Source organism: Mesorhizobium qingshengii (assembly GCF_027563465.1).
GTDB classification, from domain to species: Bacteria; Pseudomonadota; Alphaproteobacteria; order Rhizobiales; family Rhizobiaceae; genus Mesorhizobium; species Mesorhizobium qingshengii_A.
On sequence record NZ_JAPFQA010000004.1, the window covers coordinates 168,492 to 225,641 of the forward strand.

At 63.3% G+C, this 57,150-nt stretch carries 48 protein-coding genes (2 of these 48 running past the window's edge); 31 read left to right on the forward strand and 17 right to left on the reverse strand.

The window, feature by feature from the left end; genetic code table 11:
* Positions 1-278, forward strand: partial view of a bifunctional UDP-N-acetylglucosamine diphosphorylase/glucosamine-1-phosphate N-acetyltransferase GlmU gene (gene glmU, locus OOJ09_RS12055; protein WP_269905427.1) — the 3' portion only. It extends 1,096 nt beyond the left edge of the window; 278 of the gene's 1,374 nt are visible here — the last part of the coding sequence; its start codon lies off the left edge, out of view; it ends in the stop codon at positions 276-278.
* A gap of 3 nt (positions 279-281) precedes the next feature.
* Here glmU and OOJ09_RS12060 read toward each other — a convergent pair whose 3' ends face one another.
* Positions 282-650, reverse strand: coding sequence for an ADP-ribosylation/crystallin J1 (locus tag OOJ09_RS12060; RefSeq protein WP_269905428.1), 369 nt, complete (start codon positions 648-650; stop codon positions 282-284).
* A 225-nt stretch (positions 651-875) separates the two neighbouring features.
* Between OOJ09_RS12060 and glmS the strand changes: the two genes are divergently transcribed.
* Together glmS and OOJ09_RS12070 are read left to right on the forward strand one after the other, a co-directional pair.
* Complete coding sequence (glmS, locus tag OOJ09_RS12065; RefSeq protein WP_269905429.1) at positions 876-2,699, forward strand: glutamine--fructose-6-phosphate transaminase (isomerizing); 1,824 nt, start codon at positions 876-878, stop codon at positions 2,697-2,699.
* A gap of 77 nt (positions 2,700-2,776) precedes the next feature.
* Complete coding sequence (locus tag OOJ09_RS12070; RefSeq protein ID WP_269905430.1) at positions 2,777-3,535, forward strand: DUF502 domain-containing protein; 759 nt, start codon at positions 2,777-2,779, stop codon at positions 3,533-3,535.
* Here OOJ09_RS12070 and recG read toward each other — a convergent pair.
* Positions 3,487-5,595, reverse strand: a complete 2,109-nt coding sequence (gene recG / locus OOJ09_RS12075) for an ATP-dependent DNA helicase RecG (RefSeq protein WP_269905431.1) — start codon at positions 5,593-5,595, stop codon at positions 3,487-3,489. The two genes, OOJ09_RS12070 and recG, sit on opposite strands and share 49 nt — an antisense overlap.
* Positions 5,596-5,687: 92 nt before the next feature.
* Here recG and OOJ09_RS12080 point away from each other — a divergent pair, with 92 nt between their 5' ends.
* The 5 genes from OOJ09_RS12080 (at position 5,688) to OOJ09_RS12100 (ending at position 11,971) form a co-directional block, all read left to right on the forward strand.
* Positions 5,688-5,990 carry a succinate dehydrogenase assembly factor 2 gene (locus OOJ09_RS12080; protein WP_269905432.1) on the forward strand — a complete coding sequence of 101 codons (303 nt, stop codon included), beginning with the start codon at positions 5,688-5,690 and terminating at the stop codon, positions 5,988-5,990.
* 13 nt (positions 5,991-6,003) lie between these two features.
* On the forward strand, positions 6,004-9,501 hold the full coding sequence (gene mfd / locus OOJ09_RS12085) for a transcription-repair coupling factor (protein ID WP_269905433.1): 3,498 nt from the start codon (positions 6,004-6,006) through the stop codon (positions 9,499-9,501).
* A 190-nt stretch (positions 9,502-9,691) separates the two neighbouring features.
* Positions 9,692-10,030 (forward strand): DUF962 domain-containing protein, encoded by a 339-nt coding sequence (locus OOJ09_RS12090; RefSeq protein WP_269905434.1) that lies wholly within the window; start codon positions 9,692-9,694, stop codon positions 10,028-10,030.
* 2 nt (positions 10,031-10,032) lie between these two features.
* Entirely contained in the window at positions 10,033-10,461 is a 429-nt protein-coding gene (locus tag OOJ09_RS12095) for a DUF3995 domain-containing protein (protein WP_269905435.1), read from the forward strand.
* 136 nt (positions 10,462-10,597) lie between these two features.
* Positions 10,598-11,971 (forward strand): class II 3-deoxy-7-phosphoheptulonate synthase, encoded by a 1,374-nt coding sequence (locus OOJ09_RS12100; RefSeq protein WP_269905649.1) that lies wholly within the window; start codon positions 10,598-10,600, stop codon positions 11,969-11,971.
* A 129-nt stretch (positions 11,972-12,100) separates the two neighbouring features.
* Here OOJ09_RS12100 and OOJ09_RS12105 read toward each other — a convergent pair whose 3' ends face one another.
* Positions 12,101-13,171 carry a GGDEF domain-containing protein gene (locus tag OOJ09_RS12105; protein WP_269905436.1) on the reverse strand — a complete coding sequence of 357 codons (1,071 nt, stop codon included), beginning with the start codon at positions 13,169-13,171 and terminating at the stop codon, positions 12,101-12,103.
* Between the two features lie 410 nt (positions 13,172-13,581).
* Between OOJ09_RS12105 and OOJ09_RS12110 the strand changes: the two genes are divergently transcribed.
* Together OOJ09_RS12110 and OOJ09_RS12115 are read left to right on the forward strand one after the other, a co-directional pair.
* Positions 13,582-13,998, forward strand: a complete 417-nt coding sequence (locus OOJ09_RS12110; protein WP_269905437.1) for a GFA family protein — start codon at positions 13,582-13,584, stop codon at positions 13,996-13,998.
* Positions 13,999-14,079: 81 nt separating this feature from the next.
* Positions 14,080-14,439, forward strand: coding sequence for a diacylglycerol kinase (locus tag OOJ09_RS12115; RefSeq protein WP_091575119.1), 360 nt, complete (start codon positions 14,080-14,082; stop codon positions 14,437-14,439).
* Here OOJ09_RS12115 and mddA read toward each other — a convergent pair.
* On the reverse strand, positions 14,436-15,194 hold the full coding sequence (mddA, locus tag OOJ09_RS12120) for a methanethiol S-methyltransferase (protein WP_269905438.1): 759 nt from the start codon (positions 15,192-15,194) through the stop codon (positions 14,436-14,438). The genes OOJ09_RS12115 and mddA overlap by 4 nt on opposite strands.
* 141 nt (positions 15,195-15,335) lie before the next feature.
* On the opposite strand from mddA, the gene OOJ09_RS12125 reads away from it, so the two are divergent.
* A complete protein-coding gene (locus OOJ09_RS12125) occupies positions 15,336-16,904 on the forward strand; it encodes an alpha/beta hydrolase (protein WP_269905439.1) in 1,569 nt (522 codons plus the stop codon).
* A 148-nt stretch (positions 16,905-17,052) separates the two neighbouring features.
* Complete coding sequence (locus OOJ09_RS12130; protein WP_269905440.1) at positions 17,053-17,640, forward strand: hemerythrin domain-containing protein; 588 nt, start codon at positions 17,053-17,055, stop codon at positions 17,638-17,640.
* A gap of 55 nt (positions 17,641-17,695) precedes the next feature.
* Here OOJ09_RS12130 and OOJ09_RS12135 read toward each other — a convergent pair whose 3' ends face one another.
* The gene (locus OOJ09_RS12135) at positions 17,696-18,259 is read right to left on the reverse strand and encodes a DUF1003 domain-containing protein (RefSeq protein ID WP_269905441.1); all 564 of its coding nucleotides are present in this window, start codon (positions 18,257-18,259) and stop codon (positions 17,696-17,698) included.
* A gap of 94 nt (positions 18,260-18,353) precedes the next feature.
* Here OOJ09_RS12135 and OOJ09_RS12140 point away from each other — a divergent pair, with 94 nt between their 5' ends.
* From OOJ09_RS12140 to gltX, 6 genes are all read left to right on the forward strand, one after another.
* A complete protein-coding gene (locus tag OOJ09_RS12140) occupies positions 18,354-19,070 on the forward strand; it encodes a DNA-3-methyladenine glycosylase I (protein ID WP_269905442.1) in 717 nt (238 codons plus the stop codon).
* A gap of 100 nt (positions 19,071-19,170) precedes the next feature.
* Positions 19,171-20,847, forward strand: coding sequence for an NAD+ synthase (locus OOJ09_RS12145; RefSeq protein ID WP_269905443.1), 1,677 nt, complete (start codon positions 19,171-19,173; stop codon positions 20,845-20,847).
* A gap of 51 nt (positions 20,848-20,898) precedes the next feature.
* Positions 20,899-21,309 carry a GNAT family N-acetyltransferase gene (locus OOJ09_RS12150; protein ID WP_269905444.1) on the forward strand — a complete coding sequence of 137 codons (411 nt, stop codon included), beginning with the start codon at positions 20,899-20,901 and terminating at the stop codon, positions 21,307-21,309.
* A gap of 391 nt (positions 21,310-21,700) precedes the next feature.
* Entirely contained in the window at positions 21,701-23,506 is a 1,806-nt protein-coding gene (locus tag OOJ09_RS12155; protein ID WP_269905445.1) for an ABC transporter ATP-binding protein, read from the forward strand.
* A 363-nt stretch (positions 23,507-23,869) separates the two neighbouring features.
* Positions 23,870-25,048: a hypothetical protein gene (locus OOJ09_RS12160; RefSeq protein ID WP_269905446.1), complete on the forward strand. Its 1,179-nt coding sequence runs from the start codon at positions 23,870-23,872 to the stop codon at positions 25,046-25,048.
* Positions 25,049-25,333: 285 nt separating this feature from the next.
* Entirely contained in the window at positions 25,334-26,707 is a 1,374-nt protein-coding gene (gene gltX / locus OOJ09_RS12165; RefSeq protein WP_269905447.1) for a glutamate--tRNA ligase, read from the forward strand.
* Here the strand turns inward: gltX and OOJ09_RS12170 are convergent.
* From OOJ09_RS12170 to OOJ09_RS12180, 3 genes are all read right to left on the reverse strand, one after another.
* The gene (locus OOJ09_RS12170) at positions 26,625-27,839 is read right to left on the reverse strand and encodes a DUF2865 domain-containing protein (RefSeq protein WP_269905448.1); all 1,215 of its coding nucleotides are present in this window, start codon (positions 27,837-27,839) and stop codon (positions 26,625-26,627) included. The genes gltX and OOJ09_RS12170 overlap by 83 nt on opposite strands.
* Positions 27,840-27,913: 74 nt before the next feature.
* A complete protein-coding gene (locus tag OOJ09_RS12175; RefSeq protein ID WP_269905449.1) occupies positions 27,914-30,238 on the reverse strand; it encodes an NADP-dependent malic enzyme in 2,325 nt (774 codons plus the stop codon).
* 176 nt (positions 30,239-30,414) lie between these two features.
* Positions 30,415-31,194, reverse strand: a complete 780-nt coding sequence (locus OOJ09_RS12180) for an SDR family oxidoreductase (RefSeq protein ID WP_269905450.1) — start codon at positions 31,192-31,194, stop codon at positions 30,415-30,417.
* A 120-nt stretch (positions 31,195-31,314) separates the two neighbouring features.
* Between OOJ09_RS12180 and OOJ09_RS12185 the strand changes: the two genes are divergently transcribed.
* A complete protein-coding gene (locus OOJ09_RS12185; RefSeq protein ID WP_269905451.1) occupies positions 31,315-32,130 on the forward strand; it encodes a UDP-2,3-diacylglucosamine diphosphatase in 816 nt (271 codons plus the stop codon).
* Between the two features lie 125 nt (positions 32,131-32,255).
* A complete protein-coding gene (locus OOJ09_RS12190) occupies positions 32,256-33,470 on the forward strand; it encodes an MFS transporter (protein WP_269905452.1) in 1,215 nt (404 codons plus the stop codon).
* Here OOJ09_RS12190 and dgcA read toward each other — a convergent pair.
* Entirely contained in the window at positions 33,441-34,424 is a 984-nt protein-coding gene (dgcA, locus tag OOJ09_RS12195) for an N-acetyl-D-Glu racemase DgcA (protein WP_269905453.1), read from the reverse strand. The genes OOJ09_RS12190 and dgcA overlap by 30 nt on opposite strands.
* A 76-nt stretch (positions 34,425-34,500) precedes the next feature.
* Here dgcA and OOJ09_RS12200 point away from each other — a divergent pair, with 76 nt between their 5' ends.
* From OOJ09_RS12200 to OOJ09_RS12215, 4 genes are read left to right on the forward strand one after another with little or no spacing between them, the layout of a single operon-like run.
* On the forward strand, positions 34,501-35,688 hold the full coding sequence (locus OOJ09_RS12200; protein WP_269905454.1) for an ABC transporter permease: 1,188 nt from the start codon (positions 34,501-34,503) through the stop codon (positions 35,686-35,688).
* A 1-nt stretch (position 35,689) separates the two neighbouring features.
* Positions 35,690-36,505, forward strand: coding sequence for an ABC transporter ATP-binding protein (locus tag OOJ09_RS12205; RefSeq protein WP_269905455.1), 816 nt, complete (start codon positions 35,690-35,692; stop codon positions 36,503-36,505).
* Between the two features lie 14 nt (positions 36,506-36,519).
* Entirely contained in the window at positions 36,520-37,893 is a 1,374-nt protein-coding gene (locus OOJ09_RS12210) for an MCE family protein (protein WP_269905456.1), read from the forward strand.
* Positions 37,894-37,930: 37 nt separating this feature from the next.
* Positions 37,931-38,581, forward strand: coding sequence for an ABC-type transport auxiliary lipoprotein family protein (locus tag OOJ09_RS12215; RefSeq protein ID WP_269905457.1), 651 nt, complete (start codon positions 37,931-37,933; stop codon positions 38,579-38,581).
* Between the two features lie 155 nt (positions 38,582-38,736).
* On the opposite strand, the gene OOJ09_RS12220 is transcribed toward OOJ09_RS12215, so the two are convergent.
* Positions 38,737-44,904 carry a kinesin gene (locus OOJ09_RS12220; RefSeq protein WP_269905458.1) on the reverse strand — a complete coding sequence of 2,056 codons (6,168 nt, stop codon included), beginning with the start codon at positions 44,902-44,904 and terminating at the stop codon, positions 38,737-38,739.
* A 338-nt stretch (positions 44,905-45,242) separates the two neighbouring features.
* On the opposite strand from OOJ09_RS12220, the gene OOJ09_RS12225 reads away from it, so the two are divergent.
* From OOJ09_RS12225 to OOJ09_RS12235, 3 genes are all read left to right on the forward strand, one after another.
* Complete coding sequence (locus OOJ09_RS12225; protein WP_269905459.1) at positions 45,243-45,611, forward strand: Hpt domain-containing protein; 369 nt, start codon at positions 45,243-45,245, stop codon at positions 45,609-45,611.
* Positions 45,612-45,711: 100 nt separating this feature from the next.
* Positions 45,712-46,032 carry a 2Fe-2S iron-sulfur cluster-binding protein gene (locus tag OOJ09_RS12230; protein WP_091575073.1) on the forward strand — a complete coding sequence of 107 codons (321 nt, stop codon included), beginning with the start codon at positions 45,712-45,714 and terminating at the stop codon, positions 46,030-46,032.
* An 83-nt stretch (positions 46,033-46,115) separates the two neighbouring features.
* Positions 46,116-47,147 (forward strand): NAD(P)/FAD-dependent oxidoreductase, encoded by a 1,032-nt coding sequence (locus tag OOJ09_RS12235; protein WP_269905460.1) that lies wholly within the window; start codon positions 46,116-46,118, stop codon positions 47,145-47,147.
* A gap of 4 nt (positions 47,148-47,151) precedes the next feature.
* Here OOJ09_RS12235 and OOJ09_RS12240 read toward each other — a convergent pair whose 3' ends face one another.
* On the reverse strand, positions 47,152-48,627 hold the full coding sequence (locus tag OOJ09_RS12240; protein ID WP_269905461.1) for an MDR family MFS transporter: 1,476 nt from the start codon (positions 48,625-48,627) through the stop codon (positions 47,152-47,154).
* 211 nt (positions 48,628-48,838) lie between these two features.
* Positions 48,839-49,459, reverse strand: a complete 621-nt coding sequence (locus OOJ09_RS12245; protein ID WP_269905462.1) for a DUF922 domain-containing Zn-dependent protease — start codon at positions 49,457-49,459, stop codon at positions 48,839-48,841.
* A gap of 124 nt (positions 49,460-49,583) precedes the next feature.
* Here OOJ09_RS12245 and folP point away from each other — a divergent pair, with 124 nt between their 5' ends.
* Genes folP through folK form a run of 3 tightly spaced genes read left to right on the forward strand, consistent with a single transcriptional unit; the run spans position 49,584 to position 51,295 of the window.
* Positions 49,584-50,435: a dihydropteroate synthase gene (gene folP / locus OOJ09_RS12250; RefSeq protein WP_269905463.1), complete on the forward strand. Its 852-nt coding sequence runs from the start codon at positions 49,584-49,586 to the stop codon at positions 50,433-50,435.
* A 4-nt stretch (positions 50,436-50,439) separates the two neighbouring features.
* Positions 50,440-50,799: a dihydroneopterin aldolase gene (folB, locus tag OOJ09_RS12255; protein WP_091575064.1), complete on the forward strand. Its 360-nt coding sequence runs from the start codon at positions 50,440-50,442 to the stop codon at positions 50,797-50,799.
* Positions 50,783-51,295, forward strand: coding sequence for a 2-amino-4-hydroxy-6-hydroxymethyldihydropteridine diphosphokinase (folK, locus tag OOJ09_RS12260; RefSeq protein WP_269905464.1), 513 nt, complete (start codon positions 50,783-50,785; stop codon positions 51,293-51,295). The genes folB and folK overlap by 17 nt, the downstream gene beginning before the upstream one ends.
* Positions 51,296-51,324: 29 nt before the next feature.
* Here folK and OOJ09_RS12265 read toward each other — a convergent pair whose 3' ends face one another.
* Both OOJ09_RS12265 and OOJ09_RS12270 read right to left on the reverse strand, forming a co-directional pair.
* Positions 51,325-51,870, reverse strand: coding sequence for a DUF924 family protein (locus OOJ09_RS12265; RefSeq protein ID WP_269905465.1), 546 nt, complete (start codon positions 51,868-51,870; stop codon positions 51,325-51,327).
* Between the two features lie 13 nt (positions 51,871-51,883).
* On the reverse strand, positions 51,884-53,719 hold the full coding sequence (locus OOJ09_RS12270) for a monovalent cation:proton antiporter-2 (CPA2) family protein (protein ID WP_269905466.1): 1,836 nt from the start codon (positions 53,717-53,719) through the stop codon (positions 51,884-51,886).
* Between the two features lie 400 nt (positions 53,720-54,119).
* Here OOJ09_RS12270 and OOJ09_RS12275 point away from each other — a divergent pair, with 400 nt between their 5' ends.
* Positions 54,120-54,386, forward strand: a complete 267-nt coding sequence (locus tag OOJ09_RS12275; protein ID WP_172228649.1) for a hypothetical protein — start codon at positions 54,120-54,122, stop codon at positions 54,384-54,386.
* Between the two features lie 79 nt (positions 54,387-54,465).
* Here OOJ09_RS12275 and OOJ09_RS12280 read toward each other — a convergent pair whose 3' ends face one another.
* The 3 genes from OOJ09_RS12280 to OOJ09_RS12290 all read right to left on the reverse strand — a co-directional run.
* The gene (locus OOJ09_RS12280) at positions 54,466-55,020 is read right to left on the reverse strand and encodes a hypothetical protein (protein ID WP_269905467.1); all 555 of its coding nucleotides are present in this window, start codon (positions 55,018-55,020) and stop codon (positions 54,466-54,468) included.
* A gap of 123 nt (positions 55,021-55,143) precedes the next feature.
* Positions 55,144-56,235: a YcjF family protein gene (locus tag OOJ09_RS12285; RefSeq protein WP_269905468.1), complete on the reverse strand. Its 1,092-nt coding sequence runs from the start codon at positions 56,233-56,235 to the stop codon at positions 55,144-55,146.
* A protein-coding gene (locus OOJ09_RS12290; protein WP_269905469.1) for a YcjX family protein crosses the window boundary here: on the reverse strand, positions 56,232-57,150 show its 3' portion. 560 nt of this gene lie beyond the right edge of the window; only the last 919 of its 1,479 coding nucleotides appear in the window; its start codon lies beyond the right edge, outside the window; its stop codon occupies positions 56,232-56,234. The genes OOJ09_RS12285 and OOJ09_RS12290 overlap by 4 nt, the downstream gene beginning before the upstream one ends.

Below are 57,150 nucleotides of genomic sequence, written 5' to 3' on the forward strand. Positions count from 1 at the left end.
CCGGCACCATCACCTGCAACTATGATGGCTATTCGAAGTTCTTCACCGACATCGGCGAAGGGGCTTTCATAGGCTCGAATTCCGCGCTGGTGGCGCCGATAACGATCGGCAAGGGCGGCTACATCGCCTCGGGCAGCGTCATCACCGAAGACGTGCCCGATGATGCCCTGGCCTTCGGCCGCGCCCGCCAGAAGACGATCCCAGGCAAAGGCAAGGAATTGCGCGAACGGTTTGCCGCGGCGGCGGCCGCGAAGAAGAAAGCTGGCGCCGACCACTAGCGATTAGCCGGTTATGCCGTTGCCGAAAGCGGCGGTCACTTCGATCTTGCCGACGATGGCCTTGTTCAAATCATCGAGGTCTTCGGCAGGGATCCAGTATTCCAGATGCGCCTTGCTGCCGGCGTGCTCGACCCGGTAGCTGTCGAGAAAGCTCTTCAGCACGTCAAACCGCGTCACGAATCCTGCCCCGCTGGCGGGCACATTCCAGTCGCGCGCGATCTGCACGGCATAGGCTTCCGACAGGACCGGATAGAAAATCGGCTGCTCGGGCAGGCGGGGCGGAAATGCCCGCATTTCCGAAATTTCGATGAGCTTGAGCTCTTCAGGCCCTACTGGCCGCCAGAGTGTCACGACAGGTATGGCTTCGTTCATATTGTCAATCCTAGCTTTTTGCTCGCGCGTCGCAACTCTCCGCCCTAAGTGGCGGCGGCCATAAAGCGAATGATTTCAGTAACCGGATTGCAAGGGCAGTCTGTCATGATAGAGCCTGTGTGAGACGATCCCGGCTGATACGGGACGAAATGCAATGTGACTTTCGCGGCAGGCCGGCGATCCCTAAATAGCGCTGGGTTTCTGCAAGGAATCGGGGCTGTCTGCATGTGCGGTATCGTTGGAATCGTCGGCCATTCGCAGGTTGCGCCGCGCATCGTCGATGCGCTGAAGCGGCTCGAATATCGCGGCTATGACTCGGCCGGTGTCGCCACCATCGAGCATGGCCAGCTTGCCCGCCGCCGCGCCGAGGGCAAGCTGATCAATCTCGAACGCAAGTTGAAGGACGAGCCACTCAACGGCACGATCGGCATCGGCCACACGCGCTGGGCGACGCATGGCGTGCCGAACGAGACCAATGCGCATCCGCATTTTTCCGACGGCGTCGCCATCGTCCATAACGGCATCATTGAGAATTTCGCCGAGCTGCGCGACGAGCTGATCCGCGACGGCTACAGTTTTTCCTCGCAGACTGACACCGAAGTCGTCGCCCATCTGGTGGCGCGCGAACTGACCAAGGGGCTGAAGCCGGTCGAGGCCGCGCACCAGGCGCTGAAGCGGCTGCAAGGCGCCTTTGCGCTGGCCATCATGTTCAAGGGCGACGAGGATCTTATCGTCGGCGCGCGCAATGGCCCGCCACTGGCTGTCGGCCATGGCGATGGCGAGATGTTCCTGGGCTCCGACGCCATCGCGCTCGCCCCGTTCACCAATTCAATCACCTATCTGGAAGACGGCGACTGGGCGGTGGTGCGTCGCGACGGTGTCATCATTTTCGACATCGACGGCAAAAAGGTCGACCGCAAACGCCAGCAGTCGCTTTCGACCAGCTTCATGGTCGACAAGGGCAATCGCCGCCATTTCATGGAAAAGGAAATCCATGAACAGCCCGAGGTGATCTCGCACACGCTGGCGAACTATCTGGATTTCGTCGGTGGCGTCTGCAAGCCGCTTGACCTGCCGTTCGATTTTGCCAGGATCAACCGGCTGGCGATTTCGGCCTGCGGCACCGCATATCTCGCCGGCCTGATCGGCAAATACTGGTTCGAGCGCTATGCGCGGCTGCCGGTCGACATCGATGTCGCCTCGGAATTCCGCTACCGCGAGATGCCGCTGTCTGCGGACGATGCCGCCTTCTTCATCTCGCAGTCGGGTGAGACCGCCGACACACTGGCCTCGTTGCGCTATTGCCGCAAGGCGGGGATGAAGATCGGCGCGGTCGTCAACGTGCGTGAATCGACCATGGCGCGCGAATCCGACGTCGTGCTGCCGACTTTGGCCGGCCCGGAGATCGGTGTCGCTTCGACCAAGGCCTTCACCTGCCAGCTCTCGGTGCTGGCCTCGCTTGCCGTGCGTGCCGGCGTGGCGCGCGGGACGATTTCGAAGGAGCAGGAGAAAACTCTGGTGCGCGAGCTTTCGGAAGCGCCGCGCTACGCCAACCAGGTGCTCAAGCTTGAAGAGCAGATCGAACGGATCGCACGGGAATTGTCGCGCTACAGCGATGTGCTCTATCTCGGCCGCGACACCAATTTCCCGCTGGCCATGGAAGGGGCGCTGAAGCTCAAGGAAATCTCCTATATCCATGCCGAGGGCTATGCCGCGGGCGAGTTGAAGCATGGCCCGATCGCGCTGATCGACGAGAACATGCCGGTGATCGTCATCGCCCCGCATGACCGGATTTTCGAAAAGACCGTGTCGAACATGCAGGAAGTGGCGGCGCGTGGCGGCAAGATCATCCTGATCACCGACGGCAAGGGCGCGGCGCTTGCGAGCGTGAAGACGATGGAAACGATCGTGCTGCCGGACGTGCCCGAAATCATCTCGCCGATCATCTACGCGCTGCCGATCCAGATGCTCGCCTATTTCACCGCCGTATTCATGGGTACCGACGTCGACCAGCCGCGCAATCTGGCGAAATCGGTGACGGTGGAATAGGCGCCTTTAAAAACTTCGCAGTTCCAAAGCGCCTTCCGGTTCACTAATGTTGCGTTGCAACCTGCGCCCGGTGGACCATGTCCGATGCTCCGAAGACCTCCGGCATGACCCGGCTGAGGAACTATTTCCTCACAGGCTTCGTCGTCTGCGCGCCACTGGCGATCACCGCCTATATCGCCTGGTCATTCATCGGCTGGGTCGATTCCTGGGTAAAACCGTACATTCCGGCACGCTATAGCCCCGATTCCTATCTGCCGTTTCCTGTCCCGGGATTCGGACTGATCGTCGCCCTGATCCTGATCACGCTGATCGGCTTCCTGGCAGCCAACATCGTCGGCCGCGCCATCGTCAATTTTGGCGAACGCCTGCTTGGCCGCATGCCGCTGGTGCGCGGCATCTATGGTTCGCTGAAGCAGATCTTCGAGACCGTGCTGTCCAACAAGGGCGACATGTTCCGCCAGGTCGGGTTGGTCGAATATCCGCGCAAGGGCGTCTGGTCCTTGGTCTTCGTCGCCAGCGAGAAGGAAACCGAGATCAATGAGAAGCTCGATCAGGAAGGCGATCCGCTGATCGCCGTGTTCATGCCCTGCACGCCCAATCCAACGACGGGCTTTCTCATGTACGTGCCGAAGTCGGACATCGTGCTGCTCGACATGACGATCGAGGACGGCGCAAAGCTGATCGTGTCCGCCGGGCTGGTTGCGCCCGAGGTCAAGTCGAAAATGGTTGTCGTGAATGGCGAGCCGATCGAGGGCGTGCTTGCCAACCCGTCGGTTGGCGCCTTGGCTCAGCCGGCGCGCAAGAGCCGCACGGCCTCGTCGCGGCCGAACAAGTAAAGCAGCAGGCGCAGCGCAGCGCCCCGATCGGACTGCAGCTCCGGGTCGCGGGACAGGATCAGCCTCGCGTCGTCGCGGGCGGCCTCCAAAAGGTCGGCATGCGCCTCGATGCGCGCCACCTGGAAACCCGGCGTGCCGGACTGGCGGGTGCCCAGCAACTCGCCTTCGCCGCGCAGCTTCAGATCCTCCTCGGCGATCATGAAGCCATCTTCCGTCTCGCGCATCACCGACAGTCGTCGCTTGGCCGTCTCGCCAAGCGGGTCCTTGTAGAGCAGCACACAGGACGACTTGATGTCGCCGCGTCCGACGCGGCCGCGCAGCTGGTGCAGCTGGGCGAGGCCAAATCGTTCGGCATGTTCGATGACCATGACAGTGGCGTCAGGCACGTCGACACCGACCTCGATGACCGTGGTGGCGATCAGGATGCGCGTCTCGCCCTGCTTGAAGGCGCGCATCGCCTCATCCTTCTCGGCACCTTTCATGCGGCCATGAACAAGGCCGATGCGGTCGCCGAACAGCGGTTTCAGCGAAGCGAAACGGTCCTCGGCCGACATCAGCTTGATTTCTTCGGATTCCTCGACCAACGGGCAGATCCAGTAGATCTTCTGGCCACCGGCGACGGCCTCAACCATGCGGCCGAGCAGTTCGTCGAGCCGTTCGAGGGGCAGTGTGACGGTGCGGATCGGCTGGCGGCCGGTCGGCTTTTCCGTCAGCTTCGACACATCCATGTCGCCGAAGGCGGTCAGCACCAGCGTGCGCGGGATGGGTGTGGCCGTCATCACCAGCATGTCGGGCGCGTCGCCCTTGGCGGTGATGGCAAGCCGCTGATGGACGCCGAAGCGGTGTTGCTCGTCGATGACGGCGAAGACCAGGTCGTGGAAGATCACCGTCTCCTGGAACAGCGCGTGGGTGCCGACGACGATGTCGATCTCGCCGCTCGCCAGACCAGCCAGCGCGTCGGTGCGTTCGCGGCCTTTTTCACGGCCGGTCAGGATGGCGATCCGCAGCCCGGCCTTGGCGGCAAGAGGCGCGATCGTCGCCAGGTGCTGCCGCGCCAGGATTTCGGTCGGTGCCATCAGTGCTGCCTGGCCTCCGGCCTCGACGGCGCGCGCCATGGCGAGCAGCGCGACGACCGTCTTGCCGGAGCCGACATCGCCTTGCAGCAGCCGCAGCATGCGTTCGGGATCGGCGAGGTCGGCATTTATTTCGGCAAGCGCGAATTCTTGGGCAGCCGTCAACGAATAGGGCAGGGCCTTGCGCAGTCTTTCGACAATGCGGCCGTCGCCAATGAGAGGCCGCCCGGACAGGCGGCGGACTTTGGCCCGCACCAGCGCCAGCGAGACCTGGCCTGCCAGCAACTCGTCGTAGGCAAGGCGCCGCCAGGCGGCACCGTCCACGGAGACATCGATCGGGTCCGCCGGATTGTGGATGCGAGCGAGCGCATCGCCAAAGGCCGGAAAGCTCTGTCGGCGCATGAACGCGCCATCCTGCCATTCGGCCAATACAGGCAAGCGCGCGAGCGCCTGGCCGATCGCCCGGCGCAGCACCTTGCCAGAGAGCCCGGCGGTGAGCGGATAGACCGGTTCGACGAGCGGCAGGCTCTCCGCCTCGCTTGCGAGCGCGATATAGTCGGGATGGACCATGGTCGGGCGGCCGTTGAACCATTCCATGCGGCCGGAAATCACGACATGCTCACCCTCGGGCATCGCCTTTTCAAGATAAGAGGCATGAGCATGGAAGAAGGTTAGCGCGATCTCGCCAGTGTCGTCATGGGCATAAACCCGGTATGGCACCGACCTGTTGCCGCGCGGCGGCGGCTGATGACGGTCGATGCGCACGTCGAGGGTGACGATCGCGCCTTCGGCCGAACCGGCAATGCCCGGGCGGTTGCGGCGATCGATGACGGTGTGCGGCAGCACGAACAGAAGGTCGCCGGCACGCGCCGCGCGATCGCCGAGATCGACGGCGACGACCTTCTCGATCAGCGCGCCAACCTTCGGGCCCACGCCTGCAAGCGAGGTGATCGGGACGAACAAGGGGTCGAGCAGGGAAGGACGCATGATGTCAGCTTATGTCGCGACGGCCACAGCGCAAGGCTGACAGCACCTTCTATCCACGCTATATGCGCCGCAGCAAGCGAGGATGCGGCACAATGACCGGAACGACGAGATCAAGTGCCGGGTTGGCAAGCGAGGGGCTCGATGCCCGTCGCCGCAAGCTGCTGTTTCGCTCCTGGCATCGCGGCCTGCGCGAGATGGACCTGATCCTCGGCACGTTCGCCGACGCCGAAATCGGCGCCTTGACCAGCGAGGAGATCGACCAATATGAGAGGCTCCTCGACATTCCCGACACCGAATTCCTGCCCATGGTCACCGGCGAACTCCCAGTCCCGGCGGACGTTGATTGTGCCGTCCTGCAAAAGATCCTGGCTTTCCGCCACTCCATGACATTCTGAACGACGTGATTTCATGAGCCTCATCCCCACCATCGGCCTGCCGAAAGGGCGCGCCGGCCAGTTCATAGTCGACGGTGTCGCCGATGGCTATGAGGCCTTCGCGCTGGTGCAGGCAGCACTCGAGATCGCGCCCGACAAGCCGGTCCTGTTCGTGGCGCGCGACGGCCAGCGCCTGCCGGCGATCATCGAGGCGCTGTCCTTCGCGGCACCCGGACTGCCGGTGCTGGAACTGCCGGCCTGGGACTGTCTGCCCTACGACCGCGTCTCGCCTGGCTCGGACGCCGCCGCCAAGCGCCTCGATGCGCTGACCGCCATGATCGCGCTGGCGAAGAAGCCACATCGCGCCGTCATCCTCACCACCGCCAATGCGCTGCTGCAGCGCATTCCGCCGGCCGGGCTGGTCGAGGCCCAGACCTTCCATGCCAGGCAAGGCAACCAGATCGACATGAACGCACTGGTGTCGCGGCTGGAGACGTCCGGTTTCGAGCGGGTGCCGACCGTGCGGGGCATCGGTGAATTCGCGGTGCGCGGCGGCATTCTCGACCTGTTCGCGCCCGGTTGGACTGAAGCGATCAGGCTTGATTTCTTCGGCGATACGCTGGAATCGATCCGTGTCTTTGATGCCGCCACCCAGCGCACCACCGGCCAGCGCAAGTCGATGGCGCTGCAGGCGATGAGCGAAGTGGCGCTGACGCCCGAAACCATCAGCCGCTTCCGCCGCTCCTATATCGAAGCCTTTGGCGCGCCGCAGCGCGACGACGGGCTCTATGCGGCGGTCAGCGAGGGCAGGCGCTTCGCCGGCATGGAGCACTGGTTGCCGTTCTTCTACGAGCGACTGGAGACCGTGTTCGACTACCTGCCCGATACACCTGTCGTCTTCGACCATCTGGCGCATGAAGCGCTCGCCGAACGCCACACGCTGATCCTCGATCACTACGAAGCGCGCAGGAAGCAGGCCGACGGCGCGCTCAAGGATGCCGTGCCTTACAAGCCGGTGCCGCCGGACCTGCTTTATCTCTCGCCAGAAAACCTGATCGCCTCGCTTGGACCGCGCGAAGCGATCGACTTCACGCCCTTCGACGCGCCTGATGCCGGCGCGAAAAAGGTCTTTCATGCCGGCTCGCGCCACGGCCGCAGCTTCGTCGAGGAGCGCGCCGATCCGAACGTCAATGTCTTCGACGTCGTCGTCAGGCATATTGCCGACGAACGCGCGGCGCGCCGCCGGATCGTCATTGCCGGCTGGACCGAAGGCTCGCTCGACCGGCTCGGCCAGATCCTTGCCGAGCACCATCTCGGCAATCTCAAGCAAGTCGCAACGCTGGCGGAGGCGGAAAAGCTTGAGCCTGGGCAGGCGGCCCTTGCCGTGCTGCCGCTGGAATCCGGTTTCGAGACCGAAAGACTGGTCGTCGTCGCCGAACAGGACATTCTCGGCGACCGGCTGATCCGCCGCTCGAAGCGCAAGAAGCGCGCCTCGGACTTTATTGCCGAAGCCTCGGCGCTGTCGGCCGGCGACATCGTCGTCCACGCCGATCACGGCATCGGCCGTTTCATCGGCCTGCGCACCATCGAAGCTGTGGGCGCACCGCATGACTGCCTGGAAATCCACTATGCTGGCGACGACCGGCTGTTCCTGCCGGTCGAGAACATCGAGCTTCTGTCGCGTTACGGTTCGGATTCGGCCGAGGCGACGCTGGACAAGCTTGGCGGCGGCGCCTGGCAGTCGCGCAAGGCGCGGCTGAAGAAACGCCTGCTCGACATGGCCGGGCAACTGATCCGCATCGCCGCCGAACGGCAGATGCGCGCCGCACCGGCGCTGGTGCCGGCGGAGGGCCTCTATGGCGAATTCGCTGCCCGCTTCCCCTATGAGGAGACCGACGACCAGCAGACGGCGATCGACTCGGTTCGGGACGACCTTGGCGCCGGCAAGCCGATGGACCGGCTGATCTGCGGCGATGTCGGCTTTGGCAAGACCGAAGTGGCGCTGCGCGCCGCCTTCATCGCGGCGATGGAAGGGTTCCAGGTGGCGGTGGTGGTGCCGACCACGCTTTTGTCGCGCCAGCATTTCAAGACATTCTCGCAGCGCTTTTCCGGCCTGCCGATCCGCGTCGCCCAGGCCTCGCGGCTGGTCGGCGCCAAGGAACTGGCCGAAACCAAGAAGGGCATTGCCGAGGGCCAGGTCGACATCGTCATCGGCACCCACGCGTTGCTCGGTTCCGCGATCTCGTTCAAGAATCTCGGCCTGCTGATCATCGACGAGGAGCAGCACTTTGGCGTCAAGCACAAGGAACGGCTGAAGGACCTGAAAACCGATGTCCATGTGCTGACGCTGTCGGCGACGCCGATCCCGCGCACGTTGCAACTGGCGCTGACCGGCGTGCGCGAACTGTCGCTGATCGCAACGCCGCCGGTCGACCGCATGGCGGTGCGCACCTTCATCTCGCCCTTCGATCCGCTGGTGATCCGCGAGACGCTGCTTCGGGAACGCTATCGCGGCGGCCATTCCTTCTACGTTGTTCCGCGCATCAGCGATTTGGCGGAAATCCATGATTTTCTGAGGGAATCCGTACCCGAGCTGAAGGTCGCGGTGGCCCATGGGCAGATGCCGCCGGGTGAACTCGACGACATCATGAATGCCTTCTATGACGGTCAGTACGATGTGCTGCTGTCGACCACCATCGTCGAGTCCGGCCTCGACATCCCGACCGCCAACACGCTGATCATCCATCGCGCCGACATGTTCGGCCTGTCACAGCTCTATCAGCTGCGCGGCCGCGTCGGCCGCTCGAAGGTGCGCGCCTATGCGCTGTTCACGCTGCCGGCCAACCGCAAGCTGACCGACACCGCCGAGCGCCGGCTGAAGGTGCTGCAGTCGCTGGACACGCTGGGTGCCGGCTTCCAGCTGGCCAGCCACGATCTCGATATCAGAGGTGCAGGCAACCTGCTGGGTGAAGAGCAGTCCGGCCATATCAAGGAGGTCGGTTTCGAACTCTACCAGCAGATGCTTGAAGAGGCCGTCGCGGAGGTGAAGGATTCCGGCGAAGTCCAGGATGGCGGCTGGTCGCCGCAGATCGCCGTCGGCACTGCGGTGATGATCCCGGAAAGCTATGTGCCGGACCTGCAGCTCAGGCTGGCGCTCTATCGCCGTCTCGGCGATCTCGAAAACACCGAGGAAATCGATGCGTTCGGCGCCGAGCTGATCGACCGGTTCGGCCCGCTGCCGGAAGAGGTGAAGCACCTGCTCAAGATCGTCTTCATCAAGGCGCTCTGCCGCAAGGCCAATGTCGAGAAGCTCGACGCCGGGCCGAAGGGCGTCGTCATCCATTTCCGCAAGCGCGAATTCTCCAACCCGGTCGGGTTGGTCCGGTTCATCGGCGAGCAGGGGTCATTGGCCAAGATCAGGCCGGACCACAGCGTCGTGTTCGTGCGCGACTGGCCAACGGCCGAGAAGCGCCTGGCGGGTTCGGCGGTGGTGATGACGCAGTTGGCGCGGCTGGTGGAGAAGGCCGCGTAGTATCATGGCTGGCGCCTTTCGATGGAAAGGTGGCCTTCGACTGCCTGGGATTTGTTGAAAGGCAAAAGTAACTGAAGCGCAGGGATCAGGCGGTATCTGTGGGGGGCGATGTGCGACGAATGGAGCCATTGAAGTATCTTTGCTCAGGGGTTCAGATGGTCTTGCAACTCATCGCTGAAGGGGGAAATCCATGAACCCGCCAACCTTCGATGAATACTGGCTCGGCTATCTCGCTGGTCATTCGAAACCTTCGACCCGGCTTATCCACTACCTCGGCCTGTTCTTCGCGCCGATCGCCGGCGTCGCGGCGTCATTTCTTGTCGTCTGGTGGGCCTTCCTCGTCATCATTCCCATCTTCTATCTTGCTGCTCTGCTTACCCATCCTTTGCTCGAGCACAACAGCAACAAGCCTTTCGCGGATCGCCCTCTGTGGAGCGCCATCGCGCTGCTCCGTATGCTTGCACTCGACCTGACTGGAGGCCTTGGCCGCCACCTTAGGCGAGTGAACGAGGCCGCCCGACAAGCATGACAATGGCGGTCGTCGCTCTCTGCTCGGCCATTCTGCTGTTCGCAGCCGGCTTTCATCTCTATTGGGGTCTCGGCGGTCACATCGGCGTTGGCGTTTCGCTCCCGCAGCGCGAAGATGGCAGCACGGCCATGAAGGCAACGGCCTTCGGCGCCACAATTGTGGGGCTGATACTGGCGCTGGTGCTGCTGCTCATTCTTGGCCTCGTCGGCGTGATCCGTTTGCCGGTGCCGCAAGAATGGCTGAAGGCAGCCATGCTCTTTTGGGCGGTCGTCTTCAGCGCGCGAGCGCTGAGTTGGTCGAGATATGTCGGTTTGTTCAAAAAGGTCAGGACAACGCGCTTCGCCAGCTATGACACTTTGCTTTTCAGCCCTTTGTGCCTGGTTTTGGGGATAGGCTTTTTCTATCTGGGGCTGACCGACCACTTGCAATGACCTGCCGACCATCATTCGCCAGCGCTTGAATTCCGGTCTAGAATAGGAAATCGGCTTCGTGTATGGAGCCGCGATCCCCCGTATGGGGCCGGGAATGGCGGAGTATAGGCCGCTGGAAAGAGCGTTGGGTGCAGCGATGACGAAATGGTCGCCGAATTCGTGGAGAGCAAAGCCGATCAAGCAGGTTCCTGCCTATCCGGATCTTGCCGCGCTGAAGAACACGGAAGCCCAGCTGGCGACGTTTCCACCGCTGGTTTTTGCAGGTGAGGCGCGCAAGCTGAAGAAGCAGCTCGCGGCTGTCGCCGCCGGCGACGCCTTCCTTCTCCAGGGTGGCGATTGCGCCGAGAGTTTTGCAGAACACGGCGCGGACAACATCCGCGACTTCTTCCGCGTGTTCCTGCAGATGTCGGTCGTGCTGACCTTTGCCGGCGCACAGCCGGTGGTGAAGGTTGGCCGCGTTGCCGGCCAGTTCGCCAAGCCGCGCTCGTCCGACAACGAAACCAAGAGCGGTGTGACGCTGCCCAGCTATCGCGGCGACATCATCAACGGCATCGAATTCGACGCCAAGTCGCGCATTCCCGATCCTGCACGGCAGGAGATGGCCTACCGCCAGTCGGCGGCGACGCTCAACCTTTTGCGCGCCTTCGCTCAGGGTGGTTATGCCAGCCTGGAGAATGTGCATCGCTGGATGCTCGGCTTCGTGTCCGACAGTCCGCAGGGCGAGAAATACGAGTCGCTCGCCAACCGCATCACCGAGACGATGGACTTCATGACGGCCGTCGGCATCACCTCGGAAACCAATTACGCGCTGCGCGAGACCGATTTCTACACCAGCCACGAGGCGCTGCTGCTCGGCTATGAGGAGGCGCTGACCCGCGTCGATTCGACCTCCGGCGATTGGTACGCGACATCAGGCCACATGATCTGGATCGGCGACCGCACGCGCCAGCCCGACCATGCCCATGTCGAATACTGCCGCGGCATCAAGAATCCGCTTGGCCTGAAATGCGGTCCGTCGCTGACGCCGGACGGCTTGCTGGAACTGATCGACCTGCTCAATCCGGAGAACGAACCCGGTCGGCTGACGCTGATCGCGCGCTTCGGTTCCGACAAGGTCGCCGACTATCTGCCGAAGCTGGTGCGCGCGGTGAAGAAGGAAGGGCGCAGCGTTGTCTGGTCGTCGGACCCGATGCATGGCAACACCATCGAGGCCGCCGGCTACAAGACGCGGCCGTTCGACCGCATCCTGAAGGAGGTGCAGACCTTCTTCGAGGTGCATCGCGCCGAAGGCACCCATCCGGGCGGCATCCACGTCGAGATGACCGGCAAGAATGTCACCGAATGCACCGGTGGCGCGCGCGCCATCACGGCCGAGGAGCTGCAGGATCGCTACCACACGCATTGCGACCCGCGCCTCAATGCCGATCAGGCGATCGAACTGGCCTTCCTGGTTTCGGACCTGCTCAAGAAGAGCCATCCAGTCCAGCACAAGCAGGCCGTCAACGGCTGATCTTCGCCGCGATCCGAATGAACCCATGAAAGAGGCGCCCGAGAAATCCGGCGCCTTTTCTGTTTTCAGCTCAGCACCCGCGCTCCCGGCGCGCGCCGACGGGACGGGGATCGGCAAAGACCGATAATATCAGTCCTTCTTGTAGAGCAGCCAGCTCTTGCCAGCACGGCTGGCCATCGTCGAGTGCCTGGTGACGCGGTTGCGGCCGCTGACCTTGGAGCGATAAAGCGCCCGGTCGGCCTTGGTATAGAGGTCTTCGGGCCCATCGGCTTCGGATGCCATGCAGATACCCATCGAGACAGTGACGGTGCCGTAGTTCGTGCCGGTCTGGCTGCTGGTGAACGGCGTCTGTTCGATCAGCGCGCGAATGCGCTCAGCGATCTCGCAGGTGGCGTCCTCGCTGGCGCCCTCGATGATCAGCGCGAACTCCTCGCCGCCGGTGCGGGCGACGAACATGTCGCCGCGGATGCTGGTCTGGAGAATGTCGGCGATGATCTGGATGATCTTGTCGCCAACCGGGTGGCCATAGCGATCGTTGATGTCCTTGAAACGATCGATGTCGGCAAGGATCAACGCGTTGAACAGGATGCCCTTGTTGCTGTTGTAGATCCTGGTGATCTCCTTGTCGAAAGCGCGGCGATTCCAGATGTGGGTCAAGGGATCGGTATCGGCCAGCCGCTTGTATTCCTCAAGCTTCGACTTGACGCTCTCAAGCTCGGCGGTCTTGTCGCTGAGCGTCGAGGCGACCTGCCTGCCGTGGTCGATCGTCGAATTGGTGGCAATTGCCATGGCGTTGGCGATCTTGTGCAGAAGATCCTGGGAGAGAAGGCTGCGGCTGCTCAATCCGCTCGATGTTTCATCGAGAATCCTGCCATATTTCTCGATGTGGCTGCGTTCGCTTCTCAGCAGTAGCGCGACGTCCTCGAGCTCCTTGGCGATGACGTCTCGCGCATGCTCGACGATGCTGGGCCCATGGTTATGTGCAAAGAAGGTGCGCCCGATCTGGTCAAGCTCGTCCTGTGTCGGCCGGTTGCTCAGCGAAACGACGGCGAGGCTAAGCTCGCGATTGATGCCGCTCAGCGCTTCGTAGAAGATCTCATAGTTGCGCGGCAGTCCGAGGACGCCCAGCTGGCGCATCGTGGCGACAACCGTGGCTGCGATGTCGGTGCTTCGTTCGGTCTGGATTGCTGCCGGCTGCATCTTCGATTCACTCTTCCCCTCGGAGCCCACCGTGAAATTTCCGCGGGTTCCAATTGTCGCCGACCAGGGGAACGCTGCCCGACAGTCCAGAACAATTTGCGAAGAGACGCGTCCCACCCACGACCTTCACTTGCCGCGACCATAAATGCGGCAGCGCTAAAGTTTCCTTAATTCGCGGGGATTGCGCCGGTTTTTCTCTACCTGGGGCTGTAGAAGCTCTAATTTGAGCATCAACAGTCCGAGACGACGCCAGCTTGGTGGCCTTGAATTCGAAGCTGTTCCAACATTGAACCGAATTTCGGATTCGCGATACCATTGCATGTCGCATTTGCTTGCGTGTGGCGGCCGTAAAGCTGGAATCCTGGCGCCGATGCCGATGCCAGGCAGAGTTTCTTCAAGGAGGGCTCGAAGTGAGTGACAGTCACCGGGGATCGTGTCTGTGCGGAGCGGTTCGCTTCAGTACGCGCGGAGCGCTGCGCGGCGTCGTCTATTGCCATTGCTCGCAGTGCAGGAAGCAGAGCGGACACTTCTATGCCGCGACCAACGTTGCCGACGCCAACATCGTGGTCGAAGGTGCGGAGAGCATCACCTGGTACGAGGCGTCTGTCTTCGCCAGGCGCGGTTTTTGCAAGGCATGCGGATCGCTGCTGTTCTGGAAGCCGCGCGACCAGGACTACATTTCGATCATGGCTGGATCGTTCGACAGGCCGACAGACCTCCAGGGCGAATGCCATATCTTCGTCGGCGACAAGGGCGACTATTATTCGATCGATGACGGGCTGCCGCAGTTTGAAAAGTCGACGCCTGCCATACCGGTCGCCGAATGAATCTTGGACAAGTCGCCTTATTCCATTGATCTGGCCAGCCATTGCATTATCCCGTGCCGGTGATTCGGAAAGGGGTTTGGCATGCAGCGGCTGATCGACGCTTTTTTCAATTCGGTGCGGGCGTTTCGCAAGCTGGCGGTCAGCGAGAAGGCTTTTCAGCAGGAACTGATGCTGCTTGCGCTCGCCTTGCCGCTCGGCTGGTTTGTTTCGATCTCGTGGCGCGGCTATGCCCTGCTCATCGGGGCGGTGCTGCTGCTGATCATGGTCGAGGTGCTGAACACAGGCATCGAAGCGGCCTGCGACGCCTTCAGCCGCGAGTTCAATGTCGACATCCAGCTGGCCAAGGACTGCGGTTCGCTGGCGGTGCTGATTTCGGTGCTGATCGTTGCCGGCGTCTGGGGCATCGCCATCATCGAGCGGATCATGGGCCTACCGATCTAGACGTCGGCGTCCTTCGGATCGGCGAACTTGCGACCCGGGAGCGGGACAAGCATGGGAACGTGCCGGCGATAACGCAGGTAGGTCGTGCCGAACTCAGCGATCAGATCCCGTTCCTCGAATTGCAGCCCGACCAGGATGTAGGCTGTGGTCAGTATCGCGAACAGCAAATGGCCGGCGGTCATCCCGGGCGCGGCCCAGAACGCGAGCAGAAAGCCCAGCATGAGCGGATGCCGCACGATCTTGTAGAGCAGCGGCGTCTTGAACGATTGACCGGGGATCTCGGCCCCGCGCAGCGCGAAGAAAGCCTGGCGCAGGCCGGATAGATCGAAATGATCGATCATGAAGGTCGAGGCCAGCACGATCGACCAGCCGAGCCAGTAGACGCCGATCAGGAACCAGGCCGCAATTCCGTCGACCTGCCAGATCTGTATCGGGATCGGCCGCCACTGCCAGAACAGCAGCAGGAGGATCAGGCTGGAGAGCAGCACGTAGGTGCTGCGCTGGCAGGCCACCGGAAGGATCGTGGCCGACCATCGTTTGAAGGCCGGGCGCGCCATAATGCTGTGCTGAACTGCAAATAGGCCGAGCAGCAGCAGGTCGACGACGATGGCCTCGCTCACATTCGCCGGGCCGCCGACGTCGATCGATTTGGGTACGAGATAATTGCCGACGAAACCGAGCGCGTAGAGAAATGAAACAAGGAATGCGGCATAGCTCAGGATGGCGTAGAACAGGATCAGGAGGCGTGCGAACATGACTGTTTCCCTATTGTGCCTGCGGCAGCGGTGCCGCATGCAAGAGCCTGCGACAGCGAACGGGCTCGATCAGGCCTGACTGTTATCCATGGACCGTCCCCCGCGCGTCTCCTGGGGCGCCGACAGGCAACGGGAGATTTCATGACAGGGTTCTCGCTTCAGACATTCGGGTTCCCGGAGATCCACGGTGACGACCGCCCGATCAAGTTGAACCTGCGCAAGGGTCTTGCACTGCTGATCTATCTCGCGGAGGCCCGGGGCGCTGTTGCACGAGAGGTCATGGCCACGCTGCTGTGGCCCGAAAGCCCCCTCGAGACCGCCCGCGCGCGATTGCGGCGCATGCTTCATCGTATCGAGCTTGTGCTCGGCCAGCATGTTTTCGAGACCGACCGCACCAGCGTGCGGTGGTCTCCCGCGGTCGAACTGAAAGTTGACTCGCATCTGTTCGAGAGCGCCTGTGACGGAGGCGCTTTCGAGGAAGCCTGCCTGCGCTATCGGGGTGATTTCCTCGCGGGCTTCTCTCTGCACGATTGTCCCGAGTTCGACGATTGGGCGTTCTATCGCCGCGAGGCGCTCAGGGGGCGGCTGATGCATGGACTTGAACGCCTCGTGCACGACAAGAATGCCGCAGGCGAACATTTTGCCGCTGCAGCGTACGCGGGACGCCTTGTTGAGCTTGATCCGCTGAGCGAGGTGTATGGCCGGCATTTGATCCGCAGCCTGCTGCTTGCCGGCGATCGAAGTTCGGCGGAACGACACCACGCGGCACTGAGACAGCGGCTGCGTGACGAGCTTGGGATTGCGCCCGAAGCCGCAACCGAAGCGCTCCTGGAGCCCACCACGGCGCCACTGGCCCATGCTGTACCGACAACGCTTTATGTAAAGGGCGCCGGCGTACACCTGGCGTATCAGACATACGGAAGCGGCGAGCTGGATATCCTGATCATGCCCGGCTTCGTGTCGCACGTCGAACGGCTTTGGGAGCATCCCTCGTGCCGGGCATTTCTGCTTTCATTGATGACGCTTGGGCGGCTGATCTTGTTCGATCGCCGGGGGATCGGGCTGTCGGACCGGGTCGGATTGGCCCCGAGCGTCGAAGTCACGGCCGAGGATATCGGCACCGTCCTGCGGGCGGCGCGCACGCGTCGGGTCGTCCTGTTCGGGGCGTCTGAATGTGGGCCGGCATGCATCAAGTTCGCGGCCGATGAATCCCACATGGTGGCTGGCCTCATTCTGTTCGGCTCATTGGCCAAGGGCTGCTGGGCGCCGGACTTTCCGTACGCGTTGCGGGCAAGCCAATATGACGCTTGGCGCCAGCAGCTCGTCAGCGAATGGGGCGGCCCTGCCGGGATCGAAACCTTCGGGCCGAGCCTTTCCCGTGATCCCCAAGCGCGGGCCTGGTGGGCCGGGCTGTTGCGCGCGGCCTCCAGTCCCGGCGGCATTTGGGCCGTGCTCAAGGCGTTGCGCGACACCGACGTGAGACACCTCCTGCCACGGGTTTCCGTGCCCACGCTGGTGCTGCACCGGCGGGATGACCGGGCCGTGCGTATTGCGGCGGGCCGCGATATGGCAAGCCAAATCGCTGGCGCTCAATTCGTTGAACTCGACGGTAATGATCATTGGTTCTTTGCGGGCGCTCAGCAACCGGTGCTCGAGGCAATCAAGCGGTTCGTTAGCGCTCTGCCGCGCGACAGGAGGCGAACGCGGTAAGGCCGGCTCAGCGGCTCAAGCATCCATCTGGAGCACCGGCTACCGGCCGGGCGTCACGACGCGGCGTCTCAGGCGATGATGAGAATTATGTCTGCTATAGCCCTCCGGCCTTTCGATCCCTACATGGTGGTCACCAAAGGAGACCGTCATGAGCGAGGCCGCCAATTTTCTGTTGCTTGAGCGGGCGCGGCTGCCGGACGATCTGCGCTGGCTGGCCGAAAAATACCCGCGTGAAAACTGGCAGGGCCATGCCAACATCCATGGCGTCGCCACTATGTGGCTGCAGCGGCACGACATGTTCCGCGAACTCGGCGGCATGCTGACCAACGGCATTGGCGACTATCGCGAGGGCAGACTGACGGCGGCCGACTTCGCGCGCTGGTTCGCGCCGCGCCTCAATCATTTTCTCGGCCATCTCGACGGTCACCACAATGTCGAGGATCATCACTATTTTCCGGTCTTCGCCCAAGCGGAGACGCGCCTGAAGCGCGGTTTCGAGATTCTCGATGCCGATCATCACACCATCCACGAGGGGCTGGAGCGCAATGCCGAGGCAGCCAACGCCTTTATCAAGACGCTTCAGGAGAGCGAGGACAGACAGCGTTTCGCCGCCGACGCGTATGCCGACGAAAACGGCCGGCTGATCGCCATGCTGACCCGGCATCTTGCCGACGAGGAAGACCTGATCATCCCGCTGATCCTCGACCGGGGCGATCGGGCGCTTGGCATAGACTGACGATCAACTCTCCCTGGCGCGCCACACTGTTCGACGCGATGATGGATCGCGTCCGTCATGAGGGCTGGGTCTGGGGAGTGAGCCGTTCGTCGATCCACTTCAGCCGCTCGGCCATCCGCGCGATCTCATCGCGCATGCCGATGATCTGGCTGTGGCGCAACTCGTCCAGCTTTTCGTGCAGCGCCATGATCTCGATTTCGGCCTTGAGATTGACCTCGTAATCATGGGCGGCGTCGATGCGGTCGCGCGCGGCCTGACGGTTCTGCGACATCATGATCACCGGCGCTTGCAAGGCAGCGATCATCGAGAGGACGAGATTGAGGAAGATGAAGGGGTAGGGGTCGAACGAATCTCGCCCCAGCAGCCACCAATTGGCACCGATCCAGAGGATCAGGAAAGCGATGAAGGACAGGATGAACGCCCACGAGCCGCCGATACGGGCGATGGCGTCGGCGACACGGTCGCCTGCATCCTGAATGCCGGCAAGGCTGTTGTTGATGTCCCGAGATATGGGCTTGCGGTCGACGGTACTCTGCAGCACCCGCCTTTCAAGCTCGCTCAGGTTCTCCGGATTTCGCCTCAGCCAGCGGTTGGCCAGTTCCGGCACGGTCTTGTTCATGGATGTCTCCGTAGAAAAGCATCGGCTTGGCAGCCTGGTTTCCATATAGGAAGATGCCGGGTCGTCAAAAGCACGACATGGAGATGGGAGCAGAATGCCAGATTTCGCCAGAATCCGCGCGCGTGCGGCCAAACGCAAGGGCGGCGAGGCGGAGCTTTCGTCGTTGTTGGGGCCTGTGCCCGACAATGCCGCCGTGGCCGACATCACGGACGATCGCATTTTGTCGACGATGGCCGAGCGCGTCTTTGCCGCCGGTTTCGTCTGGCGCGTCATCGAACAGAAATGGCCGGGCTTCGAGGAGGCTTTTCTCCACTTCGAACCGAAGCGCCTTTTGTTCCAGCCTGATGATTTCTGGCACGATCTGACGGCTGACAAGCGCATCGTTCGCAATCCGCAGAAGATCAAGTCCGTGCGTGACAACGCCGCCTTTGTCGAGCGCGTATCGAAGGAGCATGGCGGCTTCGGCAAATTCCTTGCCAACTGGCCGGCCGGCGATCAGGTCGGGCTGATGGCCTATCTTGGCAAGCATGGCAGCCGGCTCGGCGGCAACACCGGGCAGTATCTTCTGCGCTGGCTGGGCTGGGACGCCTTTGTGATTTCAGGCGATTTGGCGGCGGCGCTACGCGACGCGGGCCTCGACATCGCCGAGAGCCCGACCTCGAAGAAGGATCTCGACAAGATCCAGGTGCAGATCAACACCTGGGCCGCGGAGACGGGCCTGCCGCGCCGGCACATCTCGCGTATCCTGGCGATGTCGATCGGCGAGAACAATTCGCCGCAGTCGTTGCGCGAATATATGGGCGATGATTGATCGCCGACCGTCCAGCCACGATTGACGTCCGTCGTTCGGTCTGGAGTGGTCCAAACGAACGCCATTGCCCGGCCAATTCCGCCGCGCTAAACCCGCAGGCATGACCAAGAAGCCCGATATCCTGCGCATCGCTGTTGCCCAGCTCAATCCGACCGTCGGCGACGTCGCCGGCAATCTCGCCAAGGCACGCGAGGCGAGGGCGGACGCCGCCCGCCAGGGTGCCGACCTCGTGCTCTACACCGAGCTTTTCCTCGCCGGTTATCCGCCGGAGGATCTGGTGCTGAAGCCGGCCTTCCTGAAAGCCTGCGAGCGAGCGGCACAGGACTTTGCCGCCGATACAGCCGATGGCGGCCCGGGCGTCATCATCGGCACGCCACTGAAGCGCAAGAGCGGCACGCACAATTCGATCGTCTTTGCCGATGGTGGCAAGATCATCGCCGAGCGCTACAAGCTCGATCTGCCGAACTACGGTGAGTTCGACGAAAAGCGGGTCTTCCAGGCCGGGCCCGAGATCCAGGGACCGGTCAATTTCCGCGGCGTGCGGATCGGAGTTCCGATCTGCGAGGACATCTGGGGCGATGTCGGCATCTGCGAGACACTGGCGGAAAGCGGGGCGGAAATCCTGCTGGTGCCAAACGGCTCGCCTTACTACCGCGCCAAGATCGATGTCCGCCACCAGGTCGTCATCCGCCAGGTCATCGAATGCGGGCTGCCGATCATCTATGCCAACCAACTCGGCGGCCAGGATGAGCTGATCTTCGATGGCGCATCCTTCGCCATCGGCGCGGACAAGACACTGGCGTTCCAGATGAGCCAGTTCGAGGACGCGGTCGATGTCACCACCTGGAACAGGCAAGGCGATCATTGGGTCTGCTCGCAAGGGCCGATGTCGAAGATCCCGGAGAGGGAGGAGGCCGACTACCGCGCCTGCATGCTGGGCCTGCGCGACTACGTCAATAAGAACGGCTTCAAGAATGTCGTGCTCGGCCTGTCCGGCGGCATCGATTCGGCGATCTGCGCGGCCCTTGCCGTCGATGCGCTCGGTGAGGAGCGTTTGCGCGCGGTGATGATGCCATACCGCTATACGTCGAAGGACTCGCTCAAGGATGCCGAGGACTGCGCCCGCGCGCTCGGCTGCCGATACGATATCGTGCCAATCTTCGAGCCAGTCGAAGGGTTCCTGCACGCGCTGACACAGATGTTCGAAGGCACCAAGGAAGGCATCACCGAGGAGAATTTGCAAAGCCGTGCACGCGGCACCATCCTGATGGCGATCTCCAACAAATTCGGCTCGATGGTCGTCACGACGGGCAACAAGAGCGAGATGTCGGTCGGCTACGCCACGCTCTATGGCGACATGAATGGCGGCTTCAATCCGATCAAGGACCTCTACAAGATGCAGGTCTATGCGCTGTCGCGCTGGCGCAACAGCCGCGTGCCGCCGGGCGCGCTCGGGCCCTCCGGCGAGGTGATCCCGAAGAACATCATCGACAAGGCGCCGTCGGCGGAATTGCGCGAGAACCAGACCGACCAGGACTCGCTGCCGCCCTATCCGGTGCTCGACGATATCCTCGAATGCCTGGTCGAGAACGAGATGGGCGTCGACGACATCGTCGCCCGCGGCCATGACCGGGCGACGGTGACGCGCATCGAGCATCTGCTCTACATCGCCGAATACAAACGCCGGCAGGCGGCACCCGGTGTGAAGATCACCAGGAAGAATTTCGGCCGCGACCGCCGCTACCCCATCACCAACCGGTTCAGGGATCGCGGCTAGACGCCGTTTCCCGAGCGAAAGTCCGCGCCATGCCGCAGGGCGAGTGCAGCCATGCCTGACTGTGAAATCAGCTTCGACATGTCCCGGATCGATTTCCGGGCGACATCCGACCTGTTGATGGCAAGCTATTGGGGTGCCGGGCGCAGCGACGAGATGCATCACCGCGCCTTTGCCAATTCGCTTTGCGTCGGCGCTTACAGCGAGGGCAAGCAAGTCGGCTTCGGCCGGGCGATCACGGATCGCACGGTGTTCGCTTATCTCGCCGATATCATCATCTGGCCCGGGTATCGCGGGCAGGGCATAGGTAGCCGCCTCGTCCAGGCCCTTATCGACCATCCGGATGTCGGGACTGTTTTCCACTGGAGTCTGTCGACCAGTGACGCACACGGTGTTTACGAGAAGCTGGGCTTCAGGGCATCGACCGATGGTCGATACATGCGCCTCGATCGCGTTCCGCAATGAAGCGCGCGCGGTGATGGCTTACATCAGCCGTTGTTGCAAAATAATCGCAGTCGTTGGATCAGATACGCTTTTGGTGTGAGCTCGTCTTGGCGATGCACCAGGGCGTCTCTATAAGGGCCTCTCCGCGATTGATCTGCGGGAGGTCCGAATGGCAGTATTTCAAATGGTAATGCGAGGCCGCGAAGCCTAGGTCTCATCGGGCGCTCGGCGAAGGTCTGCCCTTCGTGCCGAGGCTGGATCGAGGACAGGCTTTTGCCGATGCCGGTCGCCGCCCGACTCTGGGCGCGACGCCAAATATGCCACTCCGCATTCCGGGCAATTGTTGGCCCCTTGCGGCTTCTTCAATTTTCGACCTTACCGGGATCGGGCTCGTTTGCGCCCGAATGACATCATGGCTCGTTTTAGAATCGATTTGCGCGCCAGCGCCTTTCGCAGCGTTCTTGGCTTCACGCTCACCCATTGGCGGCGCCAGCCATGGCGGCTTTCGCTCATCATGGGCGGGTTCCTGCTGTCGACGCTGGCCGACGTCTTGACGCCGCTCTATTCCGGCCGGCTGGTCGATGCCGTGGCCAGCAGTGCCGGCGCCGACGCGATTGCCTGGAATGCCGCGATGACGGCGTTTTCGATGTTGATCGCCCTGGCTCTTGCAGGCGTCGTGCTGCGCAACCTGGCCTTCATGGGGATCGTCGAGCTGACGCTGAAGATGATGGCCGACATCGCCGCCGATGCCTTCCACCGCGTGCAGCGCTTTTCCACCGACTGGCACGCCAACAGCTTTGCCGGCTCGACCGTGCGCAAGGTGACGCGCGGCATGTGGGCGCTCGACTTGCTCAACGATACCATCCTCATCGCGCTCTTGCCGTCGGTCGTCATGCTCGTCGGCTCCACCCTGCTGCTCGGCTGGTTCTGGCCGCTGATGGGCGTGGTCGTTGCCGCAGGCTCCGTGCTGTTCATCACGGTGACGGCGATGCTGTCGCTTGGCTATGTCGCGCCGGCGGCGAGGCTTGCCAACACCTGGGACACGCGCCTCGGCGGTTCGCTGGCCGACGCGGTGAGCTGCAACGCCGTGGTCAAGGGCTTTGGCGCCGAGGAGCGCGAGGAGCGCCGCCTCGCCAGGGTCGTCGCCAAATGGCGTGCGCGCACACGGCGCACCTGGGTACGCGGCACCATCAACGGCACCACGCAAGGGGCGCTGCTGCTGGTCATGCGCGCCGCTGTGATCGGCCTGGCGCTGATGCTGTGGTCGTGGGGGCAGGCGAGCGCCGGCGACGTCGCCTTCGTGCTGACCTCGTTTTTCGTGCTGCAGGGTTATCTCAGGGATATCGGCACGCATATCCGCAATTTGCAGCGTTCAATCAACGACATGGAGGAACTGGTCGATTTCCAGTCCGAACCGCTCGGCATCGAGGACCGGCCCGGCGCAAAATCGATCCGGATCACGCAGGGACGCGTCAGCTTTGACAACGTGACCTTTCACTATGGCAACCACCGATCGCCGCTGTATCGCGACTTTTCGGTCGATATCGCGCCGGGTGAACGTGTCGGGCTCGTCGGTCATTCGGGTTCGGGCAAGACGACTTTCGTCAAGCTCATCCAGCGGCTCTACGACGTGAACGCGGGAAAAATCCTGATCGATGGCCAGGACATCTCGCTGGTGGCGCAAGCATCTCTGCGCGGGCAGATCGCCATCGTGCAGCAGGAACCGATCCTGTTCCATCGGTCGCTGGCCGAAAACATCGCCTATGCCCGACCGATGGCAACGCAGGCCGAGATCGAGCATGCCGCGAGGCTGGCGAGCGCGCATGATTTCATCACCAGCCTGCCGAAGGGTTACGGCACGCTGGTCGGCGAACGCGGCGTGAAACTGTCGGGCGGCGAGCGTCAGCGCGTGGCGATCGCGCGCGCTTTCCTTGCCGATTCGCGCATCCTGATCCTCGACGAGGCGACATCGAGCCTCGATTCGGAATCGGAGGTGCTGATCCAGCAGGCGATGGAACGATTGATGGTCGGCCGCACCACGCTGGTCATCGCGCACCGGCTGTCGACGGTGCGGGTGCTAGACAGGCTGCTGGTCTTCGATCGCGGCAACATCGTCGAGGAAGGCTCGCATGACGAGCTGATCCGGCTGAAGGGCGGCATCTACCGCCGTCTGTTCGAGCGCCAGGCGCTTGAGCTGACCAAGGGACTTGTCAGCTGACCCGGGGGGGCCTCCAGCTTTGGCCGGAGGTCACCTCTATCAGGCGCTATCAGCCGGGCAGGGTGGCGCGGGGCACAATCGCGGGGCGGAGCCAAACCTGTCGCGAGAGCGCATCGACGGGCGTGAGATGTCCGAAATCCTGTCACGCAGCGTATGCCGGCCGAGCAAATCCGCGTGTGAAGTCCCTTCCGGATCCTGAGTTTTGAGACGTTTTGTTTATAATACCGATCGAGATATGTTGTTTCTACCTTTGGTTGAGTCTATATTTACAAAAAACAACCCAGAGGCGGCCTACGATAGCCTGGGATCCGATTGATCAGCGCAGGATTTCACCCTTCGGCCGACGTCCTCCATAGGCTCACGATGCATCTTGTTTCCGCAAATGCCGCTCCGGAAAAGGTGGCTGCGCCATCGGTGCTGGAATCTCGGCGCGGCTCGGTTCGCCCGCTCGGTGCCGAGGATCTTGAGCGCGTCGCCGCACTCTTCCTGACCAAGTTTCGCCGGCGGCGTCGCCTGTTCGATCGCGCGATCGCGGAGACGGCCGAGTATATGAGAGAGATTTATCTCGACCCTGCCGGCCAGTCCGGTGCGAGCAACGCTCTTGTCCAGATCAACCGGCAGGGCCGTCTGGGTGGGTTCCTCGGCGTCCTGAAAGCCCGCTACGAGCTCAACGGAGCGGCATTGAATGCGGCCATCATCGGTCCGCTCATGGCAGACCCCGACACCGATCACGGCTCGGCCGGACCGCAATTGCTGCGTGCCGTGCATCAAGGCGAATTCGATCTGCAGCTCACCGATTCGGCCAACCGGATATCCTTGGCCTTCGCGCGTCCGATGAAGTATCAGCTCCTGCCGGTGCATTGTCTGGGATGGACCTGTATTTTCCGGCCGGCCGCGATGGCCGCCGCCGCACTGCGCCGTAAATGGCCCGGCCTGCCTCGCTTGGCACTCGATCCCTGCGCGCGAGCATTCGATGCTCTTGCGAAAGGAAGGTTCGAGCCCCCCGTCCAGCTTTCATCGTCGCAACGGGTCCACCGTGAGCCGATCGATGCCGCGCAATTTGCCGAGCGGCTGCCGACCCTCCTGTCCGATTACTCTCTTCGGCCGAGTTGGAAGGATGGCGAGCTGCCTCGGCTGCTCGCGCTGGCGGCCGAGAAGCGGGCGGACGGCCCACTTCATTTCGGTGGGACTTACGACGAAACGGGCAAGATGCTCGGTTGTTATGCCTTCTACGGTCAAGCCGGCGACATCGCGAGCCTGTTGCAGATCCAGGCGTCGGGATCTCATTGGGGCGCGACGTTGGATGGCCTTGTCGCGGCCGCTTGGGATATGGGCTGCGTGGGCATCACCGGGCAGACGCAGAGCAAGTTCATGCCTCAACTTTTCGGCTACAAGAACCTCTTCTTCCGCTATGCCGGGGGGACGATGGTCCACTCGCGAAACGCTGAGGTCACGGAAGCGGTCCGCTCCGGCGACATCTTTATCGGCGGATTGATGGGCGACCGATGGACCCGCCTCGGTTCCGATGACTTCGGTCGCTGATCGCCTTCAACGACCTGTTCGTCGGCGCCAGCCCTTTGCGAGTTGACCTATGGCGACCGGACCGGGCGGCAGTCGTCGAACGGCATCATTATCTCGACCGGTGTCGGCTCCATCGGCTGGCTACGCCCGGTCATGGCGGGGCGTCGCCGGTCTGGCCGCCGCCTATGCGCCGCCCGAAGCGCACGCCGCCCCCGGTCTTTTCATTGCGCGCGCCATGTTCTATGTCTGCCGCACAGCGCGGGGGCGCGTCTTGTCAATCACAAAAGCATCCGGTACGCCCCGCTCATGACAGTCACCGTTCGTTTCGCCCCGTCGCCGACAGGCCGCATCCATATCGGCAATGCGCGCACCGCTCTGTTCAACTGGCTGTTCGCCTTGAACAACAAGGGCCGCTTTATCCAGCGCTTCGACGACACCGACATTGCCCGGTCGAAGCAGGAATTTTCCGACGCCATCCTCTACGACCTGCATTGGCTGGGTATTTTTCCGGACGCCACCGAATATCAGTCACGGCGCTTCGAGGTCTATGACGCGGCGGTCGAGAGGCTGAAGGCGGCTGGCGTTCTCTATGCCTGCTACGAAACGCCGGAGGAGCTCGATCTCAGGCGCAAGGTGCGCCGCACGCGTGGCCTGCCGCCGGTCTATGGCCGCGAGGCCTTGGTGCTGACGCGAGAGCAGGTCGCCGAATACCAGGCCGATGGCCGCCGGCCGCACTGGCGCTTCCTGCTGCCCAATTTCTCGAGCGATCCGCAGCAACCCGAGCGCACCGAGGTCCACTGGAACGATCTGGTGCGCGGCGAGGAAACCGTTGATCTGGCCTCGCTGTCCGATCCGGTCCTGGTGCGCGAGGACGGCACCTATCTCTATACGCTGCCCTCCGTCGTCGACGACATCGAGATGGGCGTCAGCCATGTCATCCGCGGCGACGACCACGTCACCAACACCGGCGTGCAGATCGCCCTGTTCAAGGCACTGGCTGCCGAGCCGCCGGTGTTCGGCCACCACAACCTCTTGACCACGGCCTCGGGTGAGGGACTGTCGAAACGCACCGGCGCGCTGTCGATCGAAAGCCTGCGCGAGGACGGCATCGAGCCGATGGCCGTTGCTTCGCTTGCCGTGCTGGTCGGCACGTCGGAGAATGTCGCGGCGGTGCCGACGATGGCTGAGCTTGCCGAACGCTTCGATCCGGCGGCGACATCGAAATCTGCGGCCAAGTTCGATCCGGACGAACTGTTCGTGCTCAACCGGGCACTGTTGCATCATATGCCGTTCTCCGAGGCGCGAGACCGGCTGATCGTGCTTGGCGTCTCGGGTGAGCAAGCCGAAGCTTTCTGGCTGACGGTGCGTGGCAATCTCGACAGGCTGGCCGATGCCGTGAACTGGTGGCGTATCCTGCGCGAGGGGCCGCAGGAGAAGCCGGAGTTTTCCGATGACGACCGCGATTTTCTTGGTCAGGCGTTCGACCTGTTGCCGGAGGAGCCCTGGGGCGGGACGATCTGGAAGGACTGGACGGGCAAGATCAGGGAAGCGACCGGCCGCAAGGGCAAGGCGTTGTTCATGCCGCTCAGGCTCGCCCTTACCGGACTGCCTTCGGGGCCGGAGCTTGCAGATTTATTGCCGCTGATGGGTCGGGAAGGAACGCTGGCCCGACGACCCTGACCTTGCGCTGCTCCGGCGGCAGGGCGGACACTGGCGACGTCACCGGCTTGACGGAAAGCCGCTTGATGGCTTCGCGGTCAAGTCCGCCTTCAATGTTCGCCAGCGTCTCCGGGTCGGCGCCCGGATCGGGCTTGGAAACCGGGACCGGAACGAGCGGTGCCGCCTCGGTCTCGGGCCGCGCCTGCTGCTGATATGGCGGATTGCCGCCGATGATCTGGAAATTCTGCGCCGCGTTGCAGCCGCAGGCCGGCGGCCGCGATATGTTGGACTGCTTGTAGAGATAGGCGGTCGGCAATTCGCTGTAAGGCCTGCCGGTGACCGATGACGTCATCGATGCCGAATCGTCGTCCATGCCGCGCGAATAGAAAACCTGCATCTCGGTGCCGGGGCAGCTCGATTCGCAATTCTTCTGGTCGCGTTCGAAATCGCTGACCGAGGCGGCATTCGACATCGGAAAGAAGTAGCCGTCGCAGGTGCGCACGCAAGTGGTATGGAACTCGCCGCCGACGCTCGGAAAGTCTGGTATGCCGGGTTGGTTGAGCACTCGGACGTTGCGCTCCTCGCCGGGATCGTCGGACTGGTCGAGTGTGTCGAGCGAATCGATTTGCCGGCTATTGCCACCGAAAAGCTGGTCGAACAGGTTTCTGTTGCCGTCTTCGCGGTTGGCTTCCTGCGGCGGCGTGCGCCGTGGGGCAATTGTGTTGTCGTCATCACGGCAACCATTGGCGTCGAGCGCCGCCAGGATGCGTCCGCGATCACGACGCGAGCCGCCGCCGTCCGCCAGCCGCTCGCGTTTGCTTTGCAGGGCATCGAGATTGGCATTCATGCGCTCGATGGTGGCATTGAGCCCGGCACATTGATTGACGTTGCGGCCGAACAGCGAAAAGCCGCAGCCGGCGCTGCTGGACTGGCTGCGGGCCTTCGAGATCTGCTCGCGTTGCCTGGCGATGGCGGCGTCGTATTTCCGGATCAGGGCCGGGCCACCACCGCCACCGCGCGAGGCCGCGGCAAGATCGGCCTCCAACTGGCGGCAGACCCTCGGAGCGGCCTGTGGCTCGGTGACCGCGGCGCCAGAAAGCAAGAGGCCAAGCAGCACGGCAGCATGCGCCTGCTTCCACCCTCCGCTTGTCATCCGCCCAACTCCGCCTGACCGTCCGCAAGGCTACCGTGTTCGCGGTTAACCGCAGTTTACCGCGAAATTGGCATTCAGCCCAGATTGGCGATCGCCTGTGCCTGCTGTGCGGCTTCGGCGATCGCCAGCGCTGTCATGTTGACCACGCCGCGCGAGGTCACCGACGGTGTCAGTATGTGTGCCGGCTTGTCGGTGCCGAGCAGGATCGGACCGACATGCAGTGCATCCATCATCGTGCGCAGCGCGGTGAGCGTGATGTTGGCCGCGTCGAGATTCGGGAACACCAACAGGTTGGCTTCGCCCTTCAGCCGTGAGTGCGGGTAGACACGCTGGCGCAACTGCTCCGACAGGGCCGAGTCGGCATGCATCTCGCCGTCGCACTGCAACTCGGGCGCAATCCGCGCCAGGATCGCCGCCGCCTGCCGCATCTTCAGCGCGCTCGGCGCATCGCGCGAGCCGAAATCCGAGAACGACAGCAGGGCAGCCTTGGGCTCGATGCCGAAGCGCCTGATCTCCTCCGCCGCCAGAATGGTCATCTCCGCGATCTCCTCCGCCTTCGGATCAACCGAGACATAGGTGTCGGTGAGGAAGATGATGCCGCGCTGCGAGATCAGCATGGACAGCGTCGACAGGTCATGATCCCTGATGCCGGCACGCTGGCCAATGATCAGGGTGACATTGCGCAGATGGCGGGCAAAGCGGCCCTCGAGGCCACAGATCATGGCGTCGGCGTCGCCGCGTTTCAGGGCGAGTGCGGCGATGACCGTGTTGTCGGTGCGCACCATGGTGCGCGCGGCCTCCGTCGTCACGCCGCGCCGGCCTGCGAGCTCGATCAGCAGATCGACATAATGGCGGTAGCGCGGGTCGTCTTCCGGGTTGATCAGGCCGAAATCGACGCCGGGCTTGATGCGCAGTCCGTAGCGCTTCAGCCTGACCTCGACCACATGCGGCCGGCCGATCAGGATCGGCTCGGCGATGCCTTCCTCGAGCACCACCTGGGCAGCGCGCAACACGCGTTCGTCCTCACCCTCGGCATAGATGACACGCTTGGCGCTCGACGCCTTGGCCGACGAGAACACCGGCTTCATCACCAGTCCGGAACGGAAGACGAAGCGATTGAGCTTGTCGATGTAGGCGGCGAAATCGGTGATCGGCCGTGTTGCGACACCAGTGTCGCAGGCTGCCTTGGCGACGGCCGGGGCGATGCGCAGGATCAGGCGCGGATCGAAGGGCGAGGGGATCAGGAACTCGGGTCCGAAGACCGGCGTCTCGCCGGAATAGGCACGCGCGGCGACATCCGAGGGCTCCTCGCGGGCAAGCGCCGCGATCGCCCGCACCGCTGCCATCTTCATCTCTTCATTGATGGCGCTCGCGCCGCAGTCCAGTGCACCGCGGAAGATGTAAGGAAAGCACAGTACGTTGTTGACCTGATTGGGAAAATCCGATCTCCCCGTGCAAATCATCGCGTCGGGCCGGGCGGCCCTTGCCACCTCCGGCATGATCTCCGGGTTGGGATTGGCCAGCGCCAGGATCAATGGTTTTGGCGCCATGTGCCGCAGCAGTTCCGGCTTCAGCACGCCTGCCGCCGAGAGGCCGAGGAAGACGTCGGCGCCGGGGATGACATCGGCCAGCGTGCGCGCCTCGGTGTCCTTCACATAGGGGTCTTTCCAGCGGTCCATCTCGTCGATTCGCCCCTTGTAGGCGACGCCGAAACGGTCGGTGACCCAGATGTTCTCCACCCGCGCGCCAAGAGAAACCAGCAGATTGAGACAGGCAAGGGCCGCCGCGCCGGCGCCCGAGGTGACGATCTTGATGTCCGAAATGGTCTTGCCGGCAAATTCCAGTCCGTTGAGCACGGCGGCGGCGACAATGATGGCGGTGCCATGCTGGTCGTCGTGGAACACCGGGATGCCCATGCGGGCTTTCAACTGCTCTTCCACCTCAAAGCACTCGGGCGCCTTGATGTCCTCGAGGTTGATTCCGCCGAAGGTCGGCTCCAGCGCCGATATCGTCTCGACCATGCGCTCGATGCCCGGCGCGTCGATCTCGATGTCGAACACATCAATGCCGGCGAACTTCTTGAACAGGACAGCCTTGCCCTCCATGACAGGTTTGGAGGCAAGCGGTCCGATATTGCCGAGGCCAAGCACGGCCGATCCGTTGGAGACGACGCCGACCAGATTGGCGCGCGCCGTATAGTCGGCGGCGGTCGCCGGATCGTCGCGGATTTCGAGGCAAGGGGCGGCGACGCCCGGCGAATAAGCGAGCGCGAGGTCGCGCTGGTTGCCGAGCGGCTTGGTCGCCTGGATCTCGAGCTTTCCCGGACTTGGATATTTGTGGAAGTAGAGGGCGGCTTCGTCGAGATCCGAACGTGCCGTTTTCTTGTTCTCGCCTTCCATGCGGCCGCTCCCTCGAAATCTGCTTGAAGAGTCCTTTTAGCATGCGGCCAAGCTTTTTCGCGACGCTAATCGACGCGCCGGCGGCTCTACCCGGCGGCGCGTCCAAAACAACGATCTATCAAATGCTTATGCGGATTTCATGCCAGATGAGTCTTGCTGCTTGACAGGCGTGTCGATCAAAAGGCGCTGACGTAGAGACCGCCGTCGACCGGTATGTTCTGCCCGGTCAGATAGCCGGCATGGACCGAGCACAGGAAGGCGCAGATCTGGCCAAACTCCTCCGGCGTGCCGAGCCGCTTGGCCGGGACGTCGGCGCTGAGGCGGGTCTTGCGCGCGGCGGCAGCGGCGGGGTCTTCGACCGTGCCGGCCTCATGCGGCCCGCGCAGCCGGTCGGTATCGAGCTTGCCCGGCAGCAGGCTGTTGATGGTCACGTTGCGATCCACCACCGTGCGTGCCACGCCGGCGAGGAACGATGTCAGGCCGGCGCGCGCGCCCGACGACAGATCGAGGCCAGGGATGGGAACGTAGACCGACAGCGAGGTGATGTTGACGATGCGGCCAAAGCCGCGCGCCGCCATGCCGTCTATGACGGCCTGGACCAGTTCGATCGGCGTCACCATGTTCTGGGTGACGCCTTCGAGGATCTTCGTGCGATCGAGTTCACGGAAATCGCGAAGCGGCGGGCCGCCATTGTTGTTGACGAGAATGTCCGGGTCCGGACAAGCCGCGAGCAGCGCCTTCTGCACCTCGGGTTTCGAAACGTCGCCGACCACCTCCTTGACCGCCACGCCATGACGCTCGCGCAGCTCGGCGGCGGTTTTTGCCACCAGTTCGGCGTTGCGGCCGTTGACGACGATGTCGCAGCCGGCCTCGGCCAGCGCCATGGCGCAGCCGCGCCCAAGTCCCTTGCTCGAAGCGCAGACGATAGCCTTCTTTCCGCGAATACCGAGATCCATGATGATTTTCTCCTCTTGAGCCGGCGGCAAGCTAGTCCCACGGCTGGACCAATCGCAACCGTCATACGGTTGTTGCATGAATCGGGGCATAGCCTGCGCGAAAGCAAGGGTGAAATCGCGATGTCCGGCCAAGAGCCCCGCACTTTTCGCAGCATGTTCATTTCCGACGTCCATCTCGGATCGAAGGCGGCGAAGGCCGAATTCCTGATCGACTTCCTTAGATATCACGACGCCGACATCATCTATCTTGTCGGTGACATCGTCGATGGCTGGCGGTTGCGGCGGAGCTGGCACTGGCCGCAAGGCCACAACGACGTCGTGCAGAAATTGCTGCGCAAGGCGCGCAAGGGCGCCAGCATTACCTACATCGCCGGCAACCACGATGAATTCGCGCGCCAGTTCCAGGGCGTGCATTTCGGCGGCATCGTCGTCGCCGACCGCGCCATCCACGAAACCGCCGACGGCAAACGCCTGCTCGTCATCCACGGCGACCAGTTCGATACCGTCGTCCACAACGCGCGTTGGCTCGCGTACCTTGGCGACCACGCCTATGACGCGGCGATGCTGGTCAACCGGGTCGTCACGCGGCTTCGTCAACTGCTCGGCCTGCCGTATTGGTCGTTCTCGTCCTGGGCCAAGGCCAACGTCAAGAAGGCGGTGAACTTCATCGGCTCGTTCCAGACCATGCTTGCGGAGGAGGCGCGCCGCTCGCATGTCGACGGCATCATCTGCGGCCATATCCATCATGCCGCCATCGAGAATTTTGGCGATGTCCAGTACATCAATACCGGTGACTGGGTGGAAAGCTGCACCGCCGTTGTCGAGCACTTTGACGGCCGGATGGAAATCCTGACCTGGGCGCAGGTGCTGCCCGAGGCGCCGGACGAGCCCTTCATCCCGATGCTCATCGAGGACCGGGTGGGGCAGGCGGCATAGCGCCGGAGTTCATTTCGGGCCTGGGATCAATCGATTAGGCCAACCGGTTTCGCCCGGTTTTCGCCCATGTTAAGGGATCGATACGCGTTGCCGTCCGGTCGAGTGCAGCGTTATTGGATCGATTCATGTCCCTGCCGCCGCTTTCTCCCGAACAACTCGTCAAGCCGCGCCATTTCGAACTGCGCATCAGCCTGATCTTCGCGACGCTGTTCGTGCCGCTCGGAACGCATCTGCCTTACTTCCCGCTGTGGCTGCAGGCCAAGGGTTTCCATGCCGAGCAGATCGCCGTGATCCTGGCGGCACCGATGTTCCTGCGCGTGGTGACGACGCCGTTGCTGACCGCGCTGGCCGACAGGGCCAGGGATCGCGCCGATGTCTATGTCGCGCTGGTGGCCTCGGCGCTGCTCTTGTCGGCGGGTTATTTCCTGACGCCGACCTATGCCATGATGCTGGCGGTGTCGCTGGCGCTGACCATCGTCTGGACGCCGCATTCGCCGATCGCCGATTCGCTGGCGCTGTCGGGCGTGCGCCGCTTCGGCTCGAACTACACCGGCATGCGCAAATGGGGCTCGATCTCCTATCTGTTCGCCAATGTCGCCGGCGGCTTCATCCTGTCGGCAACCGGCCCTGGAGCCGTTCCGGTGATCATCTTCGTATCGCTGGCAGCCGCCCTTGCAGCCGGCTTGCTGGCGCCGCGCCTTGGCCGTCCGCGCCGCTCGTCGCCGCTTTCGGCCACCGACATCCAGCAGTCGGCGCCAAAACTTCTCAACCCGTATTTCCTGTATTTTTCCATCGGTGTCGGCGTCATCACCGCCAGCCACGCATTCCTCTACGGCTTCGTCTCGATCTACTGGAAATCGATCGGCATCGGCGACTCGGTCGTCGGCTTGCTGTGGGCATGGGGCGTGGTGTCCGAAGTCTGCATGTTCATGATGTTCACCCGCTTTTTCGGCGCGTTCTCGGTCGTGACGATCATGATGATGGCGGGGGTTGGGGCCGTCGTGCGATGGATCGCCTTTCCCCTGGTCTGGCCGCTTGGCCTCGGCGTTGCCGGGTTTTTCGGCGTCCAGACGCTGCATTCGGTCTCGGTGGCGCTGGTGCTGATCGGCCTGCAGAAGATGATCGGCGAAACGATTTCCGAGGAGCGGACAGGCGCCGCGCAAGGCATCGCCTATTTCTCCAACGGGTTCTTCATGGCGGTGGTGACGCTGGCGTCCGGCCCGCTTTACGACCGTTTCGGCGTCGACGGCTTCTTTGCCATGATCCCGATCGCCTTGATCGGATTGATCCTGATCGGGCTTGCGGCGCGCTCAGCCCCACAACGCCGTATCGGGCGGTGACACCCGAGATCCCTGGTAGACAAGGCCGGGCACTCGGTCGCGGGCAAGCAGCAGCGGACCGTCGAGGTCGACGAAATCGGCGCCCTGGGCCAGCAAGACGGCCGGCGCCATTGCCAGCGACGTGCCGACCATGCAGCCGACCATGATGCTGAAACCGAGTTCGCGGGCGCGATCGCGCAGGACGAGCGCCGCCGTCAGGCCGCCCGATTTGTCGAGCTTGATGTTGACGGCGTCGTAGAGGCCGGCAAGCGCTTCGAGGTTTTTGGCCTCGTGCACGCTTTCATCGGCGCAGATCGGCACGGGATGCGCGATATGGCGCAGGATCTCGTCGTGACCGGCCGGCAGCGGCTGTTCGATCAGCGCGATGCCTTGCTCGGCGGCAAAGGCAAGGTTTGCAACGATGTTGTCGTCGGTCCAGCCCTCATTGGCGTCGAGGATGATGCGGCTGTCGGGCGCCGCTTGCCGGACGGCGCGGATGCGGGCGATGTCGTTGTCACCACCGATCTTGACCTTGAGCAGCGGCCGCGTTGCATTGGCTTGGGCTTGCGCCGCCATCGCCTCCGGCTCGCCCAGCGACAGCGTGTAGGCCGTCTCCAGTCCCGATAGTGGAACGGCGCCAATTGCGGTAGCGACGGGTGTTCCGCTGATCTTCGCCTCCAGATCCCACAGAGCGCAGTCGATGGCGTTGCGGGCAGCGCCTGCCGGCATGGCGTCCAGCAAGGCCGTCCGGCTGATGCCGCCGGCGATCCGGTCGCGCATCGCCTCGATCGCTGTGCGCACACCATCCATGGTCTCGCCATAGCGCTTGTAAGGGACGCATTCGCCACGGCCGGCGTGGCCGCTCTCGCTGATCGTGCAGGTGATGACCTCTGCTTCCGTCTTCGAACCACGCGAAATGGTGAAGGTTCCGGCGATCGGAAAACGTTCGGCCTCAACCGAAATGACACGCGCCATATTTTTCTGCTCCGGCTGTGCGACAAGCGTTGTCGGCAAATCGACAGGTCAGACCCGTCAGGCTAAACAGGACGCCATGTTGACCATCGGCAAGCGCGACGCAAGCGGCACGACCGCGGGGGAGGCTGACCACGAACCGCGCGTGGCGATCGGCGAGGAGGACGGCGTTCTTGGCTGCGCGTTCTCCGGAATCTGGACAACACGCACCGTCGCGCTGATCGACACCGATATGCGCAAGATCGAGAAACGGAGTGGTTTCAAGACCTTGGCGCTCGATCTTTCCAACATCGAGAAGATGGATACCGCCGGCGCCTGGCTGATAGACAGGCTGGTCAGCGCTTTCGAGAAAAAGGGCGTCAAGATCCAGCTGCAAGGCCAAAGCGAGATCGCTTCGATACTGCTCGACGCTGTGGGTGAGGCTGTTCGGCGCGAATCCGAATCCGGTCCGGTGCGGCCGCCCAACATCATCATTCGCACGCTGGAGGCGGTCGGCCGGCGCGTCTACGAGATGCGCGACGACTTCCTCGCCTCGATGAACATCCTCGGCGCCACCATCCGCGGCGCGCAGATGAAGCTCGGCCGCGGCCATGCCGTCAATCCCGCGGCGATCTTCAATCAGATAGACCGCATGGGCGTCGGCGCCATCCCGGTGGTGGTGCTGATGTCGGCGATCGTCGGCGCCATCGTCGCCCAGCAAGGCGCCTATCAGCTCAGCTACTTCGGCGCCGATATTTTTGTCGTCGACCTCGTCGGCGTGCTGATCCTGCGCGAGCTCGGCGTGCTGATGACGGCGATCATGATCGCCGGTCGCTCCGGAAGTGCGATTACCGCCGAGATCGGCTCGATGAAGATGCGCGAGGAGGTCGACGCGCTGAAGGTGATCGGGCTTAACCCGATCGGCGTCCTGGTCTTCCCGCGGCTGGTGGCGCTGGTGATCGCCTTGCCGTGCCTGACCATCATCGCCAATTTCGCGGCGCTCGGCGGCGGCATTCTCGCGGCCTGGCTCTATTCGGATATCGCACCCGCCGCCTTCATAGACCGGCTGCGCGTCGCCATCGACCTCAGCACGATTTTCTCCGGCCTGATCAAGGCACCGTTCATGGCCATGATCATCGGCACGATCGCCTCGGTCGAAGGCATGAAGGTCGGCGGCAGCGCCGAATCGCTCGGCCAGCACGTGACCGCCTCGGTGGTGAAGTCGATCTTCATCGTCATCATCCTCGACGGGCTTTTCGCCGTCTTCTATGCAGCTATCGAGTTCTGAGATGAAGCTGCGGAGCAGGACAAAGGCGATCGCGGACGACACGGGCGAGGGCGACATCGTGCTTTCCGCGCACGACATCACTGTGGCCTTCGCCGACAAGGTGATCCTCGACAAGTTGTCGCTCGACATCAGGCGCGGCGAGATTCTCGGTTTTGTCGGCGCCTCGGGCGCCGGCAAGTCGGTCCTGCTGCGCACCATTCTCGGCCTCACGCGCAAGCGGTCGGGCACGATCAAGCTGTTCGGCGTCGATGTCGAGAAGGCGAGCGACGCGGAGCGCCTGCGCATCGACATGCGGCTTGGCGTGCTGTTCCAGCACGGCGCGCTGTTTTCGGCGCTGACGGTCCTGGAAAACGTCCAGGTGCCGATGCGCGAGTATCTCGACCTGCCGCGAAAGCTGATGGACGAACTGGCGATGCTCAAGGTCGAGTTGGTCGGGCTGCCGCCGGACGCGGCGCAAAAATTCCCCTCCGAACTCTCCGGCGGCATGATCAAACGCGCGGCACTGGCGCGGGCGCTGGCGCTTGACCCCGATATCGTCTTCCTCGACGAGCCGACCTCCGGCCTCGATCCAATCAGCGCGGCGGAATTCGACGAACTGGTGGTCAAGCTGCGCGATACGATGGACCTGACCGTCTATATGGTCACGCACGACCTCGACACACTTTTCACTGCTTGCGACCGCGTGGCCGTGCTCGGCAACAAGAGAGTGCTGGTCGAAGGCACCATCGACGACATGCTGAAGAGCGAGGAGCCGTGGGTAAAATCCTATTTCCGCGGAAAACGCGCCCGGCAACTTGATCTTGCGGCGCGCGCATAGCCATAAGTGAAGCAATGGAAACCAGAGCCAACTACGTCATTGTCGGCATCTTCACGCTGGTTGCGATCCTGGCGGCGTTCGCCTTCGTCTACTGGACGGCGGCGATCGGCGACAAGGGCGAGACCACGTTGCTGCGCGTGCGCATCCCGGGCTCGGCTTCCGGGCTTGGCCGCGGCAGTTTCGTGCTGTTCAACGGCGTCAAGGTGGGCGACGTCAGGCGCGTCTATATCGATGTCGACAATCCGACGGTCGCCATCGCCGACACCGAGATCGACCGCTTGACGCCGATCACCAAGTCGACGCAGGCCGATATCGGCCTTGCCGGTCTCACCGGGCAGGCCAATATCGAACTCAAGGGCGCCGACCCCAAGGAAGTAAAACTCCTCGACCAAGCAGAGAAGGAGGGCAAGGTCGCCGAGATCGTTGCCAACCCCTCGGCGGTCACCAACCTCTTGCAGACCGCGCAGAACATCTTCAGCCGCGCCGACAAGGTGCTGACCGAACTCGAAGGCTTCACCAAGGATGTCCGCGGACCGCTGACCGACACCGTCAAGAACGTGCAGACCTTCTCCGATGCGCTGGCCAAGAATTCCGACGGGATCGACAAGTTCCTATCCAGCGTCAGTGCGCTGTCCGACGAGTTGAAGGGTGTTTCCGGCAAGCTGGATGGCACGCTGAAGGCAGCCGAAGGCCTGCTCAATGCCGTCGACAAGGACCAGATCAAGAGCATCGTTGCCAATGTCGATACAGTGACGTCAAACCTCAAGGAAACCTCGAAGCAGTTCGACACGGTCATCAAGAACGTCGATACGGCGGTTGGGTCGGTCAACGATTTCGCCAAGCAGACGCAAGGCACGCTGGCCAAGGTCGACGGCGTGCTGGAGGGCATCGATCCGGCGCAGGTGCGCACCGCTCTGGCCAACATCCAGAAGGCGAGCGAAAACGCAGACAAGGCTGCCGCGGACATCGCCAAGGTGACCGACAAGTTCGCCAACCGGGCTGATGATATCGACCAGACGATCAAGGATGCCAAGCAACTGGCCCAACGACTCAACGATGCCTCGGTGCGTGTCGACGGTATCCTCGCCAAGGTCGACACCTTGCTTGGTTCGGGGCAGGCCGATGGCGTGATGGCTGACGCCAGGGCTACTCTGAAGTCGTTCAAGCAGGTTGCCGACACGCTGAATGCCCGCCTGGGCGTCATAACCGACAATCTGGCGCGATTCTCCGGCCAGGGCCTGACAAACGTCGAGGCGCTGGTGCAGGACAGCCGTCGCTCGATCACCCGCATCGAGGAGGCGGTGACCGATCTCAGCCGAAACCCGCAGCGCATCCTTTCGGGTGGTGACGGCGAGGTTCGGCAGTTCGATGGCAGGGCGCGGCGTTGACTTCGGCGGCCGCTCGCCCCAAGAACATGAGCTGCGGATGCGGGTTGATCTTACGATCCGGGGACAACGGGGATCGCGCGTGAAGTCGGTGTGGGCGAGAACGAGCGGGTTGACATCGGCTGCGGCACTGCTTGCGCTCTCGCTTGCCGGTTGCGCGGCGCTGGGCGGCAAGCCTGCGCCGCTGGATACATTCGAGCTTTCGGCGCCGTCGATCGACGCGCACGGCCACAGCCGCCGCCAGATTCTCATTGCCCAGCCCTCCGCGCTCAAGGCGCTGGACAGCCAGAACATCGTCATCAAGCCGTCGGATCGTTCGATCCAGTATCTCAAGGGCGCGCAGTGGGCCGACCGGCTGCCGTTGATCGTGCAGGCGCGGCTGGCCGAGACCTTCCAGCGCTCAGGCAGCTTTGCCGGCGTCGGCAAGCCGGGCGAGGGCCTGGCGATCGACTACCAGGTGATCGTCGAGATCCGTTCCTTCGAAGTGCGCGTCAACGGCGGCGAGCATGCCGAGGTCAACCTGTTCGTGCGCATCCTGAACGACCGCAACGGCGAGGTGCGTGCCTCCAAGAGCTTCACCGCATCCGCGCCCGTTTCAGGCAGCGGCAATCCCGCCTATGTCAACGCGCTCGACAATGCTTTCGGGGATGCGGCCAAGCAGATCGTGCGCTGGACCGATTCGGTGATCTGATCTCCGTAAGGGCTTGATCGCGCAACGCTTGTGAAAACGCCAATGCCGGAGGCCCTGCAAGGGACGCGGTGCCGCGGACGCGCCAACACAACAAATCGATCGAAATGAAAAAGGCGGGAAATTTCCCGCCTTTTTTGTCTGTTGCAGGACCGTGCCTAGTGCAGGCGGCCGCTGGCATGGGCCAACATGGTGTAGACCTTGCCGGTGTCCGACGTCAGATAGGTCTGCGCCATGATGTTGTCGCGGTCGTTGCGCGCGACATCCTTGAGCAGCTTCTCGAAATCGTCGCAATAGCGGTCGACGGCGGCGCGGAACTCGGCCTCCGCCTGATACTTGCGGCGGATCTCGTCAAACGTCTGCTGACCCTTCAGCGTGTAGAGCCGCCGGGTGAACACGTCACGCTCGCCGCGCCGATAGCGGTTCCACAACTCGATCGAAGCGTCGTGGTCGATGGCCCGCGCGATATCGACGGACAGCGAGTTCAGCGATTCCACGACGTGCAGCGGCGAGCGCTGGGCAGGAGCCGCGCGCGGCGCTTCCGCTGGCGTTGACGGCCTGGCTTCCTCTTCGCGCGATGCTCCGCTCAGCAGATCACGGACCCAGCCGCCTTGCGGCGTACGGGCGCTGGCGTCGGCACGCTGGCGCGGTGCCGCCTCGGCCGGACGCTCGAGGTCGAGCGTGCCGCGCAGCGCGGGGCCGCCCAACGGTGCCTGAGGTGTGCGAAGCTCCGGCTGTGGTGCCGGCGCGCGACGCGGTGGCTCCGGGGCGCGTGCGGTTGGCGCTTGCGGCGCCGGGCGCAGATTGCGCGGTTCAGAGGTATCGCCGCCGCGGCCGGACTTCGCAACGATGTCCGAAAGCTCTTTCAAGGCGTTGATCTGCTCGGAAACGGCACGGCGGATGGCCGAGGTCGATTCCTTTGCCTCTTCCGGCATCTCGATGACGCCCTTCTTGAGTTCGGCGCGGGTGAGGTCGAGCTCGCTCTTGATCGAGCCCGCGGTGCGGCGCATCTCCTCGGTCGCATCTGCGAAGCGCTTGGTTGCCGAATCGACGACATCGGTGATGGCGTTGCGGATCTTGTCGGCCGACTCCATCGTCTTGCCCTCGGCGTTCTGCAGCGTCTGGCCGACGAGGCTCTCGAACGAGCGCATGACCCTTTCGAGATCTTCCGACTTCTTGACCAGGCCGACTGCGAGGTCCTCGAGCGACGATTGCCTTTCGAGCGTGTGCTCGAGATTGCTCTGGGCCGAGCTCAGCAGGTCCGAAGCACTGGACAGCAGGCGGCTGTGTTCGTCGAACTTGGTGGCGATCGAGGCGACCTCGCGCAAGGTGGACGAAGACAGTTCCGTCAGCCTCGTCGTGTTCGAATCGACCAGCCGCGCCGAGCTGGCAAAGGTCTGCGCGGCCTTCTCCGTGGTGGCGGCGAAGCTTTGCGTGCTGCCGCTGAGCCGTTCGTCGACCTGGCCGAGATTGACCGCGGCCTGGTCGATCAACTGACCGAGCTGCGAGCTGGACTTGGTCATGCGGCCAATGAGGTCGGCGACGCTGTCGGACAGCGACGAGCGGGCGCCTTCGACGGCCGACAGCGTCTCGGCCGTGCGGCTGGCGAGCGCGTTGACCAGTGCGGCATTCTCGCTGCGCAGCTTTTCCGTGGCGCGTTCGGTGACCTCTTCCATGCTCTTTTGCAGTTCCGAGCCGCCCTGGGCGAAGCGCTCGACCAAAGGCCGCGCGGTTTCGTCGAGGATCTTCGACATTTCGGCCGAGCGCGCCGCGAGCATGGTGTTGAGCTCGCGGGTGTTGGCGCCGATGGTCTTGGCGGCGTCGTTGGTGCTCTGGCCGATATGCTGGCCAACCGCGGTGAAGGTCTCCGCGATGACGTTGGCGCGCGACACGAGTTGCGCCTCGGCATTCGACACCTGCTCGTTGAGCTTCTGGCCCATCGTCTCGGCCGTGTAGGCGAGACGATTCTCGACTCCGGCGATCTGCTCCTCGACACGGGCGGCCGCGGCCGCCGCGCTCGATGCGAGCCGCTCGTCGGCACCGGCAAGCGCCTGTTCGATCTCGCGGGCATGGACGGCCAATTCCTGGCCGGTCTGCCGTGCGCGGTCGGCGACCCTCTGCTCGGTGCTGGCGAAAGCACCGACGATGGTCTCCGCATGCTCGCCGATCGTCGACGTGCTGCTGGTGATGCGCGAGACAAGGCGCTGATCGGCATCGTCGAAGATGCGGCCGATCTCCGACGCGCGGCTCGACAGCGCTTCGGAACCTTCGGCGATGCGCGAGACCAGCTGCTGGTCGGCGGCGTCGAAGATGCGGCCAAGGTCCGATGCACGTGCGGCAAGCGCTTCGGCCGATTCGCCGATGCGCATGCCGAGCCGCTGGTCGGCGCTTTCGAAGTTGCGCAGAATGTCGCCGGCGCGCGCGGCAAGCGACTGTGCCGTTTCGACGGCGCGGGCGACCAGCTTCTGGTCCGCCATGTCAAAGGTGCCGGCAATCTCACTTGCGCGAGCGGCCAGTTGATCGGCGGTTTCATGGGCGCGAGCCAGCAGCGAACTGGAGGTGTCGTCCGCGCGGGCAAGAAGGGCGTTCGACGTGTCTTCCGCACGGGCGTGCAGGCGACGATCGGCCTCCTCGAAGGTGCGGGCGATGTCTTCGGCCCTCGCCAGCAGGGCAGCGGAGGTCTGCTCGGCGCGCTCGGCGATCCTGCGGTCGGCGTCGCTGAACGCCGCACCGGCCTGCTCATGCAGCGTGCTGGTGACTTCCAGGACCTTTTCGCGCAACGCGCCGGCAACGAAGACCGCACTCTTCTCGAGCACGCTGCGGACGTTGTCGACACCCGTCGAGAGCGCCCGCTCCATGGTGCCGGCGCGTTCCTCGATGATGCCGGTCTGGCGGCTGAACGCCTGCTCGATCTTCTCGACGTCGGCGGCGATCGCATCGGAAATGCCGGTGCTTCGGGCGGCGATCTGGTCGATGTGGCCCGACAGCGAGCGGTCGACGTCCTTGCGGGTCTCTGCGAGCTTGCCGAGATCGTCTTCCAACGCGCGGCTCAGCATATTGCGGCCTTCGGCCAGCTTGCCGACATGTCCGGCGACGATGTCGTCGATGTCGCCGCGGCTTTCGGTCAGCTTCTGCAGGTCGGCTTCGAGGGCGCGCTTGAGAATGTCTCGGCCCTCGGCCAGCTTCTCCACCTGACCAGCGACCAGGCCGTCGATGCTGGAGCGGCTTTCGGCAAGCTTGGCCAGATCGGCTTCTAGCGCCCGCTTCAGGATATCGCGGCCTTCGGCCAGCTTCTCGACCTGGCCGGCGACCAGACCATCGATGCTGGAGCGGCTTTCGGCCAGCTTGGCGAGGTCGTCCTCAAGCGCCTTCGATAGGGTCGAACGCTCCTGAACAAGCCTTTCCGCGTGGTTGTTGACGAGACCGCCGACGTTTTCAAGATCAGCCTGGAGCGCCTTCGACAGCGTCGAGCGGTCCTGGGCGAGCCGTTCGGAATGGCTGTTGACCAGGCCGTTGACGCTTTCGAGGTCGGCTTCGAGCGCCCGCGCGAACTGTGCCCGGTCGTCGATCAGTTTCTGCGATTGGTCGGCAACGGTGCCCTTGACCGCATTGAGGTCGGCTTCCAGCGCCCGCCGCAGGATGTCGCGGCCCTCGGCCAGCTTCTCGACCTGGCCGGCGACCAGCCCGTCGATGCTGGAGCGGCTTTCGGCCAGCTTGGCGAGGTCGTCCTCGAGTGCCTTCGACAAGGTCGAGCGATCCTGAACGAGCCTGTTCATGTGATCGGCGATGACGCTGTTCACATTCTGCAGGTCGGTTTCCAGGGCCCGCGAAAGCTGCCCGCGATCGTCGGCCAGCTTTTCCGACTGGCTGGCGATGACGCCCTTGATCGTGTTGAGATCGGATTCCAGCGCACGCTTGAGGATATCACGGCCCTCGGCCAGCTTCTCGACCTGGCCGGCGACGAGGCCGTCGATGCTCGAGCGGCTCTCGGCCAGCTTGGCAAGGTCGGCCTCAAGTGTCTGCGACAGCAGGCCGCGGTCTTCGGCCAGCCGCCCTGAATGGCCCTCGATCAGGCCACGTATGCCGGACAGATCATTGTCGAGCGAGCGGGAAAGCTGCGTCCGGTCCTCCGCCAGCTTGGCGGAATGGGTTTCGATGAGGCTCTTGATGCCGATGATGTCGTTTTCCAGCGCCTTGGCGAGCACGGCGCGGCCCTCGGCGATCTTCTCGACCTGGCCGGCGACGAGGCCGTCGATGCTGGCGCGGCTGTCGGACAATTTGCCGAGATCAGCCTCCAGCGCGCGCGACAGGATGTTGCGGCCTTCAGCCAGTTTTCCGACGTGTCCGGCAACCATTTCATCAATGATCGTGCGGGCTTGCACCAACTTCCCGGAGTCTTCGTTCAAGGCGCTGGAAAGCCTGTTGCGGCCTTCTTCCAGCCTTTCGAGATGGCCGCCCAGCGACGCGTCGATGGCTGCCCTCGATTCGTTGACCTTGCGCAGGTCCTCCTCGAGCGCGCGCGAGATCAGGTTGCGGCCTTCGGCCAGCTTCTGCACCTGGTTGGTCACCGCCGCATCGATGCCGGCGCGGCCCTCGGCGAACTTCGCCAGGTCGGCCTCCATGGCCGCGGCCATGCGCTCGCGGCTTTCGGAAAGCTTGCGGCTGTGGTTTTCCACGGCTTCCTCGATGCCGACGCGGGCATCGGCAAGCCGCTGGATGTCGCTGTCGAAGGAGCGCGACACGACATGGCGCGCCGCTTCCATGCGGCCGGCGAAATCGCTGGCGCGGGCTTCGAGCATGGAGGAGGTGGACATGACGATGTCGGCCATGTCGGCCCCGATCTGGGTCTTGCCCTGATCGATCATCGCCGACAGCGTGTCCTTGCTCTCGGCAAAGGTATGAGCGATTTCGCGGGCGCGTTCGACCAACGTCTCGTTGATCTGGCGGGCGCGGGCCTCGAGCGCCGCGTTGAGCTTCTGCGTTCCGGTGTCCAGCGCCTCGGCGCGGGTCTGGAATTCGCTGATCAGCGCCTGGCCGCGTTCGGCCAGCGTCCGCTCGATGCCGCTGAGGCTGGCTTCGAATTCGGAACTCAGCGTGCGCGCGGCACCGCCAAGCAGCGACACCATGCCGGTGGTGCGATCGTCGAGCAGGTCGGTCAACGACCGTGTCAGGCCGTCCGTGGTGTCCGTCAGCTTGGCAATGCGCGTATCGAGAAGGCTGGCGAAGGCCTCGCCCGAGGTCGACAGCCGGTCGGTGATCGAATCGAGCCGGCCTTCCACCGAATCGAAGATCGACATCGAGCTTTCATTGATACGGTCGATAAGGGTGTCGCCGGAATTGGTGATCGTCATCGACAGCTTGGTCGAAGCATTGAGGATGCTGTCGCGGATGATGTCGCTGGCGGCGCCGATCTCGTCCTTCAGCGTCTCGTGCGCCCCGGTGATCGAGGCGCGGACCCGCTCGGCGTGGGTGACAACGGCTTCGCGCTCGCTGCCGAGCCCGTCGACGAGCGAACGGATGCGGGATTCGTTTTCCGAATAGGAGCGTTCGATCTGGTTCACTTCGCTGTGGACCAGCGTTTCCAGCTCGACGGCGCGGGCAAGGGTGCGTTCGATGCCTTCGCCCATGGCCGCGACTTCGCGACGGACGGCCTGGCCGATCATCATGACGCGGTCCTGGGCAAGGTTTTCCGGCTCGGTCAGGCGGAACGCCACTTCAGTCATCGACTGGGCGGCAATGCGCATTTCCTGGGCGCGGCGAATCATCGCCGCAAAGGCCCAGAACAGGATGACGGGCACAATCGCCGCGACCGCCAGGCCGATCAGCTCGGGACGGGCAAAAAACTGGTCGAGCGTACGGATCCTCCAGATGCTCGGCCCGAAAAGGAGATTGGCCAATCCGCCGGCGCCGGCGATCCAGGCGAGCGAGACAAAGGCAACAACCCAGTAAATGGTGTTCGAGGCGCGCCTGTTGAGGCTGTGAAGGAGCGTCTTGTAGTCCTTCTGGCGATCGTCATTGGCTGGCGCGAAACCGGCGGGCTGGGCGCCATTGCGTGTTTCAACGGGACGTAACTCGGCAGGCTTGGCCTGGGGCGCGGGTTTCGCGGCCTGGCTCTGATTGACGGCGGGCGCCGGCTTCTGATTGCGTCCCTCACGCGCCAATTCGTCGGCGGCCTGGGATATCTGCGCCTCCAGATCTTCCATCGAAGCCGCGATGTCAAGGTCGCCGCTGCCGATATCGCCGCTGAGGTCGATATCGAGCGCCTTTTCCAGTTCCCTGGCCACGTCGCTGTCGAGAGTTCTCGTCGTCGTTGGTTTCTTCGCCATGCCTTCGCTACCCTGTACTAGCTGCCGCGGGCTTATAATTCTGTTTGTCGTACCCCCGCGCAGGAGGCTGAAAATGGACCCTCGTATCGTGCCGCGGGCTTATAATTCTGTTTGTCGTACCCCCGCGCAGGAGGCTGAAAATGGACCCTCGTATCGTAATGACACAGGGGGGTAAAGAAAACATGCATTCCGCGAGATACGTAAAACTTTAAATATAAGGTTAACAGAACCGTGATTCCGGCGCCGCTTTCGCAACATTTTTCCGGGCCACTCATTAACCCGTTGTGCATTGGATTCGCCTAGGTTTTCGGCGGTCGAACAAACGGAGTTCCAAATTCATGCGTGGCGAAAACGGCGTTGCCTTTTCAATGCCCGGGGGCGACGTATCCGGTCCAAGGCGATCACGGCCGGTCGATTTGGCACATCTTGCCCGCCAGACGATGGGCGACCGCAGCCTCGAACAGGAGGTGCTGGCGCTCTTTGTACAACAGGCGCTGTCGGTGCGCGACAGAATAGTCGACGCCAATATCAAGGACCGCCTGCTGCTCGCGCACGGGCTGAAGGGATCGGCACGGGGCGTGGGTGCCTTTGCCATTGCCGATTGCGCCACCGAGATCGAGCACCGGCCGGAAGACGATCAGACGCTCAGGCGGCTTGGTAGGCTGATCGACGAAGTGCGCGATTTCATAGCCGCCATCAATCGCTGAGCCCGGTTTGCGGAAAAACGTCAGGGAGCGGCGCTTTCGCGCGGCAGTTGACTTGTCTGCCGGAGTGATTATCTCGGCTGAGACTCCCTTCAGGTGACAAATGACCAAGCTGACTTTCATCGCCCATGACGGCACACATTTCGACATGGACGCCGAAAACGGCTCGACGGTCATGGAGAACGCGATCCGCAATGCGGTGCCGGGGATCGAGGCGGAATGCGGCGGCGCCTGCGCCTGCGCGACCTGTCATGTCTATGTCGACGAAGCGTGGACGGCGCTGGTCGGCGAACCGGAAGCGATGGAAGAGGACATGCTGGACTTCGCCTACGACGTCCAGCCGAATTCGCGGCTGTCGTGTCAGATCAAGGTGCGCGACGCGCTTGATGGCCTGGTTGTCCGCGTGCCCGCCCGCCAGGGCTGAGACACCGGTTTTTTGCCGACTGCTGCTTGGCAGCGGCGGATTGCTCATGCAGTGTCTCGACAACACACAGCGAGGCCCTTCGCATGACCGACATCACCAAGACAGACGTGCTCATTGTCGGGGCGGGGCCGGTCGGCCTGTTCGCCGTGTTCGAGCTCGGCCTGTTCGACATGAAGTGCCATTTGATCGATATCCTCGACCGGCCAGGCGGCCAGTGCGCGGAACTCTATCCGGAGAAGCCGATTTACGACATTCCCGGCTGGCCTTCGATCTCGGCGCAGGGACTGGTCGACAAGCTGCTCGAGCAGATCGCACCGTTCAAGCCCGACTTCACCTACAACCGCATGGTTTCCAGCCTCGAAAAGCTGGAGGACGGCGGTTTTCGCGTCACCACCGACGAGAACGAGGTGTTCGAGGCCAAAGTCGTGGTGATTGCCGCCGGCGGTGGCTCCTTCCAGCCGAAGCGTCCCCCGATCCCGGGCATTGAACCCTATGAAGGCAAGAGTGTCTTCTATTCGGTGCGCCGGATGGAGGACTTTCGCGGCCACGACCTCGTCATTGTCGGCGGCGGCGATTCGGCGCTCGACTGGACGCTGAACCTGCAGCCTGTGGCCAAGAGCGTGACGCTGGTCCACCGGCGGCCGGAATTCCGCGCGGCGCCCGACAGCGTCAACAAGATGTATGCCATGCAGGAGATGAAGCAGCTGGCGTTCCGGGTCGGGCAAGTGACCGGACTGGCCGGCGCCGACGGCAAGCTCTCATCTGCCGTCATCAAGGGGCCGGACGGCGATGTCGAGGTGCCCTGTACGCGCATGCTGCCGTTCTTCGGCCTGACCATGAAGCTCGGACCGATCGCGGAGTGGGGCCTCAATCTTCACGAGAACCTCATTCCGGTCGATACCGAGAAGTTCCAGACATCGGTGCCCGGCATCTTCGCGGTCGGCGACATCAACTGGTATCCGGGCAAGCTGAAGCTCATCCTGTCGGGCTTCCACGAAGTGGCGCTGATGGCGCAGGCCGCCAAGCGCATCATCAGCCCCGGCGAGCGCATCGTGTTCCAGTACACGACCTCGTCCACGAGCCTGCAGAAGAAGCTTGGCGTCGTGGAAACCTGAGCTCTCAGTCAGCCAGCACGGGAGCCTCGGGGTGGCCGCGCAGCGGCTTTTCCGGCATCAGCCCGAGCGCGACCAGCGCCATCAACAGCATTGCCGCCGCCGCGAGGAAGATCATGACGAATGCCGCGGCCTCGACGGCGGCACCAGCCGCCTGCACGCCTTCGCTGGCCAGCGGCAGGCCGTAGCCGAGCGCGACCGCGCCGAGTATGGCGACGCCAAGCGCGCTGCCCAACGAGCGAAGGAAGGTCAACACGCCGGTGGCGACGCCCAGATGGGCCTGATCGACGGCGTTCTGAACCGACACGGTGGCAACCGGAAATGTCGTCCCGCTGCCCAGGCCGATACAGGTCGTCAGGATCTCGACGGTCAGCAGCGAAGCATGTCCCGCCACCAGGCTGAGCACGCCGAGGCACAGGATGGCGAAACCCACCCCGATCATCGCGATCCGCTTGTAGTGAACGAAACGCTGAATCGTGCGGCCGCCGAGTGTCGCGCCGGCAACGGTGCCGAGCATGAGCCCGAGCATGGCGGTTCCCGATGCACTGGCCGACAGCCCGAGGATCGACTGCAGGTAGACCGGCAGGTAGACCGCCAGGCCGATATTGGCGGCCTGCAACAGGAACATCGAGAGCGTGCCGGCAAGAACGATCGGATTGCCAAGCACTTCGAGCGAGACCAGTGGCTCGGCGGCACGCAGCAACCGCAGCGCAAAAAAGCTCCAGATGACCGCCGAGCAAGCGAGCAGTCCGAGGATTTCGCGCGACATCCATGGATATTCGCTGCCGCCCCAGTTCAACGCCAGCAGCAGCAAGGCGGTGGCCGCGACGAGCAGCAGCGCGCCGAGACCGTCGATGCGATGATGTTTCGCGGCGATCGGCAACTTCTTCAGTGGTTTGTTGATCATGGCCATGGCGACAAGACCAAGCGGAATGTTGATCCAGAAGATCAAGGACCAGTGCAGGTGTTCGGCGAAGGTGCCGCCCAGAAGCGGACCGGCGATGCTGGCGACCGCCCAGGTGCCCGAGATCCACGCCGTGTAACGGGCGCGCTCTCGCGGCGGTACGAGGTCGCCGATCACGGTCTGCGCCAGCGCAAACAGGCCCCCGCCGCCGGCGCCCTGGATCGCGCGGCCGACGATCAGCACCAGCATATTGGGCGCCATGGCACTGACCAGGGATCCGGCAAGGAATATGAGGATCGCTGCATAAACCGTCGGCCGGCGACCATGAACGTCCGAGATCTTGCCATAGAGCGGTGCCACCGCCGTGGCGGTCAGGAGATAGCCGGTGACGATCCAGGGCAGATATTCGGCATGGCCAAGCAGGCGCGCCATCGTCGGCATCGCCGGGGCGACGATGGTCTGATCGAGCGCGGCCAGCAGCATGGACAGGAGAACGCCGCCGATGATGGCATTCTTTTCGCCTTCGCTGAGCGGCGCATCCGTCTTAACCGCCGTCTGCTTGCCGACAGCCTGGTCCATGTCCATTCATCCGTATGCTTGTGGCTGGCCGGCGTCATACAGCCATCCCGGTGCGTTGCGCCGCATTGATCTTTCGAGGTTCGCATCGCGAACCTGACATATGTCGTCCCGTATAGGCGGATTTCGACGGGTGCTCGAAAATTTTTCGAAGCTGGTACCATGCTTTGGCTGAATTGGCTCGCGCCGGCACCGTTCAACGCATCGCCAGGACTCAGGCCGGTGGTGGCAGCCGGCCGTTCTCGATGCGCTCCGTCCGGTAACGCAGCAGCCGCAGGATGCGACTTTCGAAATTGACGCTTTCGACGCGGTCGAACCGCAATTGATCCTGATCGTGCCTGGCGAGCACTGCCGCGGTGATTTCGGCGGCCTTGGCCTTGGCTGCCTCGCAATTCCTTTGCGGGTAGGTTGCTTTCAGGGCGTCCTCGAGTTCGCGGCCATGGTTCCTGGCAATCTCCACATGGCGCTCCTCATGACGTTTGATGTCGGCGGACAACGTATCCCAGAACAGCCTCACATCGGCATCCGCCTTGCGTGGGCGGCGCCACTCGGGAAGGATCACCTTCACCTTGACGGTCACCACCGCATCGGCGATGCGGCAGGACTTCGATGTCTGCGCATAGCTGATGCGGGTTGTGAACGCCATCTGCGTGGCGCCCGGGTGGCGCCCCCCCGTGCTTTTCACCTCGGGACCACGTTTGGAGAGCTGCATCTCGATATCGTCGAGCGTGCTGCCGTCAATGGAAAAATAGCTGTATGTCTTGACGAGATTGGCCGCGCCCGCCGGTAGCGGGCTCACGGCGAGCAGCAGTGCGCCAAGCAGGGATCGTTTCATGCAAAGCATGGATCGTTTCATCATGTTGCCTCTTCGACCACCTTGCTTTACGGGCGTTGCCAGCGCAACGGAATTGATCCGCTGCGGATCACACATGGTTGATGAGCCCCATGGTTGCTGAGCAATGACGGCCAGGCGATGGCAACTGGCGCATGGACGCCATCTCGAGCTTGGCGGCAAGGCGGTGGTCGTCGGCATCCTCAATGTCACGCCTGATAGTTTTTCCGACGGCGGTCTGTTCGATGCACCCGAAAGGGCGCTGGTCCAGGCACGCCGCATGGTGGGGGAAGGGGCGCTGGTCGTCGACGTCGGCGGAGAATCAACCCGCCCCGGCGCCGCCGCTATATCGGCCCGCGAGGAACAGGCCCGCATCCTGCCCGTGATCGAGGCGCTGGCGAGCGCCGGCGAGGTGCTGATTTCGGTCGACACCTATCGCGCGGACAGCGCCCGGCTTGCCGTCGCCGCCGGCGCGCATATCGTCAACGATGTCTGGGGGCTGCAGCGCGAGCCCGACATTGCGCGTGTCGCCGCCGACACCGGCGCCGGCCTTGTCATCATGCATACAGGGCGAGATCGCGAGAAGTTGCCGGACGTGATCGCCGACCAGTTGGCGTTCCTCGGAAAATCGCTGCAGATCGCGCGCCGACACGGTGTCACGGACGACCATATCGTGCTTGATGCCGGTTTTGGCTTCGCCAAGGAGACGGCCGAGGAAAATCTCGACCTGATGGCGCGGTTTTCCGAACTCCACGCGCTCGGCTTTCCGCTGATGGCCGGCACGTCGCGAAAACGCTTCATCGGCACCGTCACCGGCCGCGACGCGGCCGACAGAGCTGCCGGAACGGCGGCGACCAGCGTTATCCTGAGGCTCAAGGGCGCCGATCTGTTTCGCGTCCATGATGTCGCATTCAACGTGGACGCGCTGGCGCTCGCAGATGCTATGCTGGCGCGTGAAACCGAGCGAGCGGGCTGCTGAAGCAATGTATGTCATCCGCATGAAGAACTGCGCCTTCTTTGCCCGGCACGGCGTGCTGGACGAGGAGGAAAGGCTCGGTCAGCGCTTCTATGTCGATGCCGCTCTCACGGTTGATCCAGGCCGGGCCCTCGTCGAGGATTCCATCGAGGACACCGTCAACTATGGTATCGCCTTCACGGTGATCGAAAAGATCATTACGGGGCAGCGGCGCTTTCTGATCGAGGCCTTGGCGCTCGAAGTGGCCCGTGCGCTGACGGCGCGTTTCCCGCAGATCAAAAAAGCCGAGATCACGGTGCGCAAGCCCAACGCCCCGGTGCCCGGTGTGCTCGATTACGTCGAGGTGACCGTTGTCTGGCCCGAATAGCACGGTCTACCTCAGCCTTGGCGGCAATCTCGGCGACCCGGCGAAGTCGATGGGCGCGGCGCTGCGCATGCTGGATGCCGATGGCGACACGCGTGTCACCGGCGTCTCCTCGCTTTATCGCACCCCGCCCTGGGGCAAGCTCGACCAGCCGGACTTCCTCAATGCGGCTGCGGAAATTTCCACCGGGCTTGCGCCGCGTGCCTTGCTCGACCTCTGTCTCGATGCCGAGCGCAAGCTGAAGCGTGTGCGCGAGGAGCGCTGGGGGCCGCGGCTGATCGATATCGACATTCTGGTGTTTGGCGAACGCGTCATTCACGAGACTGGCCTGGAAGTGCCGCATCCGCGCATGCTGGAGCGCGCCTTCGTGCTGGCGCCGCTGGCCGAGATCGCGCCCGGCCTTGTCGTCGGCGGGCGCAGCATCACGGACCGGCTGGTTGCCGTCGACACCTCTGGTATCGAACGATTGCCATCCGGCCGGGATTGGTGGCTGGTCTGACGTCTGGGCGAGGCAACGGCGGGACGCTTTTAACCGGAAAATCCGCCGCCATCCAGGAACGCCTGCTCCTGCGGTGTGGTCTCGCGGCCAAGCATCCTGTTTCGGTGCGGAAAGCGGCCAAAGCGCAGGATGATGTCACGGTGCTCGACAGCGTACTTCAGATAGGGTTCGGCCCTGGCCTGGGTCAGATCGACCGACATGTGCTGGTCGGCGAGAAGTTCCGAATGCTCGTACGGCAGATAGAGGAAGACGCGGATTTCTTCGTCGAGCTCCAGATCATGGCCAGCCGCGATCGCCTTTCCGGCGAAATATCTGGCGAGCGGGTCGGTCGCGTACATGTGGCCGGTGCCGCGAAAGCAGTTTCGCGGAAACTGGTCGAGCAGGATCATCAGCGCCAGCGAACCCTCGGCACGCGCCGACCAGCCGTCGCATTCACGCCGCGCGGCTGCATGGTGCAGGTCGAGGAAGCGGTTGCGGAAGTCGGCATCGAAAGCCTCGTTCTTCTCGAACCATGCATCCTCGCCGGCATCACGCCAGAATTTGGTGACCGACAGGGCTCTGCTGTCCAATTCCATGCTGGTTCCTTGTTCAGTCCGCGGGTTCGGATTTGTGCAGCACGCCGGCCGTCTCTTCGTTGAGTGCCTGGCCGGCGCGGCGCGGCTGCGTAAGGGGTGTGGGGATGGGGGTGCCGATATTGCCCTTCAGGAAGCGCTGCCCGGCGCGGATGCCTTCGGCGAGCTGCGTCTCGAAGCGGGCGGCGTCGCGGCGGCGGACATCCTCGATGACGTCGGCCACATCTTCCGGATCGACGCCGAGTGATTCCAGGGCCGAGCCGCCGAAAACCAACGCCGATTCGAAGGTTTCGCGCAGCTGGAAGTCGACTCCGGCGCGAATGAGCTGCAGCGCTGTTCCGCGGTCGAAGGCTCGTGCCAGGACCGTGAGCAAAGGGAATTCGGCCTTGATCAGCTGGGCGATGCGAACGGCGACATCGGGTTTGTCGACGCAGATCAGCACGGCGCGCGCCCGGCCGGCGCCGGCGGCATGCAGGATGTCCAGCCGCGTGCCGTCGCCATAATAGACCTTGAAGCCGAAATCGGCCGCGGCCTGGATCATTTCGACCTCGTTGTCGATGATCGACACATCGATGCCGCGCAGCAGCAGCGGCTGGCTGGCGATCTGGCCAAAACGGCCGAAGCCGATGATCAGGACGCTTCCGGTAAGGCCGTCTGCAACGTCGACCCCGTCGAGCGACTGCTCGTCGCGCGGCGTGAGGTACCGCAGCGCGATGATCGCCAGTGGCGTCAGCACCATGGAGATGATGACGACCGCGGTCAGCGTCGCGTTGGCCTGGCTGTCGATGATGCCGACCGCGGCGGCGGCGGAATAGAGGACAAAGGCGAATTCGCCGCCTTGCGCCATGAAGACCGCACGTTCCAGCGCTTCGCGGTGGCCGGTTTTCAGGATGCGGGCGACGATGTAGATGCCGAGCGCCTTCATCACCATGTAGGCCACGACATAGATGGCGATCAGCCGCCAGTTCTCGACCACCACATGCAGGTCGAGCGACATGCCGACCGCAAGGAAGAACAGGCCGAGCAGGATGCCGCGGAACGGTTCGATGTCGGCTTCGAGTTGATGGCGGAAGGTCGATTCGGACAGAAGCACGCCGGCCAGGAATGCACCCATCGCCATTGACAGGCCACTGAGCTGCATGGCGAGCGCGGACCCGAGAACGACCAGAAGTGCCGCCGCCGTCATCACTTCGCGGGCACGGGCATCCGCCAGGATGCGGAAGAACGGATTGAGCAGATAGCGTCCGGCGAGCACCAGTCCGACGATCGCGGCGAGGCCGATGCCGATCTCGGTCAGGCGTTCCGTCAGGCTGGTATCGGCACCGCCGGGGGCCAGGAACGCGATCAAGGCCAGCAGCGGCACGATCGCCAGATCCTCGAGCAGCAGGATGGAGACGATGCGCTGGCCTTTCGGCGCGGCGATTTCGCCGCGCTCCTCGAGCAGTTGCATGACGATTGCCGTCGAGGTCAGCACGAAGCCGGCGCCGGCGACGAAGGATTGCGAGATCGGAAAGCCTCCCGCCACGCCGACACCGGTCAGCAAAACGGCGCAGACGCCGACCTGCAGCGCACCGAGGCCAAAGATCTCGCGGCGCAGGCCCCACAGCCGTGACGGCTGCATTTCCAGCCCGATGATGAACAGGAACATCACCACGCCGAGCTCGGCGACATGAAGAATGGCTCCTGATTCGGAGAAGATGCGAAGACCGAATGGGCCGATCACCACGCCGGCGGCCAGATAGCCAAGAATGGAGCCAAGGCCCATGCGCTTGAAGATGGGAACGGCGACAACGCCGGCAGCAAGCAGTGCCACCACCTGGACCAGATCGCTGTTCGATGCCTCTACCGCCATGCCCGCCATTCCGCTCGTTTGAGGACCGCAGCCTTATGCAGCCGGAGCTGCAGCACAAGACGGTCCTCGCGGACACCCAAAAGACGCTGCAACGCTTTAATTTTGCGCATGATCCCCAGCGAAAATCGATTCCGATTTTCGTAAGGCGGCATTTTGATGTGCGCATGATACCGGCGAAAATCGATTCGATTTTTACAGGTATGCGCCAAGCGGCACAGATAAGAGCTTCGGCAGGGGGCGAACAGTGCAAGTCCCACCGGCAATGTTGTAGGCGCGTTACACAAGTTTACGCCAGACGCGCGTTGCTTGTTGCCACAATCGAAGGCTAAGGACGATTGGCTTCGGCCATTGGAGGGCGAGCGACGATCAAGTCGCGCCCTTTTTGAGGAGAGTGACTGACATGAAGAAGTTTTTGTTTGTTGCCGTCGGCTTGGCGGTGCTTGCTGGTTCGGCTTGTTCGAAGGCGCCGGAGTGCACGACCGAGATCGCGACCAAGAAGGCGCAGGACATGGCTGCCGCGCTGCAGGAGGCGATCACCAAGGATCCGTCCAAGGCGGCTGATCTGACGGCCAAGGTCCAGGCGGTGACAACCAAGTATCAGGGCGCGACGACACTGGCCGACGCCTGCAAGGCCTATGACGAGGTGACGGCCGCGATCAAGGGCTAAGTGCCTCGATCAAAACGGTTTCAACGAGGCGGTGACCGTTGGGTCGCCGCCTTTTCTGTCTCAGGCGACCGATGATTGTTCAGTTCCGCGCGATGGAGCCGACTTCGACCGTATCAACGCGCTTCAGGCTCATGCCGATCACAGGCACCAGCTGATCGGAGACTCGGACCGCAACGGTTACCGTCATCGAATTGTCGTCGGGGATGCGAGCCTGCATCACACCGCGCAGCTGGTTGCGATTGATGGTGAAAACCACCTTGCGGGCATCGACCACATTGCCGCCGACGATATCGAGGCCGGCACCGGCCGCGCCGCCCATGAAGCTGCCCTTGTAGCCCTCGCGGCCCTTGCGCTCGATCCTGGCCGACATCTGCTGGGTGAACATGCCTACCCGGCAGCCGCCATCGAGCGTCATGCCCATCTTGCCGTCGGGCGTCGAGCCGGTGAAGCTGCAGTTGAATTTCGTGCCTTTGTACTTGCCGGCGACGATTTCGCCGGGGCCGACCCACTTGCCTTCGGCCGAGTGGAAGAACTGCTTGTCCGGTTCCGCCGCGGAAGCCCCTGAGGCAATACCGACGACTGCGGTGATCGCGGCCGCCAAGGGCAGGACGCTGGACAGAATTACGCTTTTCATCGACGACACCCGGCAACAAAGAGGCTGTTTGAAACCCGTCTGACCATGAACAAGATTGGTTAATGCTTCGTCACTGCGAGGCCTCGAAACCGCAACCCGGCAATCGTGCGGAAGATCCGGGCGTTATTTGCCGGACTCGGTTGTTTCGGCGTCCTTCCTTGTTGCAAACGATGTCAGCGCGGAGAGGAAATCGCCCAGTCCCGGGCGCCTGGCGGCGCTGAAGGGCAGGGGTCTTGCCGTCTCCATTGCCGCGATGCCGATGCGCGCCGTCATCATGCCGTTGATGACACCCTCGCCAAGTTTTGCCGAAAGGCGTGCCGCCAGGCCGTGGCCGACGATCTGCTGGACAAAACTGTCGCCGACCGCGATCGCGCCGGTGACCGCCAGATGGGCGAGCACGCTGCGTGCCAGGCGGAAGAAACCCAGCGTTCCTGGCCGCCCGCCATAGAGTTCCGACAGGCGGCGAATGAGGCGCCCGGCCTCGAACACGACATAGGCGACATCGACGAGCGCGCGCGGGCTGACCGCCGTCACCAGCGAAACGCGCTTGGCGGCCTCGAGAATCATCACCTTTGCCCTGGCATCGAGAGGGCCGAGAATTTCCGCTTCGGCCAGGCGCACCAGATTGCCGCCGTCGATGATCTCCCCGCGCAGTTCGGCGAGCGCGCGCCGGCCGGCCGCGGTCTCGGGTTTGGCCGCGACAAAGGCAGACAGCTCGTCGACAACCGACCGTGCCACCGTGGGATCGTCACGCGCGATCGCATCGAGAGCCCGTTTCTGCAGCTTTTCGACTTCGGCGAGGCGGGCAATGGCCAGGAACTCGCGAATCAGGATGACCAGGAGTGCCAGTACGGCGATGGCCGCCATGCCGGCGGCCAGCCAGCCCAGCCATTCGGCGCGCATGAACAGGTCGCGTATCAGCTGATCGGTCCACAGGCCGACAGCCAGCGAAATCAGCACTCCAAACGCGCCGAAGAAGATGCTGCCGAGCAGCGAGCGTTTTCCGGGGGCGATCGCTGGTGGCGGTTCGGCGGCGACAATGTCGGGCTCGTCGAAGACGTCGACCTGTGCCGGTATGACCAGCGCGGTGTCGGTCTTCATCGCGCGGGGTTTCCGCAGGGTCTCGGCCCGGGCGCGGCGCGCCTCCGGCGCCTCTTGTCTTGATACGGCTTCCGGCTCGATGCGGAATGCCGCCGGCTTGCGGGGCGCGGTCATGCCAGATGATCTCCAATCAGGAACTGCAAGGCGCGGTCGAGCCTGATATGCGGCAGCGACAGCGTGACGCCTTCGGCCGTGCGTTCGAGCTTTGGCGGGCGGAAGCGGACGAAGCGGATTGTCGGATCGACGGAGTCCTGCCGGTGGTCGGGTCCCGAAACATCGAACACAGCATCAATGTTCTCCGGTAAATCACCGGGAAATATGGCCGTTTCCGTCTTTCCATCAAACGTTTCGCCATTGATCTTCTCGCCAGCGATCGGCGTGCCGATGATGACTGGAAGCGTCTCTCGGCCTTGCTTGACGGTGCCCTCGCGCGTCGCGCGCACGGCCGCCATGGCGACCACATCGACATCGGCGCCGGTGAAATTCGCACGCGCCACGGCGCGGTCGGCCAGCCGCCGTACGATCGCCTGCAGACGGTCATGGCTTTCATGGTGCAGGTGATCGGCCTTTGTAGCGGCAACCAGAATGCGGTCGATGCGCCGCGAAAACAGGTCGGTGAGGAAGCTGCCCCGGCCAGGGCGGAAACAGCTGAGGATCTCGGTCACCGCACGCTCCAGGTCAGCCATGGCTCCGGGGCCTGCGTTCAGCGCCTGCATGGCGTCGATCAGCACGATCTGGCGATCGAGACGCGCGATGTGTTCGCGGAAGAAGGGTTTGACGACATGGGTCTTGTAGGCCTCGTAGCGCCTTTCCATCATGGCGTGCAGCGACCCGGGGCGCGGGCGCCTGTCGCCGACATCAGCCAGGGGCGCGAAGGTCAGCGCCGGAGAGCCTTCGAGATCGCCAGGCATCAGGAAGCGACCGGGCGGCAGGGTCGAAAGCGCCCGCTCGTCGAGCTTGCACGCTTTCAGGTAGGCGGCGAAGCTTTCGGCCAGACGACGCGCGGTCATCTCGTCGGCGTCGGCGTTC

Bases quoted from the DNA above. Each gene is read 5' to 3' on its own strand.
- OOJ09_RS12070 (WP_269905430.1), top strand. From the start codon at position 2,777: ATGTCCGATGCTCCGAAGACCTCCGGCATGACCCGGCTGAGGAACTAT.
- gltX (WP_269905447.1), top strand. From the start codon at position 25,334: ATGACAGTCACCGTTCGTTTCGCCCCGTCGCCGACAGGCCGCATCCAT.
- OOJ09_RS12215 (WP_269905457.1), top strand. From the start codon at position 37,931: ATGCGGGTTGATCTTACGATCCGGGGACAACGGGGATCGCGCGTGAAG.
- OOJ09_RS12115 (WP_091575119.1), top strand. From the start codon at position 14,080: ATGCAGCGGCTGATCGACGCTTTTTTCAATTCGGTGCGGGCGTTTCGC.
- OOJ09_RS12280 (WP_269905467.1), bottom strand. From the start codon at position 55,020: ATGAAAAGCGTAATTCTGTCCAGCGTCCTGCCCTTGGCGGCCGCGATC.
- OOJ09_RS12270 (WP_269905466.1), bottom strand. From the start codon at position 53,719: ATGGCGGTAGAGGCATCGAACAGCGATCTGGTCCAGGTGGTGGCACTG.
- OOJ09_RS12140 (WP_269905442.1), top strand. From the start codon at position 18,354: ATGCCAGATTTCGCCAGAATCCGCGCGCGTGCGGCCAAACGCAAGGGC.
- OOJ09_RS12090 (WP_269905434.1), top strand. From the start codon at position 9,692: ATGAACCCGCCAACCTTCGATGAATACTGGCTCGGCTATCTCGCTGGT.
- OOJ09_RS12130 (WP_269905440.1), top strand. From the start codon at position 17,053: ATGAGCGAGGCCGCCAATTTTCTGTTGCTTGAGCGGGCGCGGCTGCCG.
- OOJ09_RS12095 (WP_269905435.1), top strand. From the start codon at position 10,033: ATGGCGGTCGTCGCTCTCTGCTCGGCCATTCTGCTGTTCGCAGCCGGC.
- OOJ09_RS12135 (WP_269905441.1), bottom strand. From the start codon at position 18,259: ATGAACAAGACCGTGCCGGAACTGGCCAACCGCTGGCTGAGGCGAAAT.
- OOJ09_RS12200 (WP_269905454.1), top strand. From the start codon at position 34,501: ATGTTGACCATCGGCAAGCGCGACGCAAGCGGCACGACCGCGGGGGAG.
- OOJ09_RS12145 (WP_269905443.1), top strand. From the start codon at position 19,171: ATGACCAAGAAGCCCGATATCCTGCGCATCGCTGTTGCCCAGCTCAAT.
- OOJ09_RS12220 (WP_269905458.1), bottom strand. From the start codon at position 44,904: ATGGCGAAGAAACCAACGACGACGAGAACTCTCGACAGCGACGTGGCC.
- OOJ09_RS12100 (WP_269905649.1), top strand. From the start codon at position 10,598: ATGACGAAATGGTCGCCGAATTCGTGGAGAGCAAAGCCGATCAAGCAG.
- folB (WP_091575064.1), top strand. From the start codon at position 50,440: ATGTATGTCATCCGCATGAAGAACTGCGCCTTCTTTGCCCGGCACGGC.
- OOJ09_RS12190 (WP_269905452.1), top strand. From the start codon at position 32,256: ATGTCCCTGCCGCCGCTTTCTCCCGAACAACTCGTCAAGCCGCGCCAT.
- folP (WP_269905463.1), top strand. From the start codon at position 49,584: ATGACGGCCAGGCGATGGCAACTGGCGCATGGACGCCATCTCGAGCTT.
- OOJ09_RS12205 (WP_269905455.1), top strand. From the start codon at position 35,690: ATGAAGCTGCGGAGCAGGACAAAGGCGATCGCGGACGACACGGGCGAG.
- glmS (WP_269905429.1), top strand. From the start codon at position 876: ATGTGCGGTATCGTTGGAATCGTCGGCCATTCGCAGGTTGCGCCGCGC.
- OOJ09_RS12105 (WP_269905436.1), bottom strand. From the start codon at position 13,171: ATGCAGCCGGCAGCAATCCAGACCGAACGAAGCACCGACATCGCAGCC.
- OOJ09_RS12265 (WP_269905465.1), bottom strand. From the start codon at position 51,870: ATGGAATTGGACAGCAGAGCCCTGTCGGTCACCAAATTCTGGCGTGAT.
- OOJ09_RS12225 (WP_269905459.1), top strand. From the start codon at position 45,243: ATGCGTGGCGAAAACGGCGTTGCCTTTTCAATGCCCGGGGGCGACGTA.
- OOJ09_RS12180 (WP_269905450.1), bottom strand. From the start codon at position 31,194: ATGGATCTCGGTATTCGCGGAAAGAAGGCTATCGTCTGCGCTTCGAGC.
- OOJ09_RS12125 (WP_269905439.1), top strand. From the start codon at position 15,336: ATGACAGGGTTCTCGCTTCAGACATTCGGGTTCCCGGAGATCCACGGT.
- dgcA (WP_269905453.1), bottom strand. From the start codon at position 34,424: ATGGCGCGTGTCATTTCGGTTGAGGCCGAACGTTTTCCGATCGCCGGA.
- OOJ09_RS12240 (WP_269905461.1), bottom strand. From the start codon at position 48,627: ATGGACCAGGCTGTCGGCAAGCAGACGGCGGTTAAGACGGATGCGCCG.
- OOJ09_RS12275 (WP_172228649.1), top strand. From the start codon at position 54,120: ATGAAGAAGTTTTTGTTTGTTGCCGTCGGCTTGGCGGTGCTTGCTGGT.
- OOJ09_RS12185 (WP_269905451.1), top strand. From the start codon at position 31,315: ATGTCCGGCCAAGAGCCCCGCACTTTTCGCAGCATGTTCATTTCCGAC.
- OOJ09_RS12235 (WP_269905460.1), top strand. From the start codon at position 46,116: ATGACCGACATCACCAAGACAGACGTGCTCATTGTCGGGGCGGGGCCG.
- OOJ09_RS12230 (WP_091575073.1), top strand. From the start codon at position 45,712: ATGACCAAGCTGACTTTCATCGCCCATGACGGCACACATTTCGACATG.
- OOJ09_RS12160 (WP_269905446.1), top strand. From the start codon at position 23,870: ATGCATCTTGTTTCCGCAAATGCCGCTCCGGAAAAGGTGGCTGCGCCA.
- OOJ09_RS12080 (WP_269905432.1), top strand. From the start codon at position 5,688: ATGACCGGAACGACGAGATCAAGTGCCGGGTTGGCAAGCGAGGGGCTC.
- OOJ09_RS12150 (WP_269905444.1), top strand. From the start codon at position 20,899: ATGCCTGACTGTGAAATCAGCTTCGACATGTCCCGGATCGATTTCCGG.
- OOJ09_RS12210 (WP_269905456.1), top strand. From the start codon at position 36,520: ATGGAAACCAGAGCCAACTACGTCATTGTCGGCATCTTCACGCTGGTT.
- mfd (WP_269905433.1), top strand. From the start codon at position 6,004: ATGAGCCTCATCCCCACCATCGGCCTGCCGAAAGGGCGCGCCGGCCAG.
- OOJ09_RS12060 (WP_269905428.1), bottom strand. From the start codon at position 650: ATGAACGAAGCCATACCTGTCGTGACACTCTGGCGGCCAGTAGGGCCT.
- OOJ09_RS12170 (WP_269905448.1), bottom strand. From the start codon at position 27,839: ATGACAAGCGGAGGGTGGAAGCAGGCGCATGCTGCCGTGCTGCTTGGC.
- OOJ09_RS12175 (WP_269905449.1), bottom strand. From the start codon at position 30,238: ATGGAAGGCGAGAACAAGAAAACGGCACGTTCGGATCTCGACGAAGCC.
- OOJ09_RS12285 (WP_269905468.1), bottom strand. From the start codon at position 56,235: ATGACCGCGCCCCGCAAGCCGGCGGCATTCCGCATCGAGCCGGAAGCC.
- recG (WP_269905431.1), bottom strand. From the start codon at position 5,595: ATGCGTCCTTCCCTGCTCGACCCCTTGTTCGTCCCGATCACCTCGCTT.
- mddA (WP_269905438.1), bottom strand. From the start codon at position 15,194: ATGTTCGCACGCCTCCTGATCCTGTTCTACGCCATCCTGAGCTATGCC.
- OOJ09_RS12245 (WP_269905462.1), bottom strand. From the start codon at position 49,459: ATGAAACGATCCCTGCTTGGCGCACTGCTGCTCGCCGTGAGCCCGCTA.
- OOJ09_RS12155 (WP_269905445.1), top strand. From the start codon at position 21,701: ATGGCTCGTTTTAGAATCGATTTGCGCGCCAGCGCCTTTCGCAGCGTT.